The 57489-nt window shown below is 71.0% G+C and carries 48 protein-coding genes and 2 tRNA genes (2 of these 50 running past the window's edge); 32 read left to right on the top strand and 18 right to left on the bottom strand.

The window, feature by feature from the left end:
* Window positions 1-7, top strand: partial view of a VOC family protein gene (locus ACFVY3_RS15405; protein ID WP_400160368.1) — the 3' portion only. 356 nt of this gene lie to the left of the window's left edge; the window shows 7 of its 363 coding nt (coding positions 357-363); the start codon falls outside the window, past its left edge; its stop codon occupies window positions 5-7.
* 4 nt (window positions 8-11) lie between these two features.
* On the opposite strand, the gene ACFVY3_RS15400 is transcribed toward ACFVY3_RS15405, so the two are convergent.
* The 3 genes from ACFVY3_RS15400 to ACFVY3_RS15390 all read right to left on the bottom strand — a co-directional run bounded on the left by ACFVY3_RS15400 (window position 12) and on the right by ACFVY3_RS15390 (window position 1276).
* Entirely contained in the window at window positions 12-314 is a 303-nt protein-coding gene (locus tag ACFVY3_RS15400) for a hypothetical protein (protein ID WP_290255739.1), read from the bottom strand.
* An 8-nt stretch (window positions 315-322) separates the two neighbouring features.
* Window positions 323-547 carry a DUF3107 domain-containing protein gene (locus ACFVY3_RS15395; RefSeq protein ID WP_290255738.1) on the bottom strand — a complete coding sequence of 75 codons (225 nt, stop codon included), beginning with the start codon at window positions 545-547 and terminating at the stop codon, window positions 323-325.
* Between the two features lie 63 nt (window positions 548-610).
* Window positions 611-1276 carry a TetR/AcrR family transcriptional regulator gene (locus ACFVY3_RS15390; protein ID WP_290255737.1) on the bottom strand — a complete coding sequence of 222 codons (666 nt, stop codon included), beginning with the start codon at window positions 1274-1276 and terminating at the stop codon, window positions 611-613.
* 82 nt (window positions 1277-1358) lie between these two features.
* Here ACFVY3_RS15390 and moeB point away from each other — a divergent pair, with 82 nt between their 5' ends.
* Window positions 1359-2576, top strand: a complete 1218-nt coding sequence (gene moeB / locus ACFVY3_RS15385) for a molybdopterin-synthase adenylyltransferase MoeB (RefSeq protein WP_400160367.1) — start codon at window positions 1359-1361, stop codon at window positions 2574-2576.
* Window positions 2577-2587: 11 nt separating this feature from the next.
* Window positions 2588-3589 (top strand): SDR family NAD(P)-dependent oxidoreductase, encoded by a 1002-nt coding sequence (locus ACFVY3_RS15380; RefSeq protein WP_400160366.1) that lies wholly within the window; start codon window positions 2588-2590, stop codon window positions 3587-3589.
* 79 nt (window positions 3590-3668) lie between these two features.
* On the opposite strand, the gene ACFVY3_RS15375 is transcribed toward ACFVY3_RS15380, so the two are convergent.
* A complete protein-coding gene (locus ACFVY3_RS15375; RefSeq protein WP_400160365.1) occupies window positions 3669-5000 on the bottom strand; it encodes a glutamyl-tRNA reductase in 1332 nt (443 codons plus the stop codon).
* Window positions 5001-5158: 158 nt separating this feature from the next.
* On the opposite strand from ACFVY3_RS15375, the gene hemE reads away from it, so the two are divergent.
* From hemE to hemL, 10 genes are all read left to right on the top strand, one after another.
* On the top strand, window positions 5159-6292 hold the full coding sequence (gene hemE / locus ACFVY3_RS15370) for a uroporphyrinogen decarboxylase (RefSeq protein WP_400160364.1): 1134 nt from the start codon (window positions 5159-5161) through the stop codon (window positions 6290-6292).
* Window positions 6293-6312: 20 nt separating this feature from the next.
* Window positions 6313-7896, top strand: a complete 1584-nt coding sequence (gene hemG / locus ACFVY3_RS15365) for a protoporphyrinogen oxidase (protein WP_400160374.1) — start codon at window positions 6313-6315, stop codon at window positions 7894-7896.
* A gap of 110 nt (window positions 7897-8006) precedes the next feature.
* On the top strand, window positions 8007-8765 hold the full coding sequence (locus ACFVY3_RS15360; RefSeq protein WP_400160363.1) for a hypothetical protein: 759 nt from the start codon (window positions 8007-8009) through the stop codon (window positions 8763-8765).
* A gap of 102 nt (window positions 8766-8867) precedes the next feature.
* Window positions 8868-9569, top strand: coding sequence for a hydrogen peroxide-dependent heme synthase (gene hemQ / locus ACFVY3_RS15355; RefSeq protein WP_400160362.1), 702 nt, complete (start codon window positions 8868-8870; stop codon window positions 9567-9569).
* A gap of 26 nt (window positions 9570-9595) precedes the next feature.
* On the top strand, window positions 9596-10867 hold the full coding sequence (locus tag ACFVY3_RS15350; protein WP_400160361.1) for a ferrochelatase: 1272 nt from the start codon (window positions 9596-9598) through the stop codon (window positions 10865-10867).
* Window positions 10864-11862, top strand: coding sequence for a hydroxymethylbilane synthase (hemC, locus tag ACFVY3_RS15345; RefSeq protein WP_364132977.1), 999 nt, complete (start codon window positions 10864-10866; stop codon window positions 11860-11862). Before ACFVY3_RS15350 ends, hemC begins: the two co-directional genes overlap by 4 nt.
* A 17-nt stretch (window positions 11863-11879) precedes the next feature.
* Entirely contained in the window at window positions 11880-12806 is a 927-nt protein-coding gene (locus tag ACFVY3_RS15340; protein ID WP_400160360.1) for a uroporphyrinogen-III synthase, read from the top strand.
* Window positions 12807-12816: 10 nt separating this feature from the next.
* Window positions 12817-13800, top strand: coding sequence for a porphobilinogen synthase (hemB, locus tag ACFVY3_RS15335; protein WP_400160359.1), 984 nt, complete (start codon window positions 12817-12819; stop codon window positions 13798-13800).
* Complete coding sequence (locus tag ACFVY3_RS15330) at window positions 13797-14930, top strand: LLM class flavin-dependent oxidoreductase (RefSeq protein ID WP_400160358.1); 1134 nt, start codon at window positions 13797-13799, stop codon at window positions 14928-14930. The genes hemB and ACFVY3_RS15330 overlap by 4 nt, the downstream gene beginning before the upstream one ends.
* A gap of 13 nt (window positions 14931-14943) precedes the next feature.
* A complete protein-coding gene (gene hemL, locus ACFVY3_RS15325; RefSeq protein ID WP_400160357.1) occupies window positions 14944-16275 on the top strand; it encodes a glutamate-1-semialdehyde 2,1-aminomutase in 1332 nt (443 codons plus the stop codon).
* Window positions 16276-16341: 66 nt separating this feature from the next.
* Here hemL and ACFVY3_RS15320 read toward each other — a convergent pair whose 3' ends face one another.
* From ACFVY3_RS15320 to ACFVY3_RS15305, 4 genes are all read right to left on the bottom strand, one after another.
* A complete protein-coding gene (locus ACFVY3_RS15320) occupies window positions 16342-17079 on the bottom strand; it encodes an amino acid ABC transporter ATP-binding protein (protein ID WP_400160356.1) in 738 nt (245 codons plus the stop codon).
* Window positions 17076-17840 (bottom strand): amino acid ABC transporter permease, encoded by a 765-nt coding sequence (locus tag ACFVY3_RS15315; protein ID WP_364132960.1) that lies wholly within the window; start codon window positions 17838-17840, stop codon window positions 17076-17078. The genes ACFVY3_RS15320 and ACFVY3_RS15315 overlap by 4 nt, the downstream gene beginning before the upstream one ends.
* Before the next feature lie 32 nt (window positions 17841-17872).
* Window positions 17873-18823, bottom strand: a complete 951-nt coding sequence (locus ACFVY3_RS15310) for a substrate-binding periplasmic protein (RefSeq protein ID WP_400160355.1) — start codon at window positions 18821-18823, stop codon at window positions 17873-17875.
* A gap of 381 nt (window positions 18824-19204) precedes the next feature.
* A complete protein-coding gene (locus ACFVY3_RS15305; protein WP_364132957.1) occupies window positions 19205-19915 on the bottom strand; it encodes a 3'-5' exonuclease in 711 nt (236 codons plus the stop codon).
* 85 nt (window positions 19916-20000) lie between these two features.
* On the opposite strand from ACFVY3_RS15305, the gene ACFVY3_RS15300 reads away from it, so the two are divergent.
* The 3 genes from ACFVY3_RS15300 (at window position 20001) to ACFVY3_RS15290 (ending at window position 27261) form a co-directional block, all read left to right on the top strand.
* The gene (locus ACFVY3_RS15300; RefSeq protein WP_400160373.1) at window positions 20001-20417 is read left to right on the top strand and encodes an MGMT family protein; all 417 of its coding nucleotides are present in this window, start codon (window positions 20001-20003) and stop codon (window positions 20415-20417) included.
* Between the two features lie 98 nt (window positions 20418-20515).
* Complete coding sequence (locus ACFVY3_RS15295; protein ID WP_400160372.1) at window positions 20516-23785, top strand: ATP-dependent helicase; 3270 nt, start codon at window positions 20516-20518, stop codon at window positions 23783-23785.
* A complete protein-coding gene (locus ACFVY3_RS15290) occupies window positions 23782-27261 on the top strand; it encodes an ATP-dependent helicase (RefSeq protein ID WP_400160354.1) in 3480 nt (1159 codons plus the stop codon). Before ACFVY3_RS15295 ends, ACFVY3_RS15290 begins: the two co-directional genes overlap by 4 nt.
* Window positions 27262-27267: 6 nt before the next feature.
* Here the strand turns inward: ACFVY3_RS15290 and ACFVY3_RS15285 are convergent, their stop codons facing one another.
* Window positions 27268-28683, bottom strand: a complete 1416-nt coding sequence (locus tag ACFVY3_RS15285) for a macrolide 2'-phosphotransferase (protein WP_400160353.1) — start codon at window positions 28681-28683, stop codon at window positions 27268-27270.
* A gap of 166 nt (window positions 28684-28849) precedes the next feature.
* On the opposite strand from ACFVY3_RS15285, the gene nudC reads away from it, so the two are divergent.
* The 3 genes from nudC to ACFVY3_RS15270 all read left to right on the top strand — a co-directional run bounded on the left by nudC (window position 28850) and on the right by ACFVY3_RS15270 (window position 32745).
* The gene (nudC, locus tag ACFVY3_RS15280; RefSeq protein WP_377972077.1) at window positions 28850-29932 is read left to right on the top strand and encodes an NAD(+) diphosphatase; all 1083 of its coding nucleotides are present in this window, start codon (window positions 28850-28852) and stop codon (window positions 29930-29932) included.
* A gap of 105 nt (window positions 29933-30037) precedes the next feature.
* Complete coding sequence (locus tag ACFVY3_RS15275; protein WP_290256460.1) at window positions 30038-32140, top strand: ATP-dependent DNA helicase UvrD2; 2103 nt, start codon at window positions 30038-30040, stop codon at window positions 32138-32140.
* Complete coding sequence (locus tag ACFVY3_RS15270; RefSeq protein ID WP_400160352.1) at window positions 32140-32745, top strand: M48 family metallopeptidase; 606 nt, start codon at window positions 32140-32142, stop codon at window positions 32743-32745. Before ACFVY3_RS15275 ends, ACFVY3_RS15270 begins: the two co-directional genes overlap by 1 nt.
* Before the next feature lie 89 nt (window positions 32746-32834).
* Here ACFVY3_RS15270 and ACFVY3_RS15265 read toward each other — a convergent pair whose 3' ends face one another.
* On the bottom strand, window positions 32835-34331 hold the full coding sequence (locus tag ACFVY3_RS15265) for a zinc-dependent metalloprotease (protein WP_400160351.1): 1497 nt from the start codon (window positions 34329-34331) through the stop codon (window positions 32835-32837).
* Between the two features lie 418 nt (window positions 34332-34749).
* Between ACFVY3_RS15265 and ACFVY3_RS15260 the strand changes: the two genes are divergently transcribed.
* The 4 genes from ACFVY3_RS15260 (at window position 34750) to ACFVY3_RS15245 (ending at window position 39330) form a co-directional block, all read left to right on the top strand.
* Window positions 34750-35778 carry a PDZ domain-containing protein gene (locus tag ACFVY3_RS15260; RefSeq protein WP_400160371.1) on the top strand — a complete coding sequence of 343 codons (1029 nt, stop codon included), beginning with the start codon at window positions 34750-34752 and terminating at the stop codon, window positions 35776-35778.
* A 92-nt stretch (window positions 35779-35870) separates the two neighbouring features.
* On the top strand, window positions 35871-38876 hold the full coding sequence (locus ACFVY3_RS15255; RefSeq protein ID WP_400160350.1) for a UPF0182 family protein: 3006 nt from the start codon (window positions 35871-35873) through the stop codon (window positions 38874-38876).
* 126 nt (window positions 38877-39002) lie between these two features.
* Window positions 39003-39076: transfer RNA gene (locus ACFVY3_RS15250), tRNA-Met, on the top strand.
* A 180-nt stretch (window positions 39077-39256) separates the two neighbouring features.
* Window positions 39257-39330, top strand: a tRNA-Met gene (locus ACFVY3_RS15245).
* Window positions 39331-39445: 115 nt separating this feature from the next.
* On the opposite strand, the gene ACFVY3_RS15240 is transcribed toward ACFVY3_RS15245, so the two are convergent.
* The 3 genes from ACFVY3_RS15240 to ACFVY3_RS15230 all read right to left on the bottom strand — a co-directional run bounded on the left by ACFVY3_RS15240 (window position 39446) and on the right by ACFVY3_RS15230 (window position 44019).
* On the bottom strand, window positions 39446-40870 hold the full coding sequence (locus ACFVY3_RS15240; protein ID WP_400160349.1) for a cryptochrome/photolyase family protein: 1425 nt from the start codon (window positions 40868-40870) through the stop codon (window positions 39446-39448).
* Between the two features lie 179 nt (window positions 40871-41049).
* Window positions 41050-41838, bottom strand: a complete 789-nt coding sequence (locus tag ACFVY3_RS15235) for a PspA/IM30 family protein (RefSeq protein ID WP_290255714.1) — start codon at window positions 41836-41838, stop codon at window positions 41050-41052.
* Between the two features lie 123 nt (window positions 41839-41961).
* Entirely contained in the window at window positions 41962-44019 is a 2058-nt protein-coding gene (locus ACFVY3_RS15230) for a TPM domain-containing protein (RefSeq protein ID WP_400160348.1), read from the bottom strand.
* A 263-nt stretch (window positions 44020-44282) separates the two neighbouring features.
* Between ACFVY3_RS15230 and ACFVY3_RS15225 the strand changes: the two genes are divergently transcribed.
* The 6 genes from ACFVY3_RS15225 (at window position 44283) to ACFVY3_RS15200 (ending at window position 50726) form a co-directional block, all read left to right on the top strand.
* A complete protein-coding gene (locus ACFVY3_RS15225) occupies window positions 44283-45878 on the top strand; it encodes a S1C family serine protease (protein WP_400160347.1) in 1596 nt (531 codons plus the stop codon).
* Between the two features lie 252 nt (window positions 45879-46130).
* Window positions 46131-46931: an electron transfer flavoprotein subunit beta/FixA family protein gene (locus ACFVY3_RS15220; protein ID WP_400160346.1), complete on the top strand. Its 801-nt coding sequence runs from the start codon at window positions 46131-46133 to the stop codon at window positions 46929-46931.
* An 11-nt stretch (window positions 46932-46942) separates the two neighbouring features.
* Entirely contained in the window at window positions 46943-47893 is a 951-nt protein-coding gene (locus ACFVY3_RS15215) for an electron transfer flavoprotein subunit alpha/FixB family protein (protein ID WP_400160345.1), read from the top strand.
* Window positions 47894-47897: 4 nt separating this feature from the next.
* On the top strand, window positions 47898-48677 hold the full coding sequence (locus ACFVY3_RS15210; protein ID WP_400160344.1) for a PIG-L deacetylase family protein: 780 nt from the start codon (window positions 47898-47900) through the stop codon (window positions 48675-48677).
* Between the two features lie 70 nt (window positions 48678-48747).
* Window positions 48748-49281: a gluconokinase gene (locus tag ACFVY3_RS15205; RefSeq protein WP_290255708.1), complete on the top strand. Its 534-nt coding sequence runs from the start codon at window positions 48748-48750 to the stop codon at window positions 49279-49281.
* Window positions 49282-49316: 35 nt separating this feature from the next.
* The gene (locus ACFVY3_RS15200; RefSeq protein WP_400160343.1) at window positions 49317-50726 is read left to right on the top strand and encodes a gluconate:H+ symporter; all 1410 of its coding nucleotides are present in this window, start codon (window positions 49317-49319) and stop codon (window positions 50724-50726) included.
* A gap of 92 nt (window positions 50727-50818) precedes the next feature.
* On the opposite strand, the gene ACFVY3_RS15195 is transcribed toward ACFVY3_RS15200, so the two are convergent.
* From ACFVY3_RS15195 to ACFVY3_RS15180, 4 genes are all read right to left on the bottom strand, one after another.
* Window positions 50819-51739, bottom strand: coding sequence for an anti-sigma factor domain-containing protein (locus tag ACFVY3_RS15195; protein ID WP_400160342.1), 921 nt, complete (start codon window positions 51737-51739; stop codon window positions 50819-50821).
* A 1-nt stretch (window position 51740) separates the two neighbouring features.
* Window positions 51741-52343, bottom strand: a complete 603-nt coding sequence (locus ACFVY3_RS15190; RefSeq protein ID WP_364132913.1) for a sigma-70 family RNA polymerase sigma factor — start codon at window positions 52341-52343, stop codon at window positions 51741-51743.
* Window positions 52344-52550: 207 nt separating this feature from the next.
* Window positions 52551-53018, bottom strand: a complete 468-nt coding sequence (locus tag ACFVY3_RS15185; protein WP_400160341.1) for a tRNA (cytidine(34)-2'-O)-methyltransferase — start codon at window positions 53016-53018, stop codon at window positions 52551-52553.
* Between the two features lie 29 nt (window positions 53019-53047).
* Window positions 53048-54019, bottom strand: coding sequence for a J domain-containing protein (locus tag ACFVY3_RS15180; RefSeq protein ID WP_400160340.1), 972 nt, complete (start codon window positions 54017-54019; stop codon window positions 53048-53050).
* Window positions 54020-54145: 126 nt separating this feature from the next.
* On the opposite strand from ACFVY3_RS15180, the gene ACFVY3_RS15175 reads away from it, so the two are divergent.
* Both ACFVY3_RS15175 and ACFVY3_RS15170 read left to right on the top strand, forming a co-directional pair.
* A complete protein-coding gene (locus ACFVY3_RS15175; protein ID WP_400160339.1) occupies window positions 54146-55090 on the top strand; it encodes a diacylglycerol/lipid kinase family protein in 945 nt (314 codons plus the stop codon).
* Window positions 55091-55097: 7 nt separating this feature from the next.
* A complete protein-coding gene (locus ACFVY3_RS15170; RefSeq protein WP_400160338.1) occupies window positions 55098-55784 on the top strand; it encodes a hypothetical protein in 687 nt (228 codons plus the stop codon).
* Here the strand turns inward: ACFVY3_RS15170 and ACFVY3_RS15165 are convergent.
* Window positions 55691-56698, bottom strand: coding sequence for a DMT family transporter (locus ACFVY3_RS15165; protein ID WP_400160337.1), 1008 nt, complete (start codon window positions 56696-56698; stop codon window positions 55691-55693). The two genes, ACFVY3_RS15170 and ACFVY3_RS15165, sit on opposite strands and share 94 nt — an antisense overlap.
* A 127-nt stretch (window positions 56699-56825) precedes the next feature.
* On the opposite strand from ACFVY3_RS15165, the gene ACFVY3_RS15160 reads away from it, so the two are divergent.
* A protein-coding gene (locus ACFVY3_RS15160) for a cysteine desulfurase family protein (protein ID WP_400160336.1) crosses the window boundary here: on the top strand, window positions 56826-57489 show its 5' portion. It continues 563 nt past the right edge of the window; only the first 664 of its 1227 coding nucleotides appear in the window; it begins with the start codon at window positions 56826-56828; its stop codon lies beyond the right edge, outside the window.

Here is a 57489-nt window from a genome sequence, read left to right as displayed (position 1 = left end):
GCTGTAGGGGGCTAGGAGCGCAGGATGGCGTTCAGCCGCTCCGTGTCCTGGGCGGTGCGGGACCGGCCCAGGAGCACGACGGCGGCAACCGCGGCGGCCGCGGCGAGCAGCAGCGGCAGGATCCACGGGATCCAGGTCAGGCCCGGCTGATAGCCGAGGCCCGCGGCCTGGAAGATGATCCAACTGAGCATCCCCACCGTGAGGGCGACACCGGCGGGTACGGCGATGCCGTACTTGGCATGCCGCTTGTCATTGGCCCAGACGACGAAGCCGGCGGCAACGGCCACCATCGCCACCACGATGAGGGAGAGCACAGCGGGTCCTAGAGGGCGCCGAAGCCGACGCGGCGGACCTCTTCGGCGCCGATCTCGACATAGCCGAGGACGCCGGCCGGCACGATTACCTGGCGGCCCTTCTCATCGGTGAGGCGCAGCTCGGTGCCCTTGGCGATGGCCTCGCTGACCAGCGCCGCCACGGCGTCGGCGTCCTGGCCGGACTCCAGGGCGATTTCGCGGCCGATGTTCTGAATGCCGATCTTTACTTCCACAGCAAGGCCTCCCAGCCAATCAAAGTGTTCACGTTCCCCTAAAGGGGGTTTTCTATTTGTAGTCTAGGACTCTTTCGGGAAGCGGCTGATTCCGCGCCAAGCTAAACGGTAGATCAGGTCGCTGGCCACATCGAGGTCCAGGTTGCCGTCCGTTTCCAGCCAGTACCGGGCGCTGACCTGGGCCATGCCGGACAGGCCGCGGCCCAGCAGCTGGGCCTCCAGCAGCGGGAGTTTGGTGTCCTCGGCGATGACCTTGGCGATCGCGTCGGCGAACGTCTTGTTGAAGGTCTCAAGCCGGCGGGCGACGTCGGCGTCGTTCACCAGGTCGGACTCGAACACCAGCCGGTGCGCCTGGTCGTCGTGGGCGATGAACCGGAAGTAGGCCCGCATGACCGCCTGGACGCGTTCGTCGTTGTCGGTCGTGGAGTTCAAGGCCCCCAGCAGCAGCGCGGTGAGGGTGGAGAGGTGGCTGTCCAGCAGCGCCAAGTAAAGCTCACGCTTGGACGGGAAGTGCTGGTAGAGGACCGGCTTGCTCACGTGGGCGGTCTCGGCGATCTCATCCATGGCGGCACCGTGGTAGCCGTTCGCGACGAAGACCTCCTGCGCGGCGGCCAGCAGCTGGGCCCGGCGTTCATCGCGGGGCAGGCGGGCGGAACGCTGCCCACCGGTGCGCGGCTGCGCGGCCGGCTTTCCGGTCTGTCCCCGATCAACCGGTGCCTGATGAACCACTCTGGGCCTTCTTTCCTCGCTGTTGGTTCCACAATACGCGGGGGTAATATGACTGGCGGCAACTTCGGGCATAGATTGAAGTATGGCTTCGAAGTTGACCGAGAACAGTACTTCCCCCGCGGCCGGCCAGGCTCCCGGCCCGCTGGTGGAACCGGCCGCCGACCTCACCGCGGCGGAGGTGGAACGGTATTCCCGCCACCTCATCATTCCCGAGATCGGATCCCTGGGCCAACGCCGCCTGAAGAACGCCAAAGTCCTGGTGATTGGCGCCGGCGGGCTCGGCTCACCCACGCTGCTGTACCTGGCGGCCGCCGGCGTCGGAACGCTCGGGATCATCGACGACGACGACGTCGACCTGAGCAACCTGCAGCGCCAAGTGATCCACAGCGTCGCCGACGTCGGCCGGCCCAAGACCGAGTCGGCGCGGGACGCAATCGCCGCCCTGAACCCCCTCGTTGACGTCCGCCTGCACAACGTCCGGCTCGACGCGTCCAACGCCCTGGAACTGTTCGCCGGCTATGACCTGATCATCGACGGGGCGGACAACTTCGCCACCCGCTACCTGGTCAACGATGCGGCCGCCATCCTGGGCAAGCCCTACGTCTGGGGGTCGATCTTCCGCTTCGACGGGCAGGTCAGCGTGTTCTGGGAGCAGCACGGCCCCACCTACCGCGACCTGTATCCCGAGGCGCCGCCGGCCGGGTCCGTCCCTTCCTGTGGCGAGGGCGGGGTCTTCGGCATGCTGTGTGCCGCCGTCGGCTCCCTGATGGTTTCCGAGGCGGTCAAACTCATCACCGGCGTCGGCCGTTCCTTGCTGGGACGGGTGGCGCTCTTCGACGCCCTGGGCGGCAGCTGGCGCGAAATCAAGGTCTCCCGCGACCCGGACGCGCCCAGGGTCACCGAACTGACCGACTACGAGGCGTTCTGCGGGATCACCCCCGCCGCCGACGCCGGCACGGACACCGGGCACACCATCACCGCCACCCAGCTGGCCACCATGCTCGCCTCCCGCAACGCGGGCCTGCGGCAGTTCGAACTGGTGGACGTCCGGGAGAGCGGCGAGTACGACATCGTCCGGATTGAGGGCGCCCGGCTCATCCCGCAGGGCCGGATCCTCGCCGGCGAGGCGTGGGCCGAGCTGCCGCAGGACACGGACATCGTGTTCCACTGCAAGGCCGGCACCCGGTCCGCGGCCGTCCTGGCCGCCGCCCGGGCCGCAGGCTACGAGCGCGTCAGCCACCTCGAGGGCGGCATCCTCGCCTGGGTCCGGGACGTCGAGCCCGGCAAACCCGTCTACTGAAAGGCAGCTCCATGGTCACGGACAACGGCACCACCCCGCAGCACCCCCTCGGCTCCGGATTCGGGCCCCGCACGACGGCGGCCGAAGCGGTCGCGGGAATCGACCTGCACGGCAAGACCGCCGTCGTCACCGGAGGCTATTCCGGGCTGGGCCTCGAAACGGTCCGGGCACTGGCCTCCGCCGGCGCCAAGGTCATGGTCCCGGCCCGCCGGCCCGAACACGCCCGCGAGGTGCTGGACCGGGCCGGCCTCGACGGCGTGACCGTCGCCGCCCTGGACCTCTCCGACCTGGACAGCGTCAGGAGCTTCGCTGCGGACCTCCTCGCCTCCGGCTTCCTTGGAGAGGCCGGCAGCCTGGACATCCTGATCAACAACGCGGCCATCATGGCCAGCCCGGAAACCCGCGTCGGGCCCGGCTGGGAAGTACAGTTCGCCACCAACCACCTGGGCCACTACGCCCTGGCCAACCTGCTGTGGCCCGCCCTGTCCGCCGGGGACGGGGCCCGGGTGGTTGCGTTGTCCTCCACCGGCCACAAGCTCTCGCCGGTCCGGTTCGAGGACCTGAACTTCGACTCCGGCTACGACAAATGGCAGGCCTACGGCCAGGCCAAGACGGCCAACGCGCTCTTCGCCGTCGAACTCGACGCCCTGGGCAAGTCCTCCGGAGTGCGTGCCTTCGCCGTCCACCCCGGCGGCATCATGACCGAACTGCAACGCCACCTGCCCCGCGAGGAAATGATCGCCTCCGGCTGGATGGACGAGGCCGGGAACGTCAACGAACGCTTCAAAACCCCGGAGCAGGGCGCGGCCACCTCGGTCTGGGCCGCCACCTCACCGCGGCTGGCGGGAATGGGCGGGGTCTACTGCGAGGACTGCGACATCGCGGCGCCTACCGTGCCGGGCTCGCCGGAGGCCAGGGTCCGCGGCGTCGACGCCCACGCGATCGACCGGGAGGCGGCGGAAAGGCTGTGGCAGAAGTCGGCGGAACTGACCGGCATCAACGCATTCGCATAGTCAGCGGCCGCGGGAAGGTCGGGTGGCAGGGCCGGTCAAGGGGCGGGTCAGGCGGGAGAAACGCCAGGCAGGGGATTCGTCAGGCGGATTCGCTGTGGTCGACCGGGCAGCCGGCCTCCGCGGCCCGCGGTGCCTTGCCGGCGGCTGGCTGGGCGGGCTGTTCGACGGTGATGCCGTAGACGGCCTCCAAGCCGGCGACGTAGTCGGCCTGCTGGCCGTTGGCCGCCAGCTCACGGGCGCGGACCGTCGGGACGTGCAGCAGCTGCTTGACCATGCGGCGGAGGGCGAACTCGACCTCCTCGGCGGCGGCGGTGCAGCCGTGACGGGCGCGGACCTTCTCCATCTCGGCGTCAAGGACGTCCATGGTGTGCCGGCGCAGGGCCACGATGGCGGAGTCCACGGACCGCGCCACCCGCTCCTGCTCGAAGGCGGTGGCGGCGCCGGCCACGATGCCGCTGGCCTGGGTCAGGGACTCGGCCTGCTCCTGCGGCGCGGCGAGGCGGACCGATTCGAGGGTGAGGAGTTCGACGCCGTCGAGCTCGGCCACGGCGGGGTCGAAGTCGTGGGTGAGCGCCAGGTCGATGGCGATCAGCGGCTGCGGCGAGGCCGAGCGGATGCGGGCGAGCTCGTCCGCCTCGACCCGGCTGTCCGAGCCGCTGCAGCCGATCATGATGTCCGCCGCGGCGACGGCGCCCGGCAGCGAGTCGCTGTCCAGGGCGGTCCCGCCGCGGGTGGCGACGAATCCGGCGGCGCGGCCGGATGAGGAGAAGACGGAGATGTCGGTGCAGCCGCGTTCCCGCAGCAGGGACATGGTGGCGCCGGCGTAGGCGCCGGTGCCGAAGACCACGACCTTCTTGCCGGCCCAGTCGTTGCTCTCGGAGAGGTCGGTGGCCAGGTCGAGGGCGACGGAGACGATCGAGAGGCCGCGGGAGCCGAGGGCGGTCTGCGCGCCGACGTCCTTGGCGGTCTTCGAGGCGGCCTGGAAGAGCCGGACCAAGCCGGAGCTGGCGGTTCCCTCGTGCTGGGCGGAGATCAAGGCGCGGCGCACCTGGCCGGCGATCTCGCGTTCGCCGACGACGGCGGAATCCAGCCCGGAGCTGACGGCGAAGAGGTGCCGGCTGACGTCCGCGCCGGTACGGGTGTTGAAGGCGCGGGACACCAGCTGCTTGTTCAGGCCGCTGGTGTCGCTGATCCGGGAGATCAGGGCGGCGCGGGCCGCCTCGACGTCGTCGGGGTTCGGTGCCTCGCCGTAGATCTCGAACCGGTTGCAGGTGGAGAGTACGACGGCGCCGGCGACGGCAGGGGATTCTGCTAGGGCTGAAGTGGCAAGGCCGGAGGCACCGGTGCTCAACTGAGCAACGGTCTCGAGATCGATGTCGGCGTGTGTAGCCACCAATGAGAAAAGAACCACAGCACGACCATCATAGCTTTTTCGTCCTCCGGTAGAAGAGTTTCCGGACGTGGGACTGGGCACTCCCGGCTGTGAGCCGCAGCACATCCGGCGCCCGCGGCCGCCGTTTGACAGCCTGTCGTTATCTTTTGGGGCCGGTTTTGGGCAGAATCAAAGGCATGACTTCACGCGCGGCGGCACCCCACGACTCGACACTGGACGGAACGGACGGCACCCCCGGCGCCCAGGGCGGGCTCGACGCCGGCCACCCCCTGATGGACGGCCGCACCTCCGGGTCGCCGCTGATCACCGCCTACCGCGGCGGCACGCCCTCCCGCCGTCCCGTCTGGTTCATGCGCCAGGCCGGCCGCTCGCTGCCCGAATACCTGAAGGTCCGCGAGGGCGTGGCCATGCTGGATTCCTGCCTCCGCCCCGAGCTGGCCTCGGAAATCACCCTGCAGCCGGTCCGCCGGCACGACGTGGACGCGGCAATCTTCTTCTCCGACATCGTCATCCCGCTCAAGCTGGCAGGCGTCGGCGTCGACATCGTCCCCGGCGTCGGACCCGTCCTGGACACCCCGGTCCGCACCGCCGCCGACGTCGCCGCGCTGCCCACCCTGACCTGGGAGGCGCTGGAACCGATCCGCGAGGCCGTCCGGCTGACCGTCGCCGAGCTTGGCACTACCCCGCTGATCGGCTTCGCCGGGGCCCCCTTCACGCTAGCCGCCTACATGGTGGAGGGCCGCCCCTCCCGCGACCACCTGGGCCCGCGCACCATGATGCACGCCGACCCGGAGACCTGGACCGCGCTGGCCAACTGGGCCGCCGACGCCTCCGGCATGTTCCTGCGAGCCCAGCTCGAGGCCGGCGCCTCCGCCGCCCAGCTCTTCGACTCCTGGGCCGGCTCCCTCGGCCTGAACGACTACACCCGCTTCGTGGCCCCCGCCTCGGCCCGGGCTCTGGACCACGTCCGCCACCTGGGCGCCCCGCTGATCCACTTCGGCACCGGAACCTCGGAACTGCTGGTCGCCATGCGCGACGTGGGCGTCGACGTCGTCGGCGTCGACTACCGCCTGCCCCTCGACGAGGCCAACCGCCGCCTGGGCGGCACCGTGCCGCTGCAGGGCAACATCGACCCGGCCCTGCTGGCCGCCCCGTGGGAGGTGCTCGAGGCCCACGTCCGCGAGGTCATCGCCGCCGGTGCCGCCGCCCCCGGCCACGTGCTCAACCTGGGCCACGGCGTCCCGCCGGAAACCGACCCGGACGTCCTGACCCGCGTGGTGCAACTCATCCACTCCATCGCCCCCGAGTGAGCCCCGTGGCCCCCGACGACATGTCCGCCAGCCCCGCCCCCACCGCGGTGGTGGTGGGCGGCGGCATCTCCGGACTCCTGGCCGCCCGCCAACTGGCCGGGGCCGGCGTCCGCACCACCGTGCTGGAGGCCACCGGAACCTGGGGCGGCTGCGTCGGCAGCCACGTGGTCGCCGGCCTGACCCTGGACAGCGGCGCCGAATCCTTCGCCACCCGCTCCGACGCCGTCGCCGCGCTGGCCCGTGAACTGGGCCTGGGGCCGCAGATCGTCGCCCCGAACCCGGGCGGGGCATGGGTGCAACTGCCCGAAGGCCCGCGCGAACTGCCCAGGACCGGCGTGTTGGGCATCCCCGCAAACCCCTGGGACCCCGAGGTCCGCCGCACCCTGGGCCTGGCCGGCTCCCTCCGAGCCTGGGTCGACACGCTCCTGCCGGCCTCCGTGGGGACCGGGGGCGCCGCCACCAGCGTGGCGGCCCTGGTCCGTGCCCGGATGGGCCGCCGCGTCCTGGACCGGCTGGTCTCGCCGGTGGTGGGCGGCGTGCACTCGGCGGACCCGTCACTGCTCGACGTGGACATGGTGGCCCCCGGCCTGCGCTCCGGCCTGCGCACCCACGGATCCCTCGCCGCTGCGGTCAAGGCCCAGCGCCGGGCCTCCACCACCGCCACCCCTGCGGCCCCGCAGGAGAGCACTGCCCCGCAGGGGAGCGCTGCGCCGCAGGAGAGCACTGCCCCGCAGGGGAGCGCTGCGCCGCAGGAGAGCACTGCCCCGCAGGGGAGCGCCGCCCTGCAGAAGGCGGGCTCCGCCGTCGCCGGCCTCCGCGGCGGCATGCACACGCTGGTCACGGCGCTGCTGGCCGAGCTCACGGACCTGGGCGTCACGCTTCTCGCGGGGACCCCTGCCGCCGGGGTCCGGCGGACCCCCACCGGCTGGCAGGTCACCGCCGGGGGAGAGGAGTACGGGGCCGGGAGGCTGGTCGTCGCCGTCGAGGGCCCGGCCGCCGTCGGCCTCCTCTCCGGTGTCCTCCCCGAAATCACCGCCCTGCGTCCCGCGGCCGGCCCGGACGTCAAGCTGGTCACCCTGGTGCTGGACCGGTCCGAGCTGGATGCCGCCCCGCGCGGCACGGGCGTGCTGGTGGCCCCGCAAAGCCCCGGCATCCAGGCCAAGGCCCTCACCCACGCCACCGCCAAGTGGGCCTGGCTGGACGAATCCACCGCCCCGGGCCGCCACGTCCTCCGGCTTTCCTACGGCCGGGGCGCCACGCCGGGTGCCCCGGTGAGCGCGACCGCCGGCGCAATGCCGGAACCCGACGCCGAGGCGGACCTGCTGGCCGCGGCCCTCCGGGACGCCTCCACGCTGCTGGGCGTGGGCCTCTCCCGCGACGACCTCGCCGGGTGGGATGTGGTGCGCTGGGCGGGTGCCCTGCCGTTCGCGTCCCTGGGGCACAAACAGCGCGTGGCCCGGGTCCGGGAACTCTGCGCCGCGGAGGGGGACCTGGCCGTCGTCGGCGGCTGGGTCGCCGGCAACGGTCTCGCCGCGATCGTCGCGGACACCCCCCGCCAGATTGCCCCGCTGCTGCCCGCCGTCGCCCGGGATTCCGCACCCTGAACGTGGTCCCGCGGCCTCCTGTAAGGGATCCGGACCTGCCTCCGCTAGCGGCAAAATAACGGTTCGGCAAATTTTCCCCGCCCCCTGACGGGCCGCTACAGTCGATGACCATGGTTACGCACAGGTCCGAAGATTTTAGTCCGCCGGCCGGCCATGGGGGACTCCGGCGCGGCACGGCAGCAGCGGTGCTCGGAGCGGTGCTGGTCCTTACGGCGGGAGTCCCCGCCACCCAGGCTGCAACGCCCACACCCAGCCCCGATGCCCCCACCGCGTCCGTCTCCGTGGGCCTCGGCGGCCTCATCGACGGACTGAGCGGCTCGTGGACCCCGTCACCGACGCCCACCTCCGACGACGGGTCCAGCCCCACCCCTACCCGGAGCACCGCCCCGCCGTCGTCCTCCTCGCCCTCGCCCGGCGGCACCCCCAGCCAGCCCTCCTCACCGTCGGCACCCGCTCCCGCAACCCCCGGAACCCCGGCCCCTGCCACACCCGGAACCACGGCTCCCGCCGCGCCCGGAACCGTGGCGCCGGTTGTCCCGGCCCCCGCCGTTCCCGCTGCCCCGGCGGCCGGGGCAGGCAGCGCACCGGCGCCGGCTCCCACCGAAGCCCCCGCCGCTCCGGGCGCAGCCACGGCGACCGCGGCCCCCGGCGCCGCCGGGACGCCCACGCCCGCGGGCAGCCCGACGTCGGCCAGCACCCGGGCAGCCGCGAAGGCCGCCCCGGCCGCGGGCGCCCGGTCCGGCGACAGCATGCAGGCCGCCTCCGACGTGCAGCCCTTCGGCGGCTCCGCGCTGGTGGGCTGGGGCATCTGCCTGGTGGCCGTCTCCCTCGGCGCCGGCGCCGTCTACCTCCGGATGCGCCGGGCCTGACACGCCCGGCTCCGAGGCCGCTTGTGTGACATTCGTCACTTCTACCGCTTGTAGAAGTTCCCTGTTTCGACTTCGTCTCGGGGAGGGGGCAGACTGGTACATATGAGCCACACTTCTGCCGAATCTGTCACCAAAACCGAAGAATCAGCCGAGCAGTTCTTTACGCTCTGGACCGTCTTCAAGCGCTCCTCCGATGTCCTCCGCAGCGGCGATGCGGCCGGGGATTTCGAGGCACTTCTCGGCCGGCTTGCCGAGGACGGCGTGATCCACCGCGGCAGCTACGATGTCTCCGCCATGCGCGCTGACGCGGACATCATGGTCTGGCTGCACGGCCCGCAGCCGGAGGCGCTGCAGCGCGCGATCCGGGACATCCGCCGCAGCAAGCTCTTCGCCGGCACCGAGATCGCCTGGTCCGCCATGGGCGTCCACCGCGAGGCAGAATTCGCCAAGAACCACACCCCGGCCTTCTCCCGGAACGTGGAACCGGCCGAGTGGCTCTGCGTCTATCCCTTCGTCCGCTCCTACGAGTGGTACCTGCTGCCCGAGGCCGAGCGCGGCGCCATGCTCCGCGACCACGGCCTCCTGGGCCGCGACTTCCCCCAGGTCATCTCCAACACCGTGTCCTCCTTCGCCCTCGGCGACTGGGAATGGATTCTCGGCCTGGAAGCCCCGGAACTGGTGGACCTCGTGGACCTGATGCGCCACCTGCGCGCCACCGAGGCCCGCCACCACGTCCGCGAGGAAGTTCCGTTCTACACCGGCCGCCGCGTCAGCGCCGCCGAGGTCGCGGAAGTCCTCGCATGAGCCCGTTCGATCCCAAGGAAACTGCAATGACGCTGGAGAGCAACGTGACCGCTGAGACCGACCTGACCTCCGTCAACCCCGTCACCGAGGCGGGCCGCATGGCCCCCAAGGACTACGACGCCGTGCTCCTGGCCTCCTTCGGCGGCCCCGAGGGCCAGGAAGACGTCATCCCCTTCCTGCGCAACGTCACCCGCGGCCGCGGCATCCCGGACGAGCGCCTCGAAGAGGTCTCCCACCACTACCGCGCCAATGGCGGCATCAGCCCCATCAACGCCCAGAACCGCGAGCTCAAGGCCGCCATGGAGGCCGAGCTGGCCAAGCGCGGCATCGAACTGCCCGTGTTCTGGGGCAACCGCAACTGGGACCCCTACATCCCGCAGACCCTGCAGGAGATCTACGACGCCGGGCACCGCAAGGTCCTGATGATCACCACCAGCGCCTACTCCTGCTACTCCAGCTGCCGCCAGTACCGCGAGGACATCGGCATGGCCCTGACCGAGACCGGCCTGGACGGCAAGCTCGAGGTGGACAAGGTCCGCCAGTACTTCGACCACCCCGGCTTCGTCGAACCGTTCGTCGAGGGCACCGCCGCCGGCCTTGCCGAGGTCCGCGCCCAGCTGTCCGCCGCCGGAACTCCGGACGCCCCGGTGCACATCCTCTTCGCCACCCACTCCATCCCCACCCGCGACGCCGAGGCGTCCGGCCGCTCCGAGGGCGAACCGCGCCGGTTCGAACAGGACTCTGCCTACGCCGCGCAGCACCTCGCCACCGGCGGCGAGGTCATCCGCCGCGTCGAAGCCCAGACCGGTGACACCGCCCCGTGGTCCCTCGTCTACCAGTCCCGCTCCGGCGCCCCGCACGTGCCGTGGCTGGAACCGGATATCAACGACGCCATCGAGGACCTGGCCGGCCAGGGCGTCAAGGGCGTCGTGATCGTGCCGCTCGGCTTCGTCAGCGACCACATGGAAGTCGTCTGGGACCTGGACACCGAGGCCCTCGAGACCTGCGAAAAGCTCGGCGTCGCCGCCACCCGCGTCCCCACCCCGGGCACGCACCGAAAGTTCGTCGCCGGCATCGTGGACCTGATCTCGGAACGGACCAGCTCCAACACCATCACCGAGCGTCCGCACCTGACCAAGCTCGGCCCCTGGTACGACGTCTGCCGCCCCGGCTGCTGCGCCAACTTCCGCGGTGAGAAGCCGACCATCTCCGGCGCCGACACCACCGTCGGCACGGGCCACGATCCCTACCCGGACGTCGCCGCGGCTGCCAAAGTGACCGGGCACGCCGCGCCGTGACCGTCCGGATCGGCACGAGGGCCAGCAAGCTCGCCCTCACCCAGACCCAGCAGACCGCGGACCAGCTGGCGGCCGTCGGCGGGTTCCCCGTGGAGCTGGTGCACATCCGCACCGACGGTGACGTCCTCACCGGCCCGCTGTCCCAGATGGGCGGCACCGGCGTCTTCGTTGCCGCCCTCCGCGACGCCCTGCTCCAGGACGCCTGCGATGTGGCCGTGCACTCGCTCAAGGACCTGCCCGTCGGCCCGGCCCTCGGCCTGAGCCTGGCCGCGACCCCGAAACGCGTGGACGTCCGCGACGTGCTCTGCGCCCGGGACGGACTGACGCTGGCCCAGCTGCCCGCGGGCGCCACGGTGGGCACCGGCTCACCGCGGCGTGCGGCCCAGCTCCGCGCGGCGCGCCCGGACCTGGACATCCGCGACATCCGCGGCAACGTGGACACCCGCCTGGGCCGCGTGCCCGGGCTGCCGGGTAACGCCACCGACGCCGTGGTGCCGGGTAAGTCCGGCGACCTCGACGCCGTCGTGCTCGCCGCCGCCGGGCTGCACCGCATCGGCCGGCTGGACGCGGTCAGCGAATACCTCGACCCCGACGTGATGCTCCCCGCCGCCGGGCAGGGCTCACTCGCCATCGAATGCCGCACAGCCGACGCCCCGCGCAAGGCCGGGTCCACCGAGGGCTCCCAAGGCGTCCTCGCCCAGGCCCTCGCGGCGCTGGATGACCCGGACACGCGCCTGGCCGTCACCGCCGAGCGGGCCCTGCTGGCCCGGCTCGAGGCCGGCTGCGCCGCCCCGGTTGGCGCCTACGCCTACCGCAAGGGCAGCATGCTGCACCTGGACGCCGTGGTCTGCGCCGTCGACGGCACCGCCAGCGTCCGCGACAAGAAGGCCACCGACGGGCTGACCGAGGTGGGCGCCACCCTGCTCGGCATCGAGCTCGCCGAGGCACTGCTCGCGGCCGGCGCGGCGGACATCGCCGACCTGACCGCTTCCTGAGGAGGACCACCAGCCTGATGGGACGCCGCAGCGCCACTTCCGGGGCGGACGGCACCGCCGTGCCGCGGCCGCTGGATGGCGCCCGCGTGCTGGTGACCCGCAGCCCGGATCGGGCCGGGGCGCTGGTCTCCGCGCTGCGCGCCACCGGCGCCGAACCGCTGCTGCTGCCGCTGATCGACTTCGAACAGGCCGCCGACCAGCACTCCCTGGGCGTGGCCTTCGACGCCCTCGGCGCCGGCGCCTACACCTGGCTGGTGGTCAGCAGCGTCACCGCCGTCCAGGTCCTCCAGGAACTGGCCGCCGAGCGTGGCTCCGCGCTCAACGCCTGGCTTCCCGGCAGCCTGCAGATCGCCGCGATCGGCCCGGCCACACGCCGCGTCCTCGAAGCACTGGACATCCCCGTCGACCTGTCCCCGGCAGGGCAACAGTCAGGAGCCGGGCTGCTGGACATCTGGCCCGACCGGGCCGGCAGCGTCTTCCTGCCCCAGGCCGACATCGCCGACCCGGCCCTGCGCCGCGGCCTCGCCGCCCGGGGCGCCGCCGTCCAGGCCGTCACCGCCTACCGCACGGTGGACTACCCGGCCGACCCGCGCCGGCGCATCGCCACCACCGCCGCCACAGATGGACCCTCCGCCCGGGAACCCGGCCATGGTGCCCGCGTCCTGACCCCGGCCCAGGCCCGGGACGCGGTGGACGCCGGCACCCTGCACGCCGTCGTCGCCGCCTCCCCGAGCGCCGCCCGGCGGATCCACTCCGGGCTCACGCCGCTGGGGGAGTGCCGGCTCGTGGCGATCGGCCGCTCGACGGCGGCCCAGGCCGCGGCGCTCGGCCTGGAGGTCGCCGCCGTCGCCGAGGAACCCACCGCCTCCGGGCTGGTGGCCGCCGTAGTCCACGCCCTGATTCCGAACCACCCGCATACTTCCCCCGACCGCCCACCACAGTGAAGGACCAGCCATGAGCTTCCCGACCCACCGCCCCCGCCGGCTCCGCACCACCCCCGCGATGCGCCGCCTGACGGCAGAACACCGGCTCAACGCGGCCGAACTGATCCTTCCCGCCTTCATCCGCGAGGGCCTCACCGAGCCCAACCCGATCGCGTCGATGCCCGGGGTGCAGCAGCACACCACCGATTCGCTCAAGCGCGCCGCCGCCGAAGCCGTGGAGCTGGGCGTGGGCGGCATCATGCTCTTCGGTATCCCCGCCGAGCGGGACGCCCGGGGCACCGCCTCCCTGGACCCCGAGGGCGTGCTGAACAAGGCCATCCGCGACGTCCGGGCCGAGGTGGGCGACGAACTGGTGGTGATGAGCGACGTCTGCCTCGACGAATTCACCGACCACGGCCACTGCGGTGTCCTGGACGGCAACGGCTACGTCGACAACGACGCCACCCTGGAGATCTACGGACAGATGGCGGTGGCCCAGGCCGAGGCCGGCGCCCACGTGCTCGGACCCTCCGGCATGATGGACGGCCAGATCGCCGTCATCCGCCAGGCGCTGGAACAGGCCGGCCACGCCAACACCGCCGTCGTGGCCTACGCCGCCAAGTACGCCTCCGCGTTCTACGGCCCGTTCCGCGAGGCCGTGGACTCCCAGCTCACCGGCGACCGCCGCACCTACCAGATGGACGCCGCCAACCGGCGCGAGGCCATCCTGGAGGTGGAACTGGACCTCGAGGAGGGCGCCGACATGGTGATGGTCAAGCCCGCCATGAGCTACCTCGACATCCTCGCCGACGTCGCCGCCATGAGCCCCGTGCCGGTGGCCGCCTACCAGATCTCCGGCGAGTACTCGATGATCGAGGCCGCCGCCGCGAACGGCTGGATCGACCGCCGCGCCGCCATCACCGAGTCCGTGCTCGGCATCAAGCGCGCCGGCGCCAACATGGTCCTGACCTACTGGGCCAACGAGCTCGCCGGCTGGCTGAAGGAGGCCCGGTGAACCACGCCGTGCAGCCGGATCCTGCGTCCGCCGCGAACCCCACCGCGCCGGTAGGCCCGGAGACCATCCTGCTGGGCCTGAACACCTTCGGCGACGTCGGTGTCTTCCCGGACGGCCAGCCGGTCCCGCACGCCCAGGTGCTGCGCCAGCTGCTGGAACAGGCGGAACTCGCCGACGAGGTGGGGCTGCACGCCTTCGGCGTGGGGGAGCACCACCGCCGCGACTTCGCCGTCTCGGCGCCCGAGGTCTTCCTCTCCGCCGCGGCCGCCCGCACCAAGCGGATCCGGCTCGGCTCCGCGGTCACCGTGCTCAGCTCCGATGACCCCATCCGGGTGTTCCAGCGCTTCGCCACCGTGGACGCGATCGCCAACGGCCGTGCCGAGGTCATGCTGGGCCGCGGCTCCTTCATTGAGTCCTTCCCGCTCTTCGGCCTGGACCTGGCCGACTACGAGGTCCTGTTCGAGGAAAAGCTCGAACTCTTCGACACGGTCCGGGCGCAGAAACCCATCAAGTGGGAGGGCCGCACCCGGGCGCCCATCAACGGGCTGAGCGTCTACCCGCCGCTGGAGCACCACCTGCTGCCGGCCTGGATCGGCGTCGGCGGTACCCCCGAGTCCGTCCTCCGCTGCGCCCAGTACGGCTACCCGATCATCTTCGCCATCATCGGCGGGGCGCCCCGGGCCTTCGGGCCGCTGGCGGGGCTGTACCGGGAGGCGATGGAAAAGTACGGCCACCCCCTGCAGCAGGTCGCCACCCACTCGCCCGGTCACATCGCCGCCACCGACGAGGAAGCGCGGGAGGAGTTCTTCCCGCATTGGCTGGCGCAGCGGAACCAGCTGGGTTCCGAACGCGGCTGGGGTCCGGGCAGCCGGGCCGAGTTCGACCAGCTCTGCAGCCCCGAGGGGGCGCTCTATGTCGGCTCACCGGAGACGGTGGCCGCGAAGATCGCCCTGCTCAAGCGGAACCTGGGCGCGGACCGCTTCGACCTCAAATACAGCAACGGCACCCTGCCGCACGCCGCCATGATGCGCTCCATCGAGCTGTTCGGCACCGACGTGGCTCCGCGCGTCGCCGCCCTGCTGGCCGGGGAGACCGAGACGGGCAGCCGGACCTCCGGCTCCCGGAACTGAAAGAATAGGATTCATGACTTCCAGCCACCACCGCAATGAGGAACTGTTCGACCGAGCCCGCGGGCTGATGCCCGGCGGCGTGAACTCCCCGGTCCGGGCCTTCGGCTCGGTGGGCGGCACGCCGCGGTTCATGGTCTCCGCCCAGGGCGCCTACCTGACCGACGCCGACGGCGACCAGTACGTCGACCTGATCTGCTCCTGGGGTCCGGCGCTGCTGGGCCACGCCCACCCTGCCGTGCTCGCCGCCGTCCACGAGGCCGTCGACCAGGGCCTCTCCTTCGGCGCCTCCACCCCGGACGAGGCCAACCTCGCCGCGCTGGTCCGCGAACGCGTCCCCGCCGCGGAACGGGTCCGGATGGTCTCCACCGGCACCGAGGCCACCATGACCGCCATCCGGCTGGCCCGCGGCTACACAGGCCGCAACCTGGTCATCAAGTTCGCCGGCTGCTACCACGGCCACCTCGACGGCCTGCTCGCCGCCGCCGGCTCCGGCCTGGCCACCCTCGCCCTGCCGGGCTCCGCCGGCGTCACCGCCGCCACGGCCGCGGAAACCCTCGTGCTGCCCTACAACGACCTCGACGCCGTCGAGGCCGCCTTCGCAGCGCACGGGCCCAACATCGCCGCCGTCATCACCGAGGCCGCACCCGCGAACATGGGCGTGGTGACCCCGGGGGAGGGCTTCAACGCGGGCCTGTCCCGGATCACCAGGGAGCACGGCGCGCTGCTGATCCTGGACGAGGTCCTCACCGGCTTCCGCACCGGCTACGCCGGCTACTGGGGCCTCACCGGTGGCGCGGCCGACGCTGCCGAACCGTGGGCCCCGGACCTGCTGACCTTCGGGAAAGTCATTGGAGGCGGGATGCCGACGGCGGCCCTGGGCGGCCGCGCCGACGTGATGGACTACCTCGCACCCGTGGGCCCGGTCTACCAGGCCGGCACGCTCTCCGGTAACCCGGTGGCCATGGCCGCCGGCGTCGCGACCCTCACGCACGCAACCGCGGAGGTCTACGACTTCGTCGACGCCCGCTCCCTGGAACTCTCCGGCGCCCTGTCGGAGGCGCTGGACGCCGCCGGCGTCGACCACTCCATCCAGCGGGCGGGGAACCTGTTCTCCGTGGCCTTCGGGACCTCCGCCCGGGGCGTCCACAACTACGACGACGCCCAGGGCCAGGAGGTCTTCCGGTACGCGCCGTTCTTCCACTCCATGCTGGACTCCGGGGTGTACCTGCCGCCATCCGTCTTCGAGGCATGGTTCCTCTCCGCCGCGCACGACGACGCCGCCATGAACCGGATCTTCGACGCGCTCCCGGCCGCCGCGAAGGCCGCCGCGGCCGCCACCGCCTGACCGGCGCTGAAACGACTGAAGGCACCCGCCGCGGCGGGTGCCTTCAGTCGCTTAAGGAGGTGCTGCCTAGAGGACGTCCGCAAGGAAGCCGCGGAGCCGTTCGGTCCGCGGGTCGGTGAAGACCTGCTCCGGGGCGCCGGACTCCACCACCTTGCCGGCGTCCATGAAGGTCACGGTGTCCGAGACGTTGCGGGAGAAGCCCATCTCGTGGGTCACCACCACCATCGTCATGCCGCCCTTGGCCAGGTCGGCCATGAGTGCCAGGACGCCCTTGACCAGCTCCGGGTCCAGCGCCGAGGTGGCCTCGTCGAAGAACATCACCTCGGGCTTCATGGCCAGCGCCCGGGCGATCGCCACGCGCTGCTGCTGGCCGCCGGAGAGGTTCGCAGGCCGGGAATCGGCCTTATGCTTCAGGCCCACCAGGTCCAGCTGTGCCAGGGCCTCCTCGCGGGCCTGGTCCTTGGACATGCCGCGGAGCTTGCGCAGGGCCAGGGAGACGTTCTCCTCGACGGTCTTGTGCGGGAAGAGGTTGAACTGCTGGAAGACCATGCCGATGCGGCGGCGCAGCTCATCCGGGTTGTCCTTGAGCACGGACCGGCCGTCGAGCAGGATGTCGCCCTGGTCCGGTTCGATCAGCCGGTTCATCACCCGCAACAGCGTCGACTTGCCGGAGCCGGAAGGGCCGATCACGGAGGCCGTGGTGCCCTTCTCGACGTGCAGGTCGATGCCGCGCAGGACGTGGTTCGACCCAAAGGACAGGTGGATGTTCTTAGCCGTCAGTGATCCGGACGCGAATTCGCTCATGCCTGGGCTCCCTTTCCGACGACGGCGGCAGCCTCGTCCGGTTGCTTCTTTTCCGGCCGGCCGGAGCGCAGCCGGGAATCAATAAAGTTCACCAGGTGAGTGAGTGGAATGGTCATGGCGAGGTAGAAAATAGCCGCTGCCACGTACGGGGATAGGTTCCCGCTGCGTGCGGCGGCGTCCTGGCCGATCTGGAACAATTCCCGTTCCGTTGCCAGCAAGCCCAAGGTGAATACCAACGAGGAATCTTTGATCAGAGCGATGAACTGGTTCATCAGGGCAGGAAGTACCCGGCGGATACCTTGCGGCACCACGACTAGGCGCATGGACGGGCCATAACCGAACCCCAAGGCCCGTGACGCCTCAAGCTGACCCTTGTCTACGCTCTGAATGCCGGAGCGGAAGATTTCGCCCGTGTACGCGGCGGCCATGAGCGACAGAGCCGCAACGCCCATGGGGTAGGGGCTGTTGCTACCCGATATCTCGCGGAAAATCGGTCCGAATCCAAGTCCGATGACCAGGATGGTGAGGACGGCCGGGAGTCCACGAAAAACGTCCGTGTACACCCGGGCCGCCCACCGTGCCACGGGATTACGGGATATTCCCATGAGAGCCAGAATCAGACCGAGGAACGCACCGATAAGTCCAGAGGTGATCGCAAGGACCAAGGTGTTGGGCAGGCCAACGGTGAACATGCTTGGCAAGACCTCAGCGATCTTCCCCCAGTCAAAGAAGGTCTCTCCGAGTCGTGTCAGGTAATCCATATGGCGTCGCTATCTCTCCTGGTAGCCGGTGACTATTTCGCGGGGACCTTGACGGCCTTGCTGCCCGGCTTCCACCCCTCGGGGGTCTGCTCGGCGGACGTCGGGCGGTCCGTGTACCACTGGGCGGTCAGCTTGGACCAGGTTCCGTCGGCAACCACGGCGTCGAGGGCAGAGTTAAGCGCGTCGAGCAGGGCAGGGTTGTCCTTGGCTACGGCGTAGGCGGTGAAGTTCTGCGTGTTGAGCTTCTTCTCGGCAATCTTGGTACCGTCGCCGGGCTTGACCTGGCCGGTGGCCTGCTGGGACGGAGCCACCCAGGCGTCAACCTGCCCACTCTTGAGGCTGGCGAACACGGTGTTGTAGTCGGGGAAGGAAACAGGCTCAAGCTTGAGGGTGTTCTTGACGTAGTCCTCCTGCACACTGCCGCTGACGACGCCGATGCGGAGGCTGCCCTTCAGGTCGGCGAATTTCTGGACCTTGGCGTCCTCTTTAGTCACAAGAGCCATGTAGCCGAAGTCATAACCGTTAGTGAACGCAACCGTTTCGCGGCGCGCGTCCGTGGTGGAAATCGAGGACGAGCCGACGTCGAACTGCTTGTTCTTCACCTGGCTGAGAAGCGCCTGGAACTTTGTGGAGGCGAACTCGATCTTGAGCCCCAGCTTGTCGGCCATGGCCCGCAGCAGCTCGTTGTCGTAGCCGGTGAACTTGCCGGAGGGATCGATGAAGATGTTCGGCGGGGCGTCGGAGAGGGTGCCCACGCGCAGGGTGCCCTCGCTGATCAGGCCGAGCTTGGACTTGTCGATCTTGTCCAGGGCCGGGACATCCTTGGTGGTGTACTTGTCCAGGGAGGTCTGGTCGCTGCCCTGGAGGGCATCAGTCGGGGAGCCCGAGCTCTGGGCGGACCCGCCGCCGCACGCGGCGAGGGAGACCGACAGGGCCACGACCACCGGAAGGGCGGTGAGCCACTTCAAGGCTTTGCTTTTCATCACGCAATCACTTTCGTCTGAAGTCCTGGGGCGGCGGCGGGACAGCAGGTCCGGCCGCCGGAGGGCATGCCGCACCAGGGCGGCACCGCAAAAGATAATTGTGTCACCGGGGCATTGGGCCGGATCAAATCGAATTTCCGGGCGCCCTGGGGTGGGATAAGCGAATAACGCGAGTGTCATGTGGGCTGTGCGGCTTGAGAGCGGCGGCCACCGTCCAATGCACAGAATCCCGTCCGGCGTGGCGGGCGCGTCCCGGCTGTGTGGAAGCTGTGTGTGGTCCGTCTCATTCTGCCGATGGGACGCCGAAAAGCAGGGTTCCGGCCGATCTTCGGGGCGGACATGTCGATTTATGACGCCGCAGCTCGGGCGACGGGGTAGCGGCTAGAAACTGCCGCGGCTTGCGTCCTCGGGCGGCAGGACGGGCCAGTCACCCTCGATCACCGCGGCCGGCTTGGTTTTCCGAAGGTAGCTCTGGAAGTCCGCTGCCTGGGCGGTGGCCCATTCCACCTGCAGCTGGTGCAGGTGGGCCGCCGGCATCCGAAGCTTCGGGAACTTTCCGGCCATCGCGTCCAGGACCCGCAGGGTGGCGAGCGCGTCGGCGGCAGAGGTGTGGGCGTTGTCCAGGTCCACGCCGTATTCCTCGCAGAGGGCCGTTAGCGTGCGCTTGCCCTTGCGGTAGCGGTCCACCTGCTTGTTCATGATGTACGGGTCCAGGACCGGGTAACGGTGCAGCTGGGGCACCCCGTAGCGCGCGGATTCCGCCGCGAGGACCGTGAAGTCGTAGCTGGCGTTGAAGGCGATGACTGGAACCCCGGCGTCGAACAGTTCCTGCAGCACCCCGGCGAGTTCCCGGACCACCTCAGCGGCGGGGCGGCCCTCGCTGCGGGCCCGCTCCGTGGTGACGCCGTGGATGTCGCTGGCCTCGGTGGGGATCTCGACGCCGGGATCGGCGAGCCACTCGTGCTCCTTGATGACGGCGCCGTCCCCGTCCACCAGGGTCACCGACGCCGTCACGATCCGCGCCGCGCGGGAATTCCGGCCGGTGGTTTCAAGGTCGAATGCTGCGCGGGGGAGGGTGTGCCAAGTGCTCATGCAATTACGCTACCTGCTGCCACGGACAGTCCTGGGCAGCGACCTGCGGCCGGGGCGCGGAGGCGGCGACGGTACCCTTGATGGCATGCGGATGGAGTACGTGGAGGCGGTGCTGGAGCTCGGTGCGATGGTGCCGGCCGGGACCGCCCTCGCCTACGGCGACGTGTCGGAGTTGCTGGGTTCCGGCGGCCCCCGGCAGGTCGGCGCGGTGCTCAGCCACCACGGCAGCTCGATCCCCTGGTGGCGCATCATCCGGGCCAGCGGTGAGGCGCCGCCCGCCCATGAGCGGGACGCGCTCGCCCACTACCTGGCCGAGGGGACACCCCTGCGCGGTGATTTCCTGGACTTCCAGCGCAGCGGCGAGGGCCGGTGGCGGGTGGACCTTGCGGCTGCCCGATGGGCGCCGACCGACGAGGAATTTGCCGCGATCGACGCCGTGGCGGAGCGGCTGGAGCCCGCCAGCCGGAAACTGTCGGTGCCCGATGATGAAATGTTTGTGTGAGTAGCCCCAGCCACCGCCCCGCCGGCATCAGCCTTACCGATTCTTGCACCACCGTGCCCAACCAGGCCGTGCAAGAAACAGCTGTCCCCGGCACCCCCATGCCCGGGCTTACGCTGCTGCCGCCGCGGACCCGGCACGCGCAGGCCCCGGAGCTGTCCGCGGACCAGCGCGCCGCCGTCGAACCCGCGCGCGGAAGCGGGCCGGTCCTGGTGCCCGGCGCGCCCGGCACGGGGAAGTCCACGGTTCTGGTGGAGGCCGCGGTGCACCGTGCCCGGCGGGACGGCCTGGATCCCGAACGGATGCTCATCCTGGCCCCGGGGCGGCTGGCCGCGGACGCGTTGCGGGACCGTTTCACCGCGCGGCTGGACCGTAGCCTGAGTACGACGCCGGCACGCACCTGGGCGTCCTACGCCTTCGACCTGATCCGGCGGGCCAAAGCCGAGGGGGTGCTGCCCCTGCCGCGGGCGCCGAAGCTGCTCTCCGGCCCCGAACAGGACCTGATCATCAAGGAACTCCTCGAGGGCCACGCGCGTCCGGGCTTCGAGCTGCCCTGGCCGGAGGACCTCGGCGCCGCCCTGCCCACCCGCGGCTTCCGGCAGGAGGTGCGGCAGCTCTTCGACCGGATCATCGAATCCGGGCGCACCGCCGAGGACCTCGCCGCCCTGGGCCGCCGTTGCGGCAGGCCGGACTGGGAGGCCGCCGCGGCGCTCTACGCCGAGTACCGCGACGTACTGGACCTGCGGATGCCGGAATCCTTTGACCCAGCCGGCATCATCACCGCCGCCCGCCAGATCTTCCAGGACGCGCCCGACTTCCTGTCCGCCGAACGGGACCGGCTGCAATTGATCCTCGTGGACGACATCCAGGAGGCGAACCCGGCAGTCTTCGAGCTGCTGGCCGACATCGCCTCCGGCAAGGACGCCCTGGTGACCTACTGCCCGGACACCGTCGTGCAGGGCTTCCGCGGTGCGCGGCCGGACCTGGTGGCGGAGCTGCCCCGGCTGCTCGCCCCGGGCGGCGTCGTGCTGGAACGGCCGCTCTGGACGGCGCACCGTCAGGCCCCCGCCGTCGGGCAGGCTTGGCAGGCCGTCGCCGAACGGATCTCGCTCCGCTCCGGCGGCGCCACCGCGCGGCGGCTGGACTACCCGGCACCCGCGGCACCGGACCACGCCGCCCCAAACCCAGCCGCCCCAAACCCGCCAGTGTCCGGCACCGTAGAGGGGCACCTGCTGCCCTCACCGGTCCACGAACTGCGTTATGTGGCCCAGCGGATCCTCGAGGCTCAGCTGAACGAGGGCCGCGCCCTGGGCGACATCGCCGTGATCGTCCGCAACGGCGGCCAGCTCAGCCAGCTGCAACGGCACCTGGCCGGGCAGGGCATTCCCGTGCGGATTCCCGTGGCCGAGGCCGCCGTCCGGGACGAGGTTGCGGTGCGGCCGCTGCTGGACGCCTACGCCGTCGCCCTGGACCCCGAGGCCCTGACCGCCGAAGCTGCCGTGTCGCTGCTGACCTCCCGCATCGGCGGGGCCAGCTCCATCGAGCTGCGGCGGCTGCGCCAGACGCTGCGGCAGGACGAACTGCTCGGCGGCGGCGGGCGCGCCAGCGATGCCCTGCTGGTCGAGGCGCTGCTGGAACCAGGAGCGCTTGCCGCGACCGGCCTGGAGGGACGCTCGGCGCGGCGGATCGCCCGGATGATCCACGCCGGACGCGAGGCCGCCGCCGCGCCGGGCGCCAACGCCGAGACCGTGCTGTGGGCGCTGTGGAACGCCACCGGCCTGGCGAAGCGCTGGACCGAGGCCGCCCTGGCCGGCGGTGCCGCCGGGGCCCGGGCGGACCGGGACCTGGACGCCATGATGGCCCTCTTTCACACCGCCGAACGCTACGTGGACCAGCTGCCCGGGTCCGGACCGGAACAGTTCCTCGAGTACCTGCTCAGCCAGGAACTGCCGATGGACACGCTGGCCGCCCGCGCCCAGCTGGAGGACGCGGTGGAGCTGATGACCCCAGCCAGCGCCGCCGGGCGGGAATGGCCCGTCGTCATCGTGCCCGGACTGCAGGAAGGCGTCTGGCCCAACACGCGGCTGCGCGGCGAGCTGCTGGGCAGCACGCTGTTCGCGGACGCGGTGGAGCACGGAGTGGACTACGCCCTGCGGCTCGATCCGCTCAGCCGGCTTCGGGACATCCGCTACGACGAACTGCGTAGCTTCTCCACCGCTGTCTCCCGCGCACGCGAGGTGCTGATCTGTACCGCCGTGTCTTCCGAGGACGAGCAGCCCTCGTCCTTCCTCGACTACGCAGCGCCGCTGGCCCCGGGCCAGGACCGGCGGGGCTACACCCCGGTGGAACGGCCGCTGACGCTGCGGGCCCTGGTCGCGGAACTGCGCCAGCACGCCCAGGCCGGGACCGCCGAGGGCGAGGAGGCCGCAGCCATCCTGGGGTCGCTCGCCGCCGCCGAACCACCCGTGCCCGGCGCCCATCCGGACCAGTGGTGGGGCCTGGCTCCGCTGTCCACGGCGGAGCCGGTGGTGCCGCCCGGCGGCACGGTCTTCGTCTCACCCTCCAAGGTCGAGACGGTGCAGAAGTCGCCGCTGGACTGGTTCGTCCAGGCCGCCGGCGGGGAGGCCGCCACCGATTTCGCCCGCAGCCTCGGCACCCTCGTCCACGCCATCGCGCAGGACCTTCCCGAGGCCTCCGGCGGCGAATACGTGGCCGAGCTGGTCAAACGCTGGCCCACCCTGGGCATGAAGGACAACTGGGAGGGCAAACTGGACTTCCAGCGGGCCGAGGGCATGGTGCGCAAGCTCGCCCAGTACGTCCTGGTCATGCGCAGCGAGGGCCGCAGCCTGCTCGGGGTGGAGCAGGATTTCGAGGTCAAGCTGGCCGACGTCGTCCCCGCCGGAGCGGCAGACGACGGGGACGGCTGGCCCGCGCGCGCTGCGGTGCTCCGCGGCCAGGTGGACCGGCTGGAGATCGACGGCGAGGGCCGGCTGGTGATCGTGGACCTGAAGACCGGCAAACGTCAGCCCGGCAAGGCCGAGCTGGAACGCCACCCGCAGCTCGGCGCCTACCAGGCGGCCGTCCTCGCCGGCGGTTTCGCCGGCCCCGACGACGGGCCGCCGCCCCGGCCCGGCGGCGCCGTCCTCGCCCAGCTGGGGACCACCACCAAGAGCCCTGGCGTGCAGCACCAGCCGCCGCTGGACCCGGACGCCAACTGGGCCCTGGACCTGGTGAACGACTCCGCCCGGGTCATGTCCGGCAGCACGTTCGAGGCCCGTCACGACCCGGCCAAGGGCGGCCACGGCGGCCACGGGTGCCGCCTGCCCGAGGTCTGCCCGCTCTGCGCCCGAGGAAAGCAGGTCACCGAATGAGCCTCCCGGATCCACGGTTCAGCCCCGAGGAGCTCTCGGCCATGCTCGGGGAAAAGAACCGCCCCACGGCGGAGCAGTCCCTGATCATCTCCTCGCCGCTGGCACCCCGGCTGGTCATCGCCGGCGCCGGCTCCGGGAAGACCGCCACCATGGCGGACCGGGTGGTCTGGCTGGTGGCCAACGGCTGGGTCAGCCCCGAAGAAGTCCTCGGCGTGACCTTCACCCGCAAGGCTGCCGGCGAATTGGCCACCCGGATCCGGGCGAAGCTCACCGCCCTGGCCCGGATCGCCGCCGAGGACCGGGACCACTCGGTGTTCCCCGCCGGGCTGCTCAGCACCGAGGCGCTGGAGCCGAAAGTCTCCACCTACCACTCCTACGCCAGCGGGATCGTCTCCGACTACGGCCTCCGGCTCGGCGTCGAACGCGACGTGGTGCTCCTGGGCGCCGCGCAGTCCTTCCAGCTCGCCAGCGAGGTGGTCGAAGCCTACGACGGCGACTACGAGCACTTCCGCGCCGCCAAGTCCACTTTGGTCAAGGCCGTCATCCAGCTCGCGGGGGAGTGCGCCGAACACCTGCAAGAGCCGGCCGGGGTCCGTGCCTGGCTGCTGGACCGGGTCCAGGAGTTCGAGTCCCTGCCGTACCTGGCCACCGCCAGGAAGAACCCCACCCAGGCCGCTGCCGAGCTCAGCGCCCTGTTCCGGACCCGCGCCAGCGTGGCGGACATGGTGGGCCGGTATGCGGAGGCCAAGCGGGCCCGCGGCGCCCTCGACTTCGGCGACCTCGTGGCCCTGGCCGCCCGGGTTGCCAGCGAGATCCCGCTGGCCGCGCAGACCGAACGCCAGCGCTACAAGGTGGTGCTACTCGACGAATTCCAGGACACCTCGCACGCCCAGCTGGTGCTGTTCTCCCGGCTCTTCGGCGGCGGCCACGCCGTCACCGCGGTGGGGGACCCCAACCAGTCCATCTACGGCTTCCGCGGCGCCTCCGCGGGGCAGCTCTTCCACTTCGTGCGGGAGTTCCCGGTACTGGTCGGTGAGGCCGGCTCCGGTGCCGGCGGCGACGTCGGCGACGGGGGCACGGACCGCCGCTTCGCCGTGGCGCCGACGTCGTACCTGACCACGGCCTGGCGCAACGGCCGCACCATCCTCGACGCCGCCAACGTGATCTCGGCACCCCTCAGCCGCGCCGCCGGGGAAGCCGGTCCCGCCGGCGCCCGGGACACCGCCCCCGCCGTCGAGGTTCCGCCGCTGCAACCCAGCCCCGCCGCGGTGGAGGGCCGCGTGGTGATGGGCCGGTTCGGCACCGATGAGGAGGAAGCGGCCGCCATCGCCGGCGACGTCCTGACCTACCGCCGGACCGACTTCAGCGGCAGCGCCGGCACAGGGGACTTTGAACCGCCCGCGATGGCCGTGCTCTGCCGGCGCCGCGCCCAGATGGAGTGCATCCGCAAGGAATTCGAGCTCCGCGGCATCCCGTACGAGATCGTCGGCCTCGGCGGTCTGCTGGACACCCCGGAAATCGTCGACCTCGTCGCCACCCTCCGCGTCCTGGCGGATCCGGGCCGGTCGGACTCGCTGATGCGCCTGCTCGCCGGGGCCCGCTGGCGGATCGGACCCGCGGACCTGATGGCCTTCCGCGACTGGTCCAGCTTCCTGGCCCGGCGGCGCGGGGCGCCCGGGGCCGGCGCCGACGAGGACCTCGACGACGCCGACACGGCCGTCATCGAAACGGACCTGACCGACGGTGCCAGCCTGGTCGAGGCGCTGGACTGGCTGCCCCGGCCCGGCTGGACCTCGGCCCACGGACGGCAGCTGGGGACCGAGGCCCTCGGCCGGCTGCAGCGGCTCTCGGCCGAACTCCGGCAGCTGCGCAGCTTCATGGGCGACGACCTGACCACCCTGCTGGGCGAGGTGGAACGGTCCATGCTGCTCGACATCGAGGTGGCCGCCCGGCCCGGGATCAGCATCCACCAGGCCCGCCGCAACCTGGACGCCTTCCAGGACGCGGCCGCCGGGTTCCTGCACACCTCCCAGCGCGTGGACGTCCTGGCCTTCCTGGCCTGGCTCGAGGCGGCCGCAGCCGAGGAGAACGGCCTCGACGCCGCGGCCCCCGAGGCCAACCACGAGGCCGTCCAACTGCTCACGGTGCACGCCTCCAAGGGTCTGGAGTGGGACGTGGTGTTCGTCCCCGGCCTGAACGCCGGCGCCTTCCCGAGCAGCCGCGACTCCCGCTGGAGCAGCGGCTCCGCGGCCCTGCCCTGGCCCCTGCGCGGCGACCGCGCGGACCTGCCGCAGTGGGACCTCGAGCACCCGGACCAGAAGGGCTGGCTCGACGCCGAAAAGGACTTCAAGGCCGACGTCCAGGCCCACGGCGAGGCCGAAGAGCGGCGCCTGGCCTACGTGGCCTACACCCGGGCCAAGCACGTGCTCTGGGTCTCCAGCGCCGCGTGGGTGGGCTCCCGGGCCGGCATCGCCGACATGTCCCCGTTCCTGGCGGAACTGGAGGCCCTGGTGGGCCGGGGGAGTGCCGCGGTCCACCCGCTCTCGGTCACGGAGGACGCACTGCCGGAGGAAAGCCCGCTGACCTCGGAACTCGAGCTGGCCGGGTGGCCCTACGACCCGCTGGAGGGCCCGGTCAACCCCCGCACCGGGGCACGGCTGCGCCTGCGGCCGGGTCGCCGCGCGGCCATGGACTCCGCGGCTGTCCTGGTCCTGGACCACCTGCAGCGGTCCGGGGCCGGGCACCTGCCCGCGCCCGCCCCGCCGGGACAGCCGCTGCGCGGGCCCGCCGGCGGCTGGGCCCAGGAGGCTGCCACCCTGCTGGACCGCCGCAACCGGCGCACCACCGTCCACGAGGTGCACCTGCCCGGGCACATCTCCGCTTCCACCCTGGTGGACCTGGACGAAGATCCCGGCGCCGTGGTGGCCCGGCTCCGGCGGCCCGTGCCGCGCGAGCCCGGGATATCCGCCCGCAAGGGCACGGCATTCCACTCCTGGGTGGAGGAGTACTTCGGCACGGCGGGGATGCTGGATTTGGGGGAGGCCCCCGGCTCGGACGGGCACATCGACGAGGCCTACGGCCTGGAGGCCATGGTCGAGACCTTCCGGCGGTCCGAATGGGCGGACCGGGCTCCGGTGCATGTGGAGGTTCCGGTGGAGACCAGGATCGGCGATGTGGTGGTGCGCGGCCGCATCGACGCCGTCTTCCGCGACGCCGACGGCGGCTGGGACCTGGTGGACTGGAAGACCGGCCGCCGGCCTTCGGCGCGGCAGCTCACGACGAAGGCGGTCCAGCTGGCCGTGTACCGGCTCGCCTGGTCACGGCTGAAGGGCGTGCCCCTCGAGGACGTCCGGGCGGCGTTCTACTACGTTGCCGACGACGCCGTGGTGCGCCCGCACGACCTGGGCAGCGCGGCGGACCTCGAACGGATTGTCGCCGTTGCGCTCGGCAGGCCGGTGGCCAGCCCCGGCAGGTAGGACGGGCTAGTGGCGGTGGAGCGGCACGACGGTCAGCGCCGTTGTGGACGTGTCCTCGCCGCTGGCCGGAGCAGGAGTGCTGGCACCGGCAGGGCTGTCGGAGTCCGTTGCGCTGCGGTCCGCGGCGGAGCGGTCCTCCGCGGTGGGGCGGTAAGGTGCGACGTCGGCGTCGTCAGCCTGGGTGGCTCCGCGGCCGGCGTCATCGCCGTCGTCCCCGCCCTTCGCATGCCGGGAGCCCGCGTCCCGGGAAACACCGTGCGACGACTCCTCGCCACCCAAGGACTGCTCGTCCTCCTCGGGGGTGTCGGGGATCGGGGTCACGTGCACGGCGGGAGCCGCGGCGAGCGGGGCGGGCTGCCCCGCGGCGGCCTCCGGCGCGGCCATCCCGGGCATCTCCGACGCGGCCGTCTCGGGCGTCTCCGACGCGGGCTCGATCGGCTGCACCGTGACCGCCGGTGACTGTGCGGGCGCCGGAGCGGGCAGCGGTTCGACGCTGATCGGCTGGCCGCCGTGGGCCGCGACGTCGTCGGCCAGCAACGCCAGCATCGACTCGCCCTCCTCGACCATCGCGGTGTCCCCGGCAGCCAAACCACGGACCAGGTACTGGGCCAGCGCGAACTCCGCGGACAGGGCCGCCCGGCGCAACAGGTGCGCATCGGGGGTGTCCCGTCGGGCGGAGGAGTACGCGGCCAGGACGCTGTCCACAAAGTCCTGGTCGTTGGAGGCGACCAGCCAGGCCATGTCGTCGGCGGGGTCGCCGATCCGCAGGTCGGTCCAGCCGGTCACAGCGGTGACCCTCTCGCCGTCGACCATGATGTTGTCCTCGTGCAGGTCGCCGTGCACGACGCTGGGATTGAAGCGCCACAGGGTGACGTCCTCCAGCGCGTGTTCCCAGCGGCGCAGGAGCAGCGGCGGGATCTTCCCGGTCGTGGCGGCCTGGTCCAGCTCATTGAGGCGGCGCTGGCGGAACTCGTTTGGGGTGTAGGTGGGCAGGTCGGCGTTGCTCACCAGCGAATGCGGAAGATCGTGGATCGCGGCGAGGGCGGCACCCACCTCCCGGGCCAGCGCGGGCGTCCCGGCGCCCAGCTCCTCCACGGAGCGGGTGCGTCCCGCGAGGTGGGCGTACACAAACGTGCTCAACTCGCCCTGCCGCACGGTTCCGGCCACGGTGGGCATCAGGAACGGAAGTTCGGCACGGATCCCGGGGGTGAAGGCCCGCAGCACCAGGAACTCAGTCTCCAGCCGTGCGCTGGCCTCCGCATGCCGCGGCGACCGGACGCGCCAGCGCTTCCCCTCGGAATCCAGCAGCAGGGCGGAGTCGAAGTCAGCCGCATCGTCGGGCGCGGAGCACACGGCCGTAGGGGTCAGTCCGGGGACCGCTGCCGTCGCTACCGCTGCCAGTTCGATTGGGTTTCTTCTCACGTTCCCACGGTAGATTGACCGGCGCCCAACACGGCGAGGCAGGGCGGCGAGTCTGAAAGTTAGGCCCGAAAACGCCCCCCGGACCCGGCAGACACGGGCCTCGCTGGGCCGCCGTCGGCCTTCCTGGCAAATGTCAATTGTCAGCGGGGGTGGGTACGGTGGAGATATGAGTCTTCCGGAGCCGTCCGCGTCCACCACCACGACGCCCGCCGCGTCCCGGCAGGGCGGGACCGGACAGCCGGCCAACCACCTGAGGGAGACCGTCCTTCCGGTCCGGCCCGCCCTCATCGACCGGCGCTCCGCCGCACGCATGCGGCCCGGGATGCTCGACGAACTCCTGGACGCCGACGGCGTGCAGGCCATGGTGCTCTCCCGCCGCCAGGCGCTGGTGGGCGGGGACGGTTTGGTGTTCCTCGACGCCAAGGCGCTCGCGGGCCGACTCAAGGGCACCGATTTCGAACCCCTCCACGTCGTCTACCTCGGGGCTTCCCTCGACGCGGACAGCGGGAACCCCGCTCCGGCGTCCCGGCCCGGCACCGAGTTCGTGCTGTTCATCCTGCCGGAGCAGTTCGAGGTCCGCGCGGAGCCGTTCGAGCAGCATGTCGACGGGATCCCCGCCGGGGCGCAATGGGCCGGATTCCGCGAGGTGGCGGGACGCCTCGACGCCCCGGACACCGCCCTGTTCATCGAAGCCAGCGCCATCGCCAACTGGCACGCCACCCACACCCACTGCCCGCGCTGCGGGACCGCCACCACCATCGAGGCCGGCGGCTGGGTGCGGCGGTGCCCGGCGGACAACTCCGAGCACTATCCCCGCACCGATCCCGCGATCATCGTCACGGTGGTCGGCCCGGACGGACGGCTCCTGCTCGGCGGCGGCGGACCGCTGGATGCGAAGAACTACTCCACGCTGGCAGGCTTCGTCGAACCGGGCGAATCACTCGAACAAGCCGTCGTCCGCGAGATCGGCGAGGAGGTCGGCGTTCGGGTGACCGCCTCCCAGTACCTGGGATCGCAGTCCTGGCCGTTCCCTGCATCGCTGATGCTCGGCTTCACCGCCACCACCGGGGACACGGAGGCCCGGCCCGACGGCGTCGAGGTCACCCGCGCCCGCTGGTTCAGCCGGGAGGAACTGCAGGCCGCGGTCTCCAGCGGAGAGATCACCATCTCCAGCCGGCTCTCCATTGCCCGGGCCCTGATTGAACACTGGTACGGCGGCGTCATCCAGGACGCCCCCGGCACCCCCTGACACTCCGATATTTGAGCAGCAGACGTGAACACAGATCTTTTCTCCGCCGGATCATTTCCCGGCACCCCGCCCGCCGAAGGGCTTCCCGCCGCGGATGAGCGTTCCCTGGAGGAACGCATCCTCGGCGGACTCGACGCCGAACAGCGCGAGGTGGCCAGCAACCTGACCGGGCCCATGTGCGTCCTCGCCGGCGCCGGCACCGGCAAGACCCGCGCCATCACACACCGCATCGCCTACGGCGTGCACTCCGGCGTCTACAGCCCGCAGCGGCTGCTGGCCGTCACGTTCACCGCCCGGGCCGCGGCGGAAATGCGCAGCCGGCTCCGTGACCTCGGCGTGGGCAACGTCCAGGCCCGCACCTTCCACGCCGCCGCCCTCCGCCAGCTGCAATTCTTCTGGCCCCAGGCGATCGGCGGTGCCCTGCCGAACCTGCTGGACCACAAGGCCCAGATGATCGCCGAGGCCGCCCGCCGGCTACGGCTCAGCACAGACCGGGCCTCCATCCGCGACCTCGCCTCCGAGATCGAATGGGCCAAGGTCTCCATGCTCACCCCGGCCAACTACCTGGAGAAGGCCCAGGGCCGCGGCACCCCCGGCGGCTTCGACCTGACCGCCGTCGCCCGCGTCTTCCAGTCCTACGAGGACGTCAAGACGGACCGCAACGTCATTGACTTCGAGGACGTCCTGCTGATCACCGTCGGCATCCTGCAGGAGGACCCGAAGGTCGCCGCCACCGTCCGGGAACAGTACCGGCACTTCGTGGTGGACGAATACCAGGACGTCTCGCCGCTGCAGCAGCGGCTCCTTGAACTCTGGCTGGGCGGCCGCGACGACCTCTGCGTCGTGGGCGACGCGAGCCAGACCATCTACTCGTTCACCGGTGCGTCCCCCAAGCACCTTCTGGGCTTCAAGGCCCAGTACCCGGACGCCACCGTGGTGAAACTGGTCCGCGACTACCGGTCCACCCCGCAGGTGGTCCGGCTCGCCAACGACCTGCTCGCCGGCCGGCGCAGCGGCGGCCCCGTCGCGGACGCGGCCTGGGCGACGCCGCTGCAGCTCGTCGCGCAGCGCCCCGCCGGTCCCGTGCCGCACTTCACCGAATGCTCCGACGACGAGGCGGAGGCCGCCACGGCCGCCCAGAACATCAAGGCACTGCTGGAGGCGGGCACGCCGGCCAGCCAGATCGCCGTGCTCTTCCGCACCAACGGACAGTCGGAGGCGTACGAGCAGGCCCTCGCCTCGGCCGGGATCGGCTACCAGCTCCGCGGCGGGGAACGGTTCTTCGCCCGGAAGGAGGTCCGGGACGCCATCCTGCAGTTGCGGGCCGCCACCCGGGCCATCGACGGCGCGGACGGCCCGGAACCGCTGGGCCAGCTGGTCCGGGACATCGTGTCCTCGCTCGGCTACACCGAGGAGGCTCCGCACAACGGCGGCGCCCTGCGGGAACGCTGGGAATCCCTGGCCGCCCTGGTGGCGCTGGCGGACGAGCTCGTCGCGGCCCGGGGGCCGCAGTTCGGCCTCGCCGAGTTCGTCAACGAACTCCAGGAACGCTCCCTCGCCCAGCACGCCCCGACGGTCCAGGGCGTCACCTTGGCCTCGCTGCACGCGGCCAAGGGCCTGGAATGGGAGGCGGTGTTCCTGGTGGGCCTGAGCGAGGGCCTGATGCCCATCTCCTTCGCCGACACCCCGGAAGCCGTCGACGAGGAACGCCGGCTCCTCTACGTCGGCATCACCCGGGCCAAGGAACACCTGTACCTGTCCTGGTCCACCGCGAGGACCCCGGGCGGCCGGGCGAACCGCAAGCCCTCCCGCTTCCTGGACGGGCTGAGGCCGGATTCCGTCGCCTCCTCCAGCGCCCGCGGCAAGGGCCCGGCCCCACGCCGCAAGGCCGCCGCGCCGGCGTCGTGCCGGGTGTGCGGCAGCATGCTCAGCAGCGGCGCCGAACGCAAGGTGGGCCGGTGCAACCAGTGCCCGCCCAGCTACGAGGAACAGACTTTTGACGCGCTGCGCCAGTGGCGGAAGGCCACCGCGCTGGAATCGGACGTCCCGGCATTCGTGGTCTTCACCGACGCCACCCTGACGGCCATCGCCGAGGCCCGCCCGGCGACCCTCCAGGAGCTCGCCACGCTGCCCGGCGTCGGCGCGTCCAAGCTGGAGAAGTACGGCGAGGCGGTCCTGGCCATCCTCGCGGAAAGCACCACCGCCTGATGCCGGGCAGGGCTGCGGGAACGCCGACGACGACGGCGGACGGCGCGCCGGTAGAGGTGCGCCGCTCGGCCCGGCGCCGACGCACGGTGGCGGCCTTCTGGGAAAACGGCACCGCCGTCGTGGCCATCCCCGCGCACTTCAGCGGCGCCCAGGAACGCGAATGGGTGGAGCGGATGCTGGCCAAGCTCCGCGCCCAGGGAAGCCGGGGGCAGAAGGGGAACGGCCGGCGCCGGCCGGGCAGCGACGCGGCCCTGGCATCCCGGGCGGCGGAGCTCTCCGCCACCTACCTGGGCGGCCGGGCCGAGCCCGGGTCGGTCCGCTGGGTGACGAACCAGAACTCCCGCTGGGGCTCGGCGACGCCGTCGGAGGGCACCATCCGGCTCTCGCACAAGCTGCAGCAGATGCCGCAGTGGGTCATCGACTACGTGCTGCTGCACGAACTCGCGCACCTGCTGGTGGCTGCGCACAACGCCGCATTCTGGCGGCTGCTGGCGGCCTACCCCGAGACGGAGCGGGCCAAGGCCTTCCTCGAGGGCGTCTCCTTCGCCACCGCCCGCGGGCTCCCCGCCCACGAGGACGACGTCGAGGAAGCCCCGGCCGGCTAAGCCGCGACGCCGGCCCCCAGTGGCTGGACCGCGGGGGAGCCCGGGCCGGTCAGGCCCGGACGCCGCCCGGCGGACTAAGCTTTGGCGGACTAGGCCTTGGGGGAGTCCCCGTTGGCGTCGCCGGCGTCGCCCTTGGTGTCGCCGTCGCCCTTGTCGCTCGGGCCGTCGCTCCCGCCGTCGCCGTCGCCCTTGTCGCTCGGGCCGTCGCTCCCGCCGTCGCCGGTGCCGGGCTCGGGGGCCTCGTCGAAGCCGCCGCTGAGCAGCTTCTGCAGCGCGTCGTCGACCTCGGTGTCCGAGGCCTCCGCCAGCTTGCGGCGTTCGCTGAAGCCCTTCGGGTCATCGAGGTCCTCGGCGGTGGGCAGCAGGTCCGGGTGCTGCCAGATGGCGTCCCGGCCCTCCACGCCGCGTTCCTCCTTCAACTGGGCCCACAGCGTCGCGGCCTCGCGCAGCCGGCGCGGCCGCAACTCCAGGCCCACCAGGGACGAGAAGGCGTGTTCGGCCGGTCCGCCGGTGGCACGGCGGCGGCGGACCGTCTCGCGCAGGGCCGCCGCAGGAGGCAGCAGCTTCTCGGTGGCGGCGGCGGTCAGCTCGTCCACCCACCCCTCCACCAGGGCGAGCGCGGTCTCGAGCTTCTCCAGTGCCTGGTCCTGGGCGGGGGTGCGCTGCGGCATGAAGACACCCTGGGAGAGGGCCTCCTGGATGCCTTCGGGGTTGCTGGGGTCCAGCTCCCGGGCGAGGTCCTCAATCTTGGAGGTGTCGATGTGGATGCCCCGGGCGTAGGCCTCGATGGCGCCCAGCAGGTGCCCGCGCAGCCAAGGGACCTGGACGAACAGCCGGGCGTGGGCGGCCTCGCGGACGGCCAGGAAGAGCCGGATGTCGTTCTCGGGAAGGCTGAGGCCCTCACCGAACTTGGCCACGTTGGCGGGGAGGAGCGCCATCTCCAGGTCGGCCAGCGGAACGCCGATGTCGGTGGAGCTGACCACCTCGGCGGAGAGTGCACCGATCGCCTGGCCCAGCTGCATGCCGAAGATCGCGCCGCCCATGTTCTGCAGCATCGAGGAGGCGCCGCCCATCATGGACTTCATTTCCTCGGGCATCTGTTCGGTCATCGCGGTGGAGAGTGCGTTGGCGATGCTGTTGGCCACCGGCTCGGTCAGCCGCTTCCAGGTGCCCAGGGTCTCCTCGACCCACTCGGCCCGGGACCAGGCACGGCCGATCAGCCCTGTGGAGGGCAACTCCGTGACCTGGTCCAGCCACAGCTCGGCCAGCCGGAGCGCCTCGTCCACCTCGCGGGACTGGGCGGCGGTGACGGAGGGGTCGGACCCGCTGGCAGCGACCCGGCGGGCGTTCTCGTGCGCCAGCTGCCAGTTGACGGGCCCGTCGGAGGAGGCGCTCATCATGGCCTGGACCTGCGAAAACATCTGCGCCAGCAGGTTGGGGTCATCGGGCAGGCCCGCGGCCTTGGCCAGTTCGGCCGGATCGATGTTCCCCATGCCCTTGCCGCCCATCAGGTTCTGCAGCATTTCCGCCAGCGGATCCTTGGGCTCGTCGTCCCCGTTGGACGGTTGGTGTGGGTTAGAGGTCATGATCCCGCCGATCGTCGGTGTGACTGGTACTCAACTTCACGCTACCCCTCCCGCTCAGCGGCTGTCTTGCAGAAACCGGCGCCGTTCGCTGTCGGCAAAGCACTGCGGCACCCCGCGAGCGCGTAGTGTGGGGCTCTGGAATATTTGCATGGCTGACGCGCCGTTTCCGGGCGCCGGCCCAGCGTCCGGACCACCCCCGGCAGGGGTGCCGGCCGCCGGCACGAGAGGTCCTTCAGTGACGTTTACCCAGGACGGGCAGCCCGGTAACGGCCCCTTGGCCGACAGCACCGCCAACAGCACGGTCGACAGCCCCGCTACCGACGGCGACGGCGCCGACCACGCGGGCCTCTGGCCGCGCCGCGGAGCGCGCTCCGGCCGGCAGGGCGGCGCCGGGGGAGGAGGGCGCCGACCCTCGGCCATGGTGGTCTCCGGCCTGCTCTCGATCGGACTCGGCGTCGCAGCCCTCAGCCTGCCCGTTCCCTATGTGATCGAATCCCCGGGCCCCACCTTCAACACCCTGGGCACGGACAACGGCAAGCCGGTCATCACCGTCACCGGGCACGAGTCCTACCCGGCCAAGGGCAACCTGGACCTCACCACGGTGTACGTCGACGGCGGCCCCAACGGACCCGTGAGCGTCTTCGAGGCCCTCACCGCCTGGCTGAACCCCGCCAAGGCCGTCTACCCGCAGGAACTGATCTTCCCCAGCGGCGTCACCAAGGAACAGTCGCAGCAGGAAAGCGCCGTGGCCATGACCACCTCCCAGGAGAACGCCGTCGCGGCCGCCCTGAAGGAACTCGGCATCCCGTTCGGGCAGAAGCTCCAAGTGGCCAGCATCCCCGACGACTCCGCGTCCAAGGGCAAGATCCAGGAGGGCGACCTGCTGGTCTCCATCGGCGGCAAGCCGATCTCCGCGCTGAGCGTCATCCAGTCCGAGCTAGCCGCCGGTAACGGCAAACCGGTCCCCGTGGTGGTGGACCGCGGCGGCAGCCAGCAGACGCTTACCATCACGCCGGCCAAGTCCGAGAACGGCCGCTACCTCCTCGGCGTGGTGCTGCAGTACAAGTTCACCTTCCCCTTCGACGTAAAAATCTCCCTGGACAAGGTGGGTGGCCCGAGCGCCGGCATGATGTTCGCCCTCGGGATCGTGGACACGGTGACCCCGGGCGACCTCACCGGCGGCAAGCACATCGCGGGCACCGGAACCATCACCCCCGACGGCGCCGTCGGGCCGATCGGCGGCATCGACCAGAAGATGGTCGGCGCCCGCTCCGGCGGGGCCACCCTGTTCCTCGCGCCGGCGGCCAACTGCGACGAAGTCGTCGGCCACATCCCGGCCGGCCTGCAGGTGGTGAAGGTCGAGACCCTGACCGACGCACGGCACGCCGTTGAGCTCTCAGCGTCAGGCGGCGACACGGCCGAGCTGCCCGCTTGCACCAGGAACTAGACTGACCCCGGAACTAAGCCTCCGTGCCGCTCGTGGCACAAGAGACAACTGAAAAAACAGCAGCACCGACGACCAGCTATGAGGTATCGAGTTTGTCCCGTCCCAGCACCGTCCCACCCGGAAGGCAACAGCAGCGGCGAGGCGCCCTAACGCCCACGCTGATTATTGTGGCCCTGCTCGTCGTGGGCTTCATCTTCTTCGCCAATGTGTGGACGGACGTCCTCTGGTACCAGCAACTGGGCTACTTCGAAGTCTTCGTGACCGAGAACGTGTCCCGGATCCTGATCTTCCTGGCGGGCTTCGCGGTGATGTTCGCGGCCATGTTCTTCGCCATCCGCATCGCCTACACCGCCCGGCCCGTCTACGCCCCGGACTCCGAGATCCGGGACAACCTCAACCGCTACCAGGCCCAGCTCGAGCCGATCCGCCGCGTGGTCATGATCGGCCTGCCCGTCCTGTTCGGCCTCTTCGCCGGCAGTGCGGCCGCCAGCCAGTGGCAGAAGGTGCTGCTGTTCCTGCACCAGAAGCCGTTCGGCCAGAATGATCCGCAGTTCAACCTGGACATCAGCTTCTACATGATGACCCTGCCGTTCCTGGGCTTCGTCACCGGCTTCCTGATCAGCGTCGCCGTCGTCGCCGGCATCGCGGGGATCCTCACCCACTACCTCTACGGCAGCATCCGGCTGATGGAACGCGGCGTCTTTACCAGCCGCGCCGCCCAGATCCACCTGGCCGTCACCGGCGCGGCCTTTCTGCTGCTGCTGGGCGTGAACTTCTGGCTTGACCGCTACTCGGCTGTGCTGAACAACAGCGGCCGCTGGGCCGGCGCCCTCTACACGGACGTCAACGCCGTGATCCCCACCAAGGCGATCCTCGCCGTTGCCGCCGCACTGGTGGCCGTGCTCTTCATCGTCGCAGCCGTGATCGGCAAGTGGCGCCTCCCCGTCATCGGCACCGCCATGCTGGTCATCACCTCCATCCTGGCCGGCGGCGTCTACCCGTGGGTCATCCAGCAGTTCCAGGTCCGCCCCTCCGAGCAGACCCTGGAAAAGACCTACATCGAGCGCAACATCGCCATGACCCGGGCCGCCTACGGCCTGGATAAGATCCAGGAAAAGCGCTATGAGGCCACGACCAACGCCACCACCGGCGCGCTGGCCCCGGACGCCCAGACGACGGCGAACATCCGCTTGCTGGACCCGAACCTCATCTCCGATGCGTTCTCGCAGCTCGAGCAGTACCGGCCGTACTACCAGTTCCCCAGCACCCTGAACGTGGACCGGTACGAGGTCAACGGCAAGATCCAGGACACGGTGATCGCGGTCCGCGAGCTGAACCCCAGCGGCCTGGCCAGCAACCAGCAGTCTTGGCTGAACAAGCACGTCGTCTACACCCACGGGTACGGCGTCGTCGCGGCCAAGGGCAACAAGTTCACCGCCGACGGCAAGCCCGACTTCCTGCAGTCCGGCATCCCGTCTACCGGCGTCCTCGGCACCGACACCACGTACCAGCCGCGGATCTACTTCGGCGAAAACTCCCCGGACTACTCGATCGTCGGCGCCCCGGACGGCGCGCCGCACCGCGAGCAGGACCGCCCCGCCGCCAAGGAGGGCGACGCCGGCACGCAGTACACCTTCACCGGCAACGGCGGCCCGAACGTGGGCAGCTTCTTCAACAAGATCCTGTACGCGGTGAAGTTCCAGTCCTCCGACCTCCTGCTCTCCGACGGCGTCAACGCCGATTCGCAGATCCTTTACGACCGCAGCCCCAAGGACCGCGTGGAGAAGGTGGCCCCGTACCTGACGGTGGACGGCAACGCCTATCCCGCCGTCGTGGACGGCCGCGTGAAGTGGATCGTGGACGGCTACACCACCAGCCCGTACTTCCCGTACTCCCAGCAGGAGCAGCTCTCGGACGCCACCCGGGACTCGCAGACCTCCGCGGGCCGAACCGCCGCGCTGCCCAGCAGCTCGGTGAACTACATCCGGAACTCGGTCAAGGCCACGGTGGACGCCTACGACGGCTCCGTCACCCTCTACGCCTGGGATGACCAGGACCCGGTCCTGAAGGCCTGGCAGAGCATCTTCCCGTCCACGCTGAAGCCGTACTCGGAGATGTCGGGTGCGCTGATGAGCCACGTCCGCTACCCGGAGGACCTCTTCAAGGTCCAGCGTGAGCTGCTGGGCCGGTACCACGTGACCAACCCGGACAACTTCTTCACCAACAACGATGCATGGAGCGTTCCGAACGACCCCACGGTGAAGGACGACGGCGTCAAGCAGCCTCCGTTCTACATGTCGCTGCAGATGCCGGACCAGGACAAGCCGGCCTTCCAGCTCACCTCCTCGTTCATCCCGCAGGTGGTCAACGGCAACGCCCGAAACGTCCTCTATGGCTTCCTCGCCGCGGACTCCGACGCCGGCAACCAGAAGGGCGTGAAGGCGGACAGCTACGGCCAGCTACGGCTGCTGCAGATCCCGCCGGAGGCCAACGTCCCCGGCCCGGGCCAGGCGCAGAACAAGTTCAACTCGGACCCCACGGTGTCCCAGGCGCTGAACCTCCTCCGGCAGGGCGCGTCCGCGGTGCTCAACGGCAACCTGCTGACGCTGCCGGTGGGCGGCGGCCTGCTCTACGTCCAGCCGGTCTACCTGAAGTCGACGGGGGAGACCTCCTACCCGACGCTGCAGCGCGTGCTGGTGGCCTTCGGCGACAAGATCGGCTTCGCCCCGACCCTGGACGAGGCGCTGAACCAGCTCTTCGGCGGCAGCTCCGGCGCCACCGCGGGCGACGCGGCGAACAACGGCCAGACACCGGCGACGCCGGGCCCGGGCACCGGGACCACCCCGCCCACCGGCGGCTCGAACGCCAACGCGGACCTCAAGGCGGCACTTGATGACGCGAACAGCGCCATCAAGGCCGGCCAGGAGGCCCTGGCCAAGGGCGACTTCGCGGCCTACGGCGACCAGCAGAAGAAGCTCTCCGCCGCCCTGCAGCGGGCGATCGACGCCGAGGGGAAGCTGACGCCGCCGGCCAGCGGCGGCGGCCCCTCGCCCACGGCGTCGCCGACGGCGACAACCTCGCCCTCGCCCACCAAGTAGCCGCGGGCCTCGTGGCCGGCCTCCCGTGACGGGGCGCCGGCCACCCCGGGATCGGGGCGGTGCGATGCAGATCACGCCGCCCCGATTTGGCCCCGCGTTCACCGGCAGGTAATGTTGTTGGTGCGACGCGGGGTGGAGCAGTTCGGTAGCTCGCTGGGCTCATAACCCAGAGGTCACAGGTTCAAATCCTGTCCCCGCAACTGGAGAGAAGTCCGGAACAGAAATGTTCCGGACTTCTTGCTTTAACCGGCGTTTTCGGATTCGAGGCCCGGGTTCGGAACCACGGGCCGGGACTCCGGGTCCAGGAGGGGGACGCCGAGGGGGATACCGGGGACGGTGGTCGGGGGCGGGCCAAACGTAGGGTAGGCTTGATCATGCGACGCGGGGTGGAGCAGTTCGGTAGCTCGCTGGGCTCATAACCCAGAGGTCACAGGTTCAAATCCTGTCCCCGCAACAAAGGAAAGGCCCGGATCCATTGAGGATCCGGGCCTTTCGCGTTCCCGCGGCCCTGCGGCCCGGTGCGCTGTTCCGGGCCGGGGCCGGGACAACACCGCCCGGGCCCCCGGCGGTTAGCCGTCCTTGAGCTTCTGGTACGACTCCAGCGCCCGGGCGCGGGACTCGGGCAGATCCACCACCGGCTCCGGATAGTCCCCGGCGCCGTCCGCGGCCTTCCACGGCTCGTGGATGGCCTTGTCGTCCAGGCCGGCCAGCTCCGGGAGGTAGGCGCGCAGGTAGCGGCCCGCGGCGTCGAACTTCTTGCTCTGCGTCACCGGATTGAAAATCCGGAAATAGGGGGAGGCATCCGCGCCGGAGCCGGCCACCCACTGCCAGTTGGCGGGGTTTGAGGCGGAATCGGCGTCCACCAGCGTGTCCCAGAACCATTCCTCACCGGTGCGCCAGTCCGCCAGCAGGTTCTTCACCAGGAACGAGGCCGCCGCCATCCGGACGCGGTTGTGCATCCAGCCGGTCTGCCAGAGCTGCCGCATGCCGGCGTCCACCAGCGGATACCCGGTCCGGCCCTGCTGCCAGGCCCGGAGGTCCGCCGCGGAGGGCTTTTCCCAGGCGAAGCCGTCGAACTCCCGCCGGAAGTTGCGGGTGGCCAGCTGGGGATTCTCGTACAGCAGCTGCCAGCAGAATTCCCGCCAGCCGATCTCGGAGCGGAACACGCCGACGTCGGCGGGGGCGTGGTGCGGGAAGCGGGAACGCAGGGCGTGCCAGACCCGGAACGGGCTGATCTCGCCGAAGCGCAGGTGCGGGGAGAGCCTGCTGGTGCCCTCGACGCCGGGCCGGTCGCGCCCGGTCCCGTACTCGGCCACGGGGCCGTCCAGGAAGGTCTCCAGCCGCTCGTGGGCGCCCGCCTCGCCGGGGGTCCACTCCTTGGCCAGGCCCTGGCTCCAGTCCGGCTGCTGGGGGAGGAGCTCCCAGTCGGCGAGGGTGTCGGTGGCCGGCAGCCGTCGCTCACCGGTCTTGGCGGGGGCCGGGAGCTGCTGCGGGGCGTCCAACGGCTGCCGGGGGTCGTGGGAGTCCAGGCAGGCCTTCCAGAACGGGGTGAAGACCTTATAGGGGCCGCCGGAGCCGTTCCGGACGGTCCACGGCTCGAACAGCAGGTTGGCCTGGAAGCTCTCGGCCTCGAGGCCCTCCGTGGCCGCCCAGTCCTTGAGGCCCGCGTCGACGGCACGCTCCGGGCCGCCGTAGCGGCGGTTCCACAGCACGCGGGCCGCGCCGGTTTCCTTGACCAGGTCGCGGATGATCCGATCCGCCCGGCCGCGGCGCAGCACCAGCCGGTTGCCGGCCTCCTTGAGGTCTGCGGCCAGGGACTCCAGCGAATGGTGCAGCCACCACTTCGTGGCGCCGCCCAGTGGCCGGATGCCGGGGGACTGCTCGTCCAGGACGTAGACCACCGTCAGTGGCCCGTCGGCGGCGGCCCCCTCCGCCAGGGCCGGGTTGTCATCCAGGCGCAGATCGTCGCGTAGCCAAACCAAAGTCGAAGACATGGCTCAACGCTACTGGATGCCGCCCCGCAGTAAGCGCACCGCGGGAAGCACACCGCACCAGGTCCATGACGAGGGGCGGGCGGGAAACGCCCCGGGGACGGCGAGGGCCGGGTTCCGCAGCGGAACCCGGCCCTCGCCGTCGTCGTCCGGCGGCGCGTCACGCGCCGTCGGGACATCGATCAGAGCTTGTCGAAGTCGGCCTCGTCCACGGTGGAGCCGGTGTGGGAACCGTTGCCGGCGCCGAGGGCCTGCTGGCTGCCGCCGGACTTCAGCGCGGCCAGCCGGGCCTCGATCTCGGTCTGCTCGCCGAGGTCCTCGAGGGCGTTGAACTGGGCGTCCAGGCTGGAGGCGGCGAGCTCCTGCTGGCCGCGGACCTTCGCCTCCTCGCGGCGGATCTTCTCTTCGAAGCGGCCCACCTCGGAGGTCGGGTCCATGATGTCAATGCTCTTGAGCGCGTCGTGGACCTGGCTCTGCGCGGCGGCGGTCTTGGACCGGGCCACCAGTTCGTTGCGCTTGCTGGTCAGCTCGTTGAGCTTGTTCTTCATCTGGTCCAGGCCCTGCTTGAGCTTATCCACCACCTCGGTCTGGGAGGCGATGCTCGGCTCGGCGGACTTGGCCTCGTTCTCTGCGGTGATCTGGCGCTGCAGCGCCACCTTGGCCAGGTTGTCGAACTTCTCGGCGTCCACGGAGTCGCCCTTGGCCCGGTATTCGTCGGCCTTGCGGGAGGCGGCGAGGGCCTTGTTGCCCCAGTCCTGGGCGTTCTTGAGGTCCTCGTTGTAGTCATCCTGCAGCATCCGCAGGTTGCCGATGGTCTGGGCGACGGCGGACTCCGCCTCGGCGATGTTGTTGGTGTAGTCGCGGACCATCTGGTCCAGCATCTTCTGCGGATCCTCGGCCTGGTCCAGCAGCGAGTTGATGTTCGCCTTCGCCAGCTGTGCCATGCGGCCGAAAATGGACTGCTTAACCATGGTGCTACCTCTCGTCCTCTCCAGTGGGGTCACTGGAATCGGTGATCTGTGGATGTACTGCCTCTACCCGCCGGCCGGACCGGGTCCGCCGGCGCTAGTCTCTGTGAGCGTGGTCCCGTCCGCTCAGAAGCTGCCGGAGTCGCCGCCGCCGAAATCGCCGCCGCCACCGAAGTCGCCGCCTCCGCCGCCACCCCAGCCTCCGCCGGAGTCACCGCCGCCCCAGCCGCCGCCTCCGCCACCCCAGCCGCCTCCGCCGCCGCCGTGCAGGATGGAGTTGATCAGGATGCCGCCAAGGATGGCGCCGCCCAGGCCGCCGCCTCCACCGCCGCCGCCAAACATGCCGCCCCGGCCGTAGCCCTGGTTGGCGTAGCCGCCGAACTGGTCGACGTCGGCCTGGGCCTGCTGGGCGGCCTGCGCCGCGAGGGCGTGGGCCTGCTGGGCGTACTGAAGAGCCGTGACCGCGTCCGTCCGGGAGATGGACAGGGCGTAGTCGAGGTTGCGCTGGGCCTCCGCCAGCCGGGTCCGCGCCTCGGTGCCGACGCCGCCGCGGCGGGCCGTGATGTAGTCCGAGGTGGCGCTGATCTGGGCCTGGGCGGACATGATGCTCTGCTGCAGCGAGGCCTGGGCCCGGCGGGTCTGTTCCTGCTGGTCGCGGATGCCGGTCAGCGCACTGTCCAGGCTCTGGTGGGCGGCCTCGACCCGTTCCAGGGTGGCGATCGGATCGATCCTGCCGGCCTGGATCTCGGACTTGACCTGGGCCAGGGCCGCCTCGACCCCGGCCACGGGGCCGGCGAGTTCCGGGTGCGCGCCGGACTGGATCATGGCGCGGGCCTGGGCGAGGTCCTGGGAGGTGTCCACGACCGCGGTTTCCAGCCCGTTGCGGGCCTCGTCGAGGTTGGCGGCCACCTTGGTGATGGCGCCAAGCAGGACGTTCGTCTGGTGCAGGCTTTCCTCGGCGGCCCGGACCGCCACGGCGGCCATGCTGGTGTCGCCGGCGTCGAGCTTGTCCTGCGCCGTGGAGGAGGCGTTCTGGACGAAGGCCAGCCGCTCCTTCGCCTGGGTGATGTTGTCCGCCACGGCAGTGAGGGCGCTGTCCGCGTACCGGGCGCGCAGGTCCGTGAGGGACTGTTCGGCCGCGGCGATTTTCGTCTCTGCCTCGCGGGCGCCGGTTCCGACGGCGGCGAGGGCCTGGGGCGCGTTCTTCTCCAGCTCGCGCAGGGAGTCGAAGTCGGCTTTCTGCTCCTGCAGGGATGCCAGGGCGGCCTCGGAGCGGCGGATGATCTCGCCGTACCAGGAGCGTTGCTGTGCCTCGGTGTCGGGGATGTGGTCATCGAGCTGCTGCTGGAGCTTGAAGGACTCGGTCATGTGCGCCTTGGCGTCCTGCAGCGCCTTGGTGAAGTTGCCGACGGCGGCGTCGCCGTACTGGGCCTGGGCGAAGCCGAGTTCCTGTTCGCTGGACTTGATCGCGTCGTCGGCCTCGATCAGCAGCGAGCCGCTCTTGCGGCGCAGCTCGTCCACGCTGAGGCCGGCCAGGGGGTCGAGTTCGGCCTGCTGGCCCTCCCCGGCGCTACCTGCCGTGACGGCCTTCTTCCGGCGGTTGCGCAGGTAGAGGTAGGTTCCCGCGCCGCCGAGCGCGACGACGCCGACACCCACCAGCACGCCGGAGCCGGCTCCCGCGCCGGAGGGCACGGTGCCGCTGCCGCCGCCGGCCGCGTCGCCCGCGGCAGCCGCGGTGTCGATGGCCGCCTGGGCGAAGTCGCGCTTGCCGCCGCCGAGGTTGGCGGCGATGGCGTTCTGGGTGATGGTGCTGGTTTTGGAGTAGATGGCGCTGGCCGAGTTCGGCGAGAAGTAGTATTTGCCGTCGTCGGACATGGTGAGGATGACGTCCGCCCGGCCCATGCCCTTCTTCGTGGCAACCGCCTGCGCCCAGCCCTTCGGGTCCGCGGGGTTTTCGAAGGTCTTTACGGTCACGACGTACAGGTTGTACTTGTGGTCCTTGAGGAGTTTCTGGACCGCGTCCTGGACTTCACCCTTGCGGCTTCCCAACACGTTGGCGTTGTCCACGACGTTCTGGCCGGAGGGGATGGTGACCGGGTCCTCGGCCAGGGCCGGCGCGGCGGGCAGGACCAGCAGGCCGGCGACTCCAACCCCCGCGAGGAAACGTTTCATCATTGACCGCATCTGCAAACCCTTCAGCGCCTCGGTGGCCGGCACGGTCCGTGCCGGTCGTCCCAGAACTGCGGCAGCGCCCCCACGCAGGTGTGAAGCCGCAGGTCGCTGTGGCAATTCCATTTGATTCTATGGTGCCCCCCGGGGGCAGTCCATCGCTGGGAATATGCCACCAGCGAAAAGCCGCGGCGTTCAGGAACCTCCCAGCGAATGTCCGCAGTTGTACCAGTCTGAGCGACCATAGTTAATGGCAGACACGGATGAAAGGAAGTTCCATGACTGAGAACCCACTGCAGGGCGGCTCGCCGGATCCAGCACAGCCGGAGCGGGAGCCGGGCGAGGGCACGGACCGGTACGGCGCACCTGCGCAGGGTTCCGGCCAGGAGAACCCCACGATGCGGATTGACCAGCAGGGCCAGGACGCACCGCGCCCGGTCTACCCGCAGCACCAGCCGGCCTACGGCCAGAACCCGTCAGCCCAGAACCCGTCCCCGCCAACGCAGCAGTTCGGCGCCCCGGGACAGCAGTCGGGCGCTTACGGCGAGCACCAGCACGGCCAGCACCAGAACCAGCAGGGCCACTTTGCCGGCTGGAACGGCCAGCAGGCCCACCCTCAAAACGCTCCCGGTTCCTCGTTCAACCACCCCAACAACGCGCCGCGGCGCAAGGCCGCCTTCGGCGTCCCGGTGCTGATCGCCAGCATGCTGGCGGCAGGCCTGGTGGGCGGCGGCGTCGTGGCCGGCAGCAGCGCCCTGATCGGCGGCCGGCAGGTCTCCTCCACCGGCAGCGGCACCCAGCCCGGCACGGTGATCGTCAATAACAAGGACGACGTCAACGCCATCACCGCCGCGGCGCAGAAGGCCTCGCCCAGCGTGGTGACCATCAAGGCCACCAGCGGCTCCGAGGGTGGCACCGGTTCCGGCATCATCCTCGACGGCGAGGGCCACATCCTCACCAACACCCACGTCGTCACCCTGGACGGCAAGACCGCCAAGGCCGCTGTCGAGGTCCGCCTCAACGACGGCAAGGTCTACAGCGCGAAGATCGTCGGCACGGATCCACTCTCGGACCTCGCCGTGATCAAGGTGGACAACGCCAGCGGCCTGGTACCGGCCAGCCTGGGTGACTCCAGCAAGCTGAACGTCGGCGACACCGCCGTCGCGATCGGCTCCCCGCTGGGCCTGACCGGAACCGTGACGGACGGCATCGTCTCCACCCTGAACCGCACCATCAGCGTCGCGTCTTCCGCCGCCCCCAAGGATGGCGCGGACAACTCCCAGGGCGGTGACCAGGGCTTCCAGTTCGCCCCTCCGGGCGGCGGCCAGGCGCCCAGCACCAGCAACCAGGGCAGCATCTCGATCAACGTGATCCAGACCGACGCGGCCATTAACCCTGGCAACTCCGGCGGCGCCCTGGTCAACAGCAAGGGTGAGATCATCGGCGTCAACGTGGCCATCGCCTCGGCCGGCGGTGACTCCAGCAGCGGCAGCAGCAACGGCAACATCGGCGTCGGCTTCAGCATCCCGATCAACAACGCCAAGCGCGTGGCCCAGGAGATCATCAGCAACGGCAAGGCCAGCCACGGCCAGCTGGGCGTCAGCGTCAAGGCCAAGCCCTCCGGCTCTTCCGCCTCCGGCTTCTCGGTGGGCGCGGACGTCGCGACGGTGGAGCCCGGTTCCGCCGCGGACAAGGCCGGCATCAAGGTCGGCGACGTCGTGACCAAGTTCCAGGACCTGGTCATCAGCGACCCCAACCAGCTCACCGCAGCCGTCCGCGAACAGGCCGCCGGCGCCACCGTCAAGGTCACCGTTCTCCGCGGCGGCCAGGAGAAGCAGGTGGACGTCACCCTGGGCGCAGCAGCCGACCAGTAACAGCGGCCGACCAGTAACACTGGCAACAGCCCGGCCGCAGCGACGGCCGGGACCCGCGCCGGGAAGGGGCCGTCCGGACCGCAAGGTACCGGGCGGCCCCTTCTGACATCCGGCTTAACCCCGGCCGGAAATGGCCGCCGCTATATGGTTAGCTAGGAAGACCCGGCGGCGCCGGGAACCGCTCCCAGGCCACCACCCACCCGGCTGGCTGCCCCCGCACGGAAGGCTGCTGTAGACACAGTGGAAGAACCCTTGAAGATCATTGTGCTGGTCAAGCACGTACCGGACGCCCAGTTCGACCGACACCTCGGCGGCCCGGACAACACCCTGGACCGGTCCGAAAGCATCCTCTCGGAGCTGGACGAGTACGCCCTCGAGGCGGCCCTGCAGCTGATCGAGGCCCGCGGCGGCGAGGCCGCCGGGAACAGAGTCATCGCGCTCAGCATGGGACCCGCGGGGGCCGTCAATGCCATCAAGAAATCCCTCCAGATCGGCGCCTCCGAGGGCGTGCACCTCTCCGACGACGCCCTCGCCGGCTCCGACGCGGCCGCCACCTCCCTGGCCCTCGCCGCTGCCGTCCGACACCTCGGCGCAGACGTGCCCGCGGACCTCGTCATCACCGGCATGGCCTCCACCGACGGGGAGACCTCGCTGGTCCCCGCGCAGCTGGCCGAACGGCTGGGACTGCCGCAGGTCACCTTCGCGGCCAGCCTGGAGATCGACGGCGGCACCCTCACCGCCCGCCGCGAGGGGGACACCTCCGCGCTCACTGTCGAGGCGGACCTTCCCGCCGTCGTCTCGGTCACGGACCAGATCAACGACCCCCGCTACCCCAACTTCAAGGGCATCATGGCGGCGAAGAAGAAGACCATCACCACCCTGTCCCTCGCGGACATCGGCGTCGACCCGGCACAGGTGGGACGCTCCGGCTCGTGGACCGCCGTCGAGACCGCCGAGGCCCGCCCGCCGCGCACCGCCGGGACCATCATCACCGACGAGGGCGACGCCGGCATCCGGCTGGTCGACTTCCTCGCCGCCCAGAAGCTGCTCTAAGGGGATCATCCATGGCACACGTACTGGTTTTCATTGACAACCCGGGCGAGGCGCTGAAGAAGTCCAGCCTGGAACTGCTCACCCTCGCCCGGAGCCTGGGCGAGGCCTCCGCCGCCGTCACCGGCGAGCTGCACGACGGCGCCGCCGCCACGCTCGGCGACTACGGCGTCCACGCCCTCTACCGGCCCTCCACCGCGGACCTGGAGGATTACCTCGTCGCCCCGAAGGCCGCCTTCCTGGCCGCAGCCGTCCGGGAGAGCGGGGCCACCACCGTGGTGCTGGACAACACCGCCGAAAGCCGCGAGATCGCGGCCCGCGCCGGGATCAAGCTTGAGGCCGGGGTCATCACCGACGTCGTCGCCGTCGATCCGGACGGCACCGCCCACAAGCCGGTCCTCGCCGGGTCCTACACCACCACTGCCCGCGCCACCACCGCCGTGGCGCTGCTGACCGTCAAGGCCAACAGCATCACCGCCGAACCCGCCGCCGAGGCCACGGCGCCGCAGACCGCCACCGTCGAGGTACCGGCCGACGCCGGCGCCGCGGCCCGCGTGGTCGCCCGCAGCGCCAAGGCCGCCAGCGGCCGTCCCGACCTCACTGAGGCCCGGGTGGTCGTGGCCGGCGGCCGCGGCGTCGAGGGGAACTTCGGCCCGCTCGAGGACCTCGCGGACGCCCTGGGCGGGGCCGTCGGTGCCTCCCGCGCCGCCACGGACGCGGGCTGGATCGGCCACGACGCCCAGATCGGGCAGACCGGCAAGACCGTCTCCCCGCAGCTCTACATCTCCGCCGGGATCTCCGGCGCCATCCAGCAGAAGGCCGGCATGCAGACCGCCCAGGTGATCGTGGCGGTGAACAAGGACGCCGAATCGCCGGTGTTCGAGATCGCCGACTTCGGCATCATCGGAGACCTGTTCCAGGTCCTGCCACAGGCCACCGAAGAGATCAACAAACGCAAGGGCTAGGCATTTGAACACCACCGCCACATCGGCACAAAGCCCGTTCGACCCGGCGCAGCACCGGATCGGGCGGGTGCTTTGTTTCACCGCGCACCCGGACGACATCGACTTCGGCGCCGCCGGGACCATCGCGGGCTGGACCGCGGCCGGGGTGGAGGTCAGCTACTGCATCATGACCGACGGCGACGCCGGCGGCTTCGACCCGGACACCCGTGATGAGATCGTGCGGCAGCGGATCGAGGAGCAGCAGCGCGCCGCGGGCCTCGTCGGGGTCACCGACATCCACTACCTGCACCAGCGCGACGGCTATCTCGAACCCACCCACGAGGTGATCCGGGACGTGGTCCGGCTGATCCGCACGATCCGGCCCGACGTCGTGCTCGCGATGCACCCGGAACGGAACTGGACCCGGATCCAGAAGAGCCACCCGGACCACCTGGCCGTGGGGGAGGCCGTCACCCGTGCGGTCTACCCGGCCGTGGAGAACCCGTTCGCGTACCCGGAGCTGGCCGCCGCCGGCCTGGAGGCCTACAAGCTTCCCTGGCTGTGGCTCTTCGCCGGCCCGGAGGAGCGGGAGAACCACTTCGTCGATGTCACCGGCCAGGTGGAGCAGAAGCTCGCCGCCATCCACGTCCACGTCAGCCAGCACCCCGACGTCGACGCCATGGACCGCACCGTCCGCGGGCTCCTGCAGTCCACCGCGCAGCGCGGCGGACTGCCGGCCGGCCGCAGCGCCGAGGCGTTCCACGTCGTGGCGGTCAACGGGCCGGAGACCATCGCCGGGTTCTAGTGTTTGTTTGCCCGCCCCCACTGCCATATGCTGACCATGTTTAAATCATATTTATGGAAGGCAGACTTTAATGGCGAAGACTGCGCAGCACCCCGTCCTTGTCATCATGGGCGTCTCCGGATCCGGTAAATCCACCGTCGCGGGCCTGCTGGCCGGGCGTCTCGGCTGGGATCTGGCCGAGGGCGATGACCTGCACCCGGAGTCCAACGTCGCCAAGATGCACTCGGGCCAGCCACTGACCGATGAGGACCGGTGGCCCTGGCTCGAACGCATCGCGGAATGGATCCGGGACCACACCGACTCCGGCCGGCCCGGCGTCGTGACCTGCTCGGCCCTGAAGAAGCGGTACCGCGACGTGCTCCGCGGGGAGGGCGTCACCTTCGTCTTCCTCGAGGGCAGCAAGGACCGCATCTCGGACCGGCTCGCCTCCCGGCACGGACACTTCATGCCGCCGGCGCTGCTGGACTCCCAGTTCGACGCGCTGGAAAAGCCCGCCGCGGACGAGAACGCCATCACCCTCTCGGTCGGCGCGACGCCCGCCGAAGAGGCCCAGGAAATCATCGACCGGCTCCACCTCGAGGCCGCCGGCACCGCCGCGCTCTGACCTTTCCGGCCACCCCCTCCCTTTAGGAATACCCTGTGAAATCTCTTGCCCTGCAGCTTCCCGCTGCCGTCGAGGCCTGGTCCGGCCACGACACCCAACTCCTGGTGGTCGCCGCCGTGGGCATCGCGCTCATCGTCGTCCTGATCGCCAAATTCAAGCTCCACCCGTTCCTGGCCCTGGTCCTCGGTTCCGCGTTCGTGGGCCTGGCCTCCGGCGTCGAACTGGCCAAGATCATCAGCAACTTCGAGGACGGCGTTGGGGGCGTCCTCAAGGAAGTCGGCCTGCTGATCGCCCTCGGCGCCATGCTCGGCAAGCTGCTGGCCGACTCCGGCGGCGCCAACCGCGTGGTGGACACGCTGCTGGCCAAGGCCACCGGCAACCGCGTGGTCTGGTCCATCACCCTGGTGGCCGTCATCATCGGCCTGCCGATGTTCTTCGAAATCGGCCTGGTGCTGCTGCTGCCGGTGATCGTCCTGGTCACCCAGCGGTCCAAGATGCCGCTGATGCGCATCGCCATCCCCGCCCTGGCGGGCCTGTCCGTGCTGCACGGCCTCGTGCCGCCGCACCCCGGACCCCTCATCGCGATCAGCGCCGTCAAGGCCGAGCTGGGCACCACCCTGGCCCTGGGCCTGCTGGTGGCCGTCCCCACCGTCATCATCTGCGGCCCGCTGTTCGCCCGACTCGCCGCCCGCTGGGTGCCGGTGGGTGCCCCCGAGGTTGCCGGCGGCATCGACACCCGGCACGGGGCCGACCTGGAGGGCGTCAAGCGCCAGCCCAGCTTCCTGGTGACCCTGCTGACCATCATCTTCCCGGTGGTCCTGATGCTGCTCAAGGCCGTCGTGGACATCGTCTGGCCGGACCCCAAGACCGCCCCCGCGGTGCGGGTGTTCTTCGACTTCGTCGGCCAGCCGCTGGTCGCCATGACCCTGGCGGTGCTGCTCGCTATCGTGACCTTCGGCTACGCCGTCGGCTTCACCGGCAACAAGATCACCACCAAGATCGGCGCGAGCCTGGGCCCGATTGCCGCGATCCTGCTGATCGTCGGCGCCGGCGGCGGCTTCAAGCAGACCCTGATCGGCGCCGGCGTCGGCGACGCGGTCAAGAAGTGGGCCGAGGGCGCCAACATGTCCGTCCTGGTCCTGGGCTTCATCGTGGCCGTGGCGCTGCGCCTGGCCACCGGCTCCGCGACCGTGGCCACGGTGACCGCAGCCGGCATCGTGGGTCCGCTGGCCAGCTCGCTGACCCCCACCCACGCAGCCCTGCTGGCCCTGGCGATCGGTGCCGGCTCGCTGTTCCTCTCGCACGTCAACGACGCCGGCTTCTGGCTGGTCAAGGAACTGTTCGGCCTGAGCGTGGGGCAGACCTTCAAGACCTGGTCCGTGATGGAGACGCTGATCTCCGTGGTGGGCTTCGGCTTCGTGATGCTGCTCTCGCTGGTGATTTAGCGCCGTTCAACTGATACGAGAAAGCCGCGCCGGTCCCGGAATTCCGGGGTCGGCGCGGCTTTTGTCGTGGTAGAGATTGTTCGCGCGGCCGCTCAGGCGCCCAGCGAGGCCGCCGCCACCGTGGGCATGGTGGGTGTCTTGGACCCTCCCACCGGTTCCACCGTGATGCCTAGCGCCGCGGCGGAGCCGATGCCGGTGACCACGGCGGGCTTGGACAGCGCCTCGGCGTCCATCAGCCCCTTGGAGACCGGGGCCGACCCGTCCTTGGGGATCAGCCACATCTGGTAGACCTTGCCGGACGGGGGAGCGGGCACGCCGTTCATTTTGACGACGACGGCGTCCTTGGACGAGGACAGCGTCAGCGACGCCGTGCCGCCGCCGATCACGTCGATGGTTTCCTTCTTCACGTCACCGGCCTGCAGCACCTGGGCCATCGGGTCGTTCTGGTTGGCGATGTAGGCACCCACGCCCACCCCGCCGACGGCGACGGCGGCCGCCGCTGCGACGCCGATCAGCCAGGTACGCATGCCCTGCGGGCGGCGGCGCTGCTCCCGGCGCTCCCGGGCCGCGGCAAGGTCGTCGGTGCCGGTTGCCTGGGCCGCGTCCCGGACGGGCCGGGCGACCACCGGGGCGGAGGCGCCCGGGAGGGCTACGACGGGTGCCCCGGCCTCCGGGGCACCCGATTCCGGGGTCGCAGGGGTCGACGCCGAAGCGGCCGTGGGCAGCGCGGCGGAGATCTTGTCGAACAGCCCGGCCGGTGGTTCCTCCTCGGCGGTGAAGCTCATGGCCAGGGTCTCCCGGGCCTGACGCACGCGTTCCTCGAACTCGGCCCGCTCGGCGGCGGGGGCGGAGGACAGATAGCGGTCGACGGCGTCGCGTTCGCCGTCGTCGAGGGCGTGCAGCGCGTACACCTCGGCCAAGTCGACGGCGCGGCCGGAGGCGAGATCGGTGGCGATGTCGGCGGAGAAACCGCCGGCGGGTCGCCCGCCGTTCAGCGGATTAATGTCGTTCATCTCAACTCACCCCCAGGCAGTTCTTCAGTCGGATCAGGCCGTCGCGGATGCGGGACTTGATGGTGGGCACGGCGGCGTTCAGTTTCTCCGCCACCTCACGATAGGTGAGCCCGCCGTAGTAGGCGAGCCTGACGGATTCCTGCTGCGTATCCGTCAGCGTTTCCAGGCACCGGACCACCGCCTCGGCCTCGAGCCGGCCGCCGACCTCGTCGGACACGGAGTCGTGGTCGATGTCCTGGCTGCTGGCACCGTAGCGGGCCTCCCGGTCGCTGGCGGACTGGGTCGAGCGGACCTTGTCCACGGCGCGCCGGTGCGAGATGGTCATCAGCCAGGCCAGCGGGCTGCCGGCGGCGGCGTCGAACTTGGCCGCGTTCTGCCAGACCTGGAGGAAGACCTCCTGCGTGGTGTCCTCGCTGAGTTCGGGATCGATCAGGACACGGCGTGCCATGCCGAAGACACGGCGGGACGTGAGCTCGTAGAACTCGGCAAAGGCGGACTGACTGCCGCCGGCGATCTGGTCGAGCAGCACGCCGAGCCGGTGGTTCACATCGGTGGTGCTCGTCGGGGGAGCGGCCTCGCGGTTCGGGGCGTTCGGAGTTTCCATCACCTTCAAGCATAGGCCGCCGCCGCCCGTGCGGAGATCAGGCCGGGCGTGCGGGGAGTGCCCCGCCCGGTGCGGTCCGCCGGACCTGTGTACCTGGAGTGTGCTCACCGGCCGCTCCTCGCTCCTTTCCTTGGTTGGCGTTTGTGGTGTCCATGAAGGATTCGGCGCCGCGCCGGAGTTGGATGGGAGGGACTTAAACGGGGCCGTTCAGAGCTTGGCGCCGGCGAAACCGTTCTGCCGCCACGCCTCGTAGACGGCGATCGAGGCGGCATTGGCCAGGTTCAGCGAACGAAGTGCCGGCAGCATGGGCAGCCGGACCCGTGCGGTGACGTGTGGGTCGTGTTTGGCCTCCTCGGAGAGGCCAGCGGATTCCCTGCCGAACATCAGCACGTCCCCGGGGCGGTAGGCGATGTCCGTGTAGGAAGTGTCGCCGTCGGAGGTGAAGGCGAAGACCCGTTCGGGTTGCAGGGCCTCCCACGCCGTGCCCAGGTCCGGGTGCACCGTGACGACGGCGAGGTCGTGGTAGTCCAGGCCGGCGCGCCGGAGCTTGGCGTCGGAGAAATCGAAGCCCAGCGGCTCCACCAGGTGCAGCTGCGCCCCGGTGATGGCCGCGAGGCGGATTGCGTTGCCGGTATTACCGGGAATTTCGGGGCTGTCGAAGAGGATGCGGAACACGTTCCCATCCTAGCCAGCGGCCCCGGCCGCTAGTGCATCCCCCGCAGCAGCCGGGCCAGGACCGGCACCAGGACCGTGTTGGGGGCCGGACCCGAGCCGAGGAACTGTTTCAGTCCCCGGGCCAGGCCGGCGGCGTTGACCACCTGGACGGTCTCCAGGGCGTCCTCCCCGCCCCGCCGGCGTCCGGGCCGGTCGATCACCGGCTCGTGGAGGTTGCCGTCGGTGCTGTGCACCACGGTCCAGCCGGTGACGTTGAGTTCGGGGAAGATGTCCTGCATCCGCCGGACCACGTGGGCCAGTTGCGGCGGGGCGACCGAGCGGCCGCCGTGGTTCAGGGTGCGACCATCCCAGGCGTACGCGCCCGGGGGCAGCAGCATGGACCCGATGATGGCCATCCGGTAGCCGGAGAGCAGCACGTGGTCGATGTGGCTGTTGTCCGCCGGGGACTGCAGCCCGTTGATCAGCCGGGCGGCCGGGATGCCGGGGAGGACCTGCCGGGAGAGCAGCTGCACCGTCCGGAGTTCGCGCTGGATCCGGGCCTCGGCACCGAAGATGCCCCGGCGGCGGGGCATCCCGTGGACCTGCTGGCGCGCCGTCGACGCCGGAATCAGCGGCACCTCGCCGGCCGCCGCCAGCTCCTCGAAGGAGGGGACATACACCGGGGCGTCGGCGGCGGTACTGCGCGGTGTGTTGGGCCGGCGCACGTGGGCCGAGGCGCGGCTGCCGGCGGCCGGGGCGTCGAAGTGCGCGCCCTCGTCCTCCGGGGGAATCCGGCTGGCGGCCGAGGTCCCGCTGCCGTAGGAACGGTCGTAGTCGGCCCGGCGGCGGGCGTCGATGAGGGTCTCGTAGGCCAGGGTGACGCGACGGAACGTGGCCGGGTCCCCGCCGTGGTCCGGGTGGGCGGTGCGTGCGGCCTTCCGGTACGCCACCTTGATGTCCTTCTCCGTCGCCGTGACCGGAATCCGAAGGACCTGGTAATGCGAACTGCTGCCCTGCGTCACGCACCGTTCCTTTGCCTCGAGGGGACTTCCCGCCGGCGGCTCCGGCGTCGCCAGTTTAACCGGCTTGAGGGGAACAACGAGCGCGGAGCCGTGGAAGGTTCCCCGGCGGCTGGCATAATTCAGGCCATGAAGATCGCCCTCGCCGTGAATCCCCGCGCCTCGTTCGGCCGCGGCCGGCACGCCGGCGGGGCAGCGGCGGAGTGTTTCCGGGCTGCCGGCGCGGAGGTGGAGCTGCTCTGCGAGGACAGCTATGCCGCCCTCGCCGCGCGGGTGGCCGACGCCGTCGCTGGCGGAGTGGACGCCCTGGTGGTGGTCGGCGGCGACGGCATGGTCCACCTGGGCGTCAACGCGCTCGCCACCGTTCCCGCCGTCGCCGGGGCTGACGGCGGCGCCCCCTCGGCCGGCGCAGGGACCGCCGCCGGGACCCCGCTGGGCATCATCCCCACCGGCACGGGCAACGACCTGGCCCGGATGCTGGAGCTGCCGCGGCATGACATTCCTGCCGCGGTGGAGCGCGTCCTCGCGGCCCTCGGCTCCGGCGGACGGCGGATCGACGCCGGCCGCGCGGTGACTGCCGGCCGGACGCACTGGTTCGCCGGCGTCCTCTCCGCGGGCTTCGACGCGGCCGTCAACGAACGCGCCAACGGCTGGCGCTGGCCGCGGGGCCAGTCCCGCTACAACCTGGCCATGCTCCGCGAACTGGCCGGATTCACCGCCATCGACTACACCCTGACCATCGACGGCGAGCGCCGCCGGCAGGGCGCCATGCTGGTCTCGGTCGCCAACGGCCGCTCCATGGGCGGCGGCATGGCGATCGCCCCGGAGGCGAGCCTGGAGGACGGTCTTTTGGACCTGTTCGTGGTGCACCCGCTGTCCCGTGCTGCGCTCCTGGCGGTCTTTCCGAAGGTCTTCACCGGCCGGCACGTGGGCCACCCCGCCGTGGAACTGCGCCGGGTGCGCCGGGTGGTGCTGGAGGCCGACGGCGTCGTCGCCTACGCGGACGGCGAGCGGCTGGGACCGCTGCCCCTGACCATCGACGTGGTGCCCGGGGCCCTCCGGGTGCTGGCCTAGGAGTCCAATGCCTGCCTGCCCGCTCCGCCGCGCCCCGGCCGCGGCCCTCCCCTTACTGGGGGTCCTGCTGCTGGCCGTGTCCGGGTGCAGCGTCGGCATCCCCGACCCGGCCGCCCCGGCGCCCGCCACCTCCACCGGCGTGCCGGCCCCCGCCACCCCTACCGTCACCCCGGGCCACGACGCGGACGCCGTCGCCGCCCGCGACCTGCCGTTCAGTGCGGGGGAAAGCCTCGCCTCCGGGGTCCCCGTCCAACTCTCCGACGGGCTCAAGGACGCCCCGGGCTGGTCCGCCGGGGGGCAGGGCACGGCCGGGGCCAGCATCTACAAGAAGGCCGACGGCTGCCAGGCGGCGGCCCGGGTCAGCACCAACCAGGGGCCGCTGGCGGTTCCGGGGGATGACAAGGCCTCCACCGAGGCGCTGTTCCACTACCTGGACCCGAGCATCCTGCCCGGTTACCTCGCCACCGACACCCTTCGCTGGGGCGGCGACGCGGACAAGCCCGGCCCCCGCGTGGAGGTACTGGTGTACGACGGCGGCGCGGCCGGCACGCGGGCAGCGGTCAGCTACGCCCGGATGTTCGCGAAGGCAGGCTCGTCGGTCTACGTGTCCGTGGCGTGCCCGGACCGGGGCTCGCTGGCCGCGGCCCGCGCCGACGTCGCCGCGCGCCTGGCCGTGCTGCCGCCGTCGTCCTGACGGGCGGGGGACGCCGAAGAGGCCGTAGCCGGGGCTGCTGTGAGCGGCAGGGCCCGGGGCTGGCCCCTTAGCCCGGTCAGCAGCACCCCGGCGATGACCAGGATCCCGCCGAGGATCTGCACCACCGTCAGCGCCGTGCCCAGCGCCACGGTGATCGCGGCGGTGAACACCACCATCAGATTCAGGTAGTTCCCGGCCGTCCCGGGCGGGGTGGTCCGCAGGGCAAGGTTCCAGAACAGGTAGGCGCCGAGCGAGGGGAAAACGGCGATGTAGGCCAGCGACCAGGCCTCGGCAGGGGTGTCCGGCAGCCGGGCGTGGAAGGCCAGCGCCAGCGGTGCCAGGGTCACGGAGGCCATGGCCACCTGCACCGCCGTGGCGGCGATCGGCGGCAGCGCCAGCCGGCGGGCGATGATCGTGTAGCAGCCCCAGACCAGGATCGCGCCGATCATCAGCAGCTCACCGGTGTTGATGGACAGGCTCAGGATCCGCTCCAGCCGGCCCTGGGTCAGGACCAGCAGCACCCCCAGCAGCCCCAGGCCGATGCCCAGCCAGCCCAGCCGGGTGGTGCGCTCGCCCAGGAACAGCACCGCCAGCACCACGATCAGGGCCGGGTTCGCCGCGGTGATGAGGGAGGCGTTCACCGCGGAGGTGAAACCCAGCGCCCCGTACAGCAGGAGGGTGTAGCCGCTCATCCCCAACGCGCTGAGCAGGAGCAGCACCGGCCAGCGGCGCAGCACCGCGCGCCAGTCCGGCTTCTCCACGACGTGGGCCAATGCCAGCAGCGGCAGCGCGGCCAGGGTCCAGCGCCAGAAGGTCAGGTCCAGCGGCGACATGGACGCCACGGCGGCCTGCCCGACGACGAAGTTTCCGGACCAGAACAGGGTGGCCAGGACCAGGTACAGGGGCGCTTTCACCGCTCGAATGTACACCAGCGCGCCGGGACCGGACCGGCACCCGTTTCGACGTCGTTCCGCAGTGGATTCAGTAGCGGCCCCGCGGGCGGCCACCGACGGCGGGACGGGCCGCCGGTAGAATTGGAGGGTGCCTGCCTACCTCGACCATGCCGCCACCACCCCGCTCGCCGCGGAGGCGCTCGCCGCCCTGACCCGGGAGCTTGCCCGCACCGGCAACCCCTCGTCGCTGCACGGCTCCGGCCGCCGGGCCCGCCGCGCCGTCGAGGACGCCCGCGAGGCGCTCGCAGCCGCAGCCGGGGCGCACCCCTCCGAGATCATCTTCACCTCGGGCGGCACCGAGGCGGACAACCTGGCCGTCAAGGGCCTCTACTGGGCCCGCCGCGCCCAGGATTCCCGCCGCACCCGGATCCTGTGCTCCACGATTGAACACCACGCCGTGCTGGACACCGTCGAGTGGCTGGAACGGCACGAGGGCGCCGAGGTGGCCTGGCTGCCCGTGGACTCCGACGGCGTGCTCGACCTGGCCGCGCTCGCGGCCGAACTTGAGCGTGACCCGGAGTCGATCGCCCTGCTCACGCTCATGTGGGCCAACAACGAGGTCGGCAGCATCCAGCCCGTAGCCGAGGCCGTGCGGCTGGCCCACGCCGCCGGCGTGCCCGTCCACTCGGACGCCGTGCAGGCCTTCGGATCCCTGCCGGTGGACTTCCGCGCCAGCGGCCTGGACGCCATGTCCATCTCCGGCCACAAGATCGGCGGCCCGGTGGGGGTCGGGGCCCTGGTCCTGGGCCGCG

Source organism: Arthrobacter sp. BPSS-3 (assembly GCF_044628475.1).
Taxonomy (GTDB): Bacteria; Actinomycetota; Actinomycetes; order Actinomycetales; family Micrococcaceae; genus Arthrobacter.
This window is presented reverse-complemented; position numbering and strand designations above follow the sequence as displayed.

Bases quoted from the DNA above. Each gene is read 5' to 3' on its own strand.
- ACFVY3_RS15260 (WP_400160371.1), top strand. From the start codon at position 34,750: ATGGTGGTCTCCGGCCTGCTCTCGATCGGACTCGGCGTCGCAGCCCTC.
- ACFVY3_RS15240 (WP_400160349.1), bottom strand. From the start codon at position 40,870: ATGTCTTCGACTTTGGTTTGGCTACGCGACGATCTGCGCCTGGATGAC.
- ACFVY3_RS15175 (WP_400160339.1), top strand. From the start codon at position 54,146: ATGAAGATCGCCCTCGCCGTGAATCCCCGCGCCTCGTTCGGCCGCGGC.
- ACFVY3_RS15340 (WP_400160360.1), top strand. From the start codon at position 11,880: ATGGGACGCCGCAGCGCCACTTCCGGGGCGGACGGCACCGCCGTGCCG.
- hemG (WP_400160374.1), top strand. From the start codon at position 6,313: ATGTCCGCCAGCCCCGCCCCCACCGCGGTGGTGGTGGGCGGCGGCATC.
- hemL (WP_400160357.1), top strand. From the start codon at position 14,944: ATGACTTCCAGCCACCACCGCAATGAGGAACTGTTCGACCGAGCCCGC.
- ACFVY3_RS15205 (WP_290255708.1), top strand. From the start codon at position 48,748: ATGGCGAAGACTGCGCAGCACCCCGTCCTTGTCATCATGGGCGTCTCC.
- ACFVY3_RS15380 (WP_400160366.1), top strand. From the start codon at position 2,588: ATGGTCACGGACAACGGCACCACCCCGCAGCACCCCCTCGGCTCCGGA.
- ACFVY3_RS15310 (WP_400160355.1), bottom strand. From the start codon at position 18,823: ATGAAAAGCAAAGCCTTGAAGTGGCTCACCGCCCTTCCGGTGGTCGTG.
- ACFVY3_RS15170 (WP_400160338.1), top strand. From the start codon at position 55,098: ATGCCTGCCTGCCCGCTCCGCCGCGCCCCGGCCGCGGCCCTCCCCTTA.
- nudC (WP_377972077.1), top strand. From the start codon at position 28,850: ATGAGTCTTCCGGAGCCGTCCGCGTCCACCACCACGACGCCCGCCGCG.
- hemQ (WP_400160362.1), top strand. From the start codon at position 8,868: ATGAGCCACACTTCTGCCGAATCTGTCACCAAAACCGAAGAATCAGCC.
- ACFVY3_RS15265 (WP_400160351.1), bottom strand. From the start codon at position 34,331: ATGACCTCTAACCCACACCAACCGTCCAACGGGGACGACGAGCCCAAG.
- ACFVY3_RS15195 (WP_400160342.1), bottom strand. From the start codon at position 51,739: ATGAACGACATTAATCCGCTGAACGGCGGGCGACCCGCCGGCGGTTTC.
- ACFVY3_RS15360 (WP_400160363.1), top strand. From the start codon at position 8,007: ATGGTTACGCACAGGTCCGAAGATTTTAGTCCGCCGGCCGGCCATGGG.
- ACFVY3_RS15270 (WP_400160352.1), top strand. From the start codon at position 32,140: ATGCCGGGCAGGGCTGCGGGAACGCCGACGACGACGGCGGACGGCGCG.
- ACFVY3_RS15225 (WP_400160347.1), top strand. From the start codon at position 44,283: ATGACTGAGAACCCACTGCAGGGCGGCTCGCCGGATCCAGCACAGCCG.
- moeB (WP_400160367.1), top strand. From the start codon at position 1,359: ATGGCTTCGAAGTTGACCGAGAACAGTACTTCCCCCGCGGCCGGCCAG.
- ACFVY3_RS15305 (WP_364132957.1), bottom strand. From the start codon at position 19,915: ATGAGCACTTGGCACACCCTCCCCCGCGCAGCATTCGACCTTGAAACC.
- ACFVY3_RS15235 (WP_290255714.1), bottom strand. From the start codon at position 41,838: ATGGTTAAGCAGTCCATTTTCGGCCGCATGGCACAGCTGGCGAAGGCG.
- ACFVY3_RS15315 (WP_364132960.1), bottom strand. From the start codon at position 17,840: ATGGATTACCTGACACGACTCGGAGAGACCTTCTTTGACTGGGGGAAG.
- ACFVY3_RS15290 (WP_400160354.1), top strand. From the start codon at position 23,782: ATGAGCCTCCCGGATCCACGGTTCAGCCCCGAGGAGCTCTCGGCCATG.
- ACFVY3_RS15300 (WP_400160373.1), top strand. From the start codon at position 20,001: ATGCGGATGGAGTACGTGGAGGCGGTGCTGGAGCTCGGTGCGATGGTG.
- ACFVY3_RS15320 (WP_400160356.1), bottom strand. From the start codon at position 17,079: ATGAGCGAATTCGCGTCCGGATCACTGACGGCTAAGAACATCCACCTG.
- ACFVY3_RS15190 (WP_364132913.1), bottom strand. From the start codon at position 52,343: ATGGAAACTCCGAACGCCCCGAACCGCGAGGCCGCTCCCCCGACGAGC.
- ACFVY3_RS15230 (WP_400160348.1), bottom strand. From the start codon at position 44,019: ATGCGGTCAATGATGAAACGTTTCCTCGCGGGGGTTGGAGTCGCCGGC.
- ACFVY3_RS15350 (WP_400160361.1), top strand. From the start codon at position 9,596: ATGACGCTGGAGAGCAACGTGACCGCTGAGACCGACCTGACCTCCGTC.
- ACFVY3_RS15215 (WP_400160345.1), top strand. From the start codon at position 46,943: ATGGCACACGTACTGGTTTTCATTGACAACCCGGGCGAGGCGCTGAAG.
- hemE (WP_400160364.1), top strand. From the start codon at position 5,159: ATGACTTCACGCGCGGCGGCACCCCACGACTCGACACTGGACGGAACG.
- hemB (WP_400160359.1), top strand. From the start codon at position 12,817: ATGAGCTTCCCGACCCACCGCCCCCGCCGGCTCCGCACCACCCCCGCG.
- ACFVY3_RS15295 (WP_400160372.1), top strand. From the start codon at position 20,516: ATGCCCGGGCTTACGCTGCTGCCGCCGCGGACCCGGCACGCGCAGGCC.